The organism is Arthrobacter sp. 4R501, assembly GCF_002929755.1.
GTDB lineage: Bacteria > Actinomycetota > Actinomycetes > Actinomycetales > Micrococcaceae > Arthrobacter.
Genome location: NZ_PJIW01000018.1, coordinates 1 through 55,526, shown reverse-complemented (window position 1 = coordinate 55,526; position 55,526 = coordinate 1). Strand labels below are relative to the sequence as shown.

Here is a 55,526-nt window from a genome sequence, read left to right as displayed (position 1 = left end):
GCGCCGACAATTCCCCGCCGCCAACAAAATTCTGGACATCCTCCCGCGTGATCAGGCCGCCGGCTCCGGTGCCCGCGACCGCGGCCAACTCGACGCCGAGGTCTTTGGCCAGTTTCCGGACCGGCGGGGTGGAGCGTGGACGCTCCGCGGTGTCGGCGGGCAGGGTTGCGACGGGCCGCGTTTCGACCGGCTCGTTTTCTACAGGCTCGTTTTCTACAGGCTCAACCACCGAGCCACGAACAGGCTCAGCCACCGGGGTTGTGAAGTTGCGGACCCGGCGGGCGGGACGCCCCGAGCTTTCGACGACGGCGCCGTACCCAACCAGGTTCGGCTGGCGTTTCGCGGTCCCCGCCGCAGCAGTGGCCGCCCCGGCGGGCGCAGCCCCTGAAGGTGAGGCGCCGCCGTCGTCCGCTACCTCGAAGGAGACGATCGGCTTGCCGACCTCCACGATGGTTCCCGGCTCTTCATGCAGGGCAGTGATCACGCCCGCGAACGGTGACGGCAACTCAACGACGGCCTTTGCGGTTTCCACCTCGGCGATGACCTGGTTCAGCGTCACGGTGTCCCCCACGGCAACCTTCCAGCTGAGGATTTCGGATTCCGTGAGGCCTTCGCCGAGGTCCGGGAGCCTGAATTCCTTGATCATGATGGCGCTCATCCTTCCAGCCCGCTGAGGGAGTTCGGGCGTCCGAGGGCGCGGTCCACGCCGTCGAGGATCCGGTCCAGGCCGGGCAGATGGTGCATTTCGAGCTTGGAGTACGGGTAGGGAATATCGAACCCGGTGATGCGGACCGGAGCGGCTTCGAGGTGGTAGAAGCACCGCTCCGTGATGCTGGCTGCAACTTCGGCGCCCAGGCCACCGGACTGGCCGGCTTCATGGGTGACCACGAGCCTGCCCGTTTTCCGGACAGAAGCTTCCACGGTGGCGTAGTCCACAGGTGCCAGCGAGCGAAGGTCGATGACCTCGATGGAGATGCCTTCGTCGGCGGCGGCGGTCGCTGCGTCCCTGGCCGTCTTCACCAACGGCCCGTAGGCCACCAGCGTCACGTCAGTGCCCTCAGCGACAACGCGGGCGGTGTCCATCGGCAGCGCGGTGCGCGGATCGATACCCTCATCCACTTCACCCTTGTCGTGGTACCGGCGCTTGGGTTCGAAGTACAGCACCGGGTCATCGGACAGGATGGCCTGCTGGATCACGGTGTGGGCGTCCTGCGGGTTGGAGACGCTGACCACGCGAAGACCCGAGGTATGCGTGAAGTAAGCCTCGGGCGACTCGGAGTGGTGCTCGGGCGAGCCGATGCCGCCCCCAAACGGGACGCGGATGGTGATGGGCATCTTCACGGCCCCCTGCGTGCGGTAGTGCAGCTTCGCCACCTGGCTCACGATCTGGTCGAAAGCAGGATAGATGAAGCCGTCGAATTGGATCTCCACCACCGGGCGGTAACCGCGGTACGCGAGGCCGACGGCGGTGCCCATGATGGCCGACTCGGCCAGCGGGGTGTCCACCACGCGGTGGGTGCCGAAATCCTTCTGGAGGCCGTCGGTCACCCGGAAAACACCGCCGAGGGTGCCGATATCCTCGCCCATGAGGATGACTTTTGGATCATTTTCGAGGGATTTGCGCAGGCCGGAATTGATGGCACGGGCAAAGGTCATCTGGGTCATCAGCGTGCACCTTCTTCTGAGGTGGCTCCCGCGGGATCGCCGAAGGAAGCCAGGTAACGGGCGTAGTGGTCCTGCTGCCGGTCCAGCCACGAGTTGGGCGCGCTGTACACATGCTTGAAGATGTCCATCGGCTCCGGATCCGGCATGCCGATGCAGCCCGAACGGATTTCGCGGGCGACGGCCTCTGCCTTGTCGTGAACGTGCTGCTGGACCTGATCCGTGAGGAGGCCCTTGCGTTCCAGCAGGGCCTTGACCCGCTGGATGGGGTCCTTCGCAGCCCAGTCCTCCAGTTCGTTGGCGTCACGGTAGCGGGTGGGATCGTCAGCGGTGGTGTGCGGTCCCATGCGGTATGTGACTGCTTCGATGAACGTGGGTCCGCCGCCACGCCGGGCACGGTCCAATGCCACGCGCGTCGCTGCCATAACGGCCAGCACATCATTGCCGTCCACCCTGAGGCTCGGAATGCCAAATCCAGTGGCCCGGTCTGCGATCTGGATGTGGGACTGCAACCGCACGGGCTCCGAAATGGCCCAGTGGTTGTTCGAACAGAAGAAGACCACGGGCGCCTGGAAACTGGCGGCAAAGACCATGGCCTCGTTGACGTCGCCTTCACTGGTGGCACCGTCGCCGAAGTACGTCACCGCAACCGAGTCCGCGCCGTCGTTCTGGATGCCCATGGCGTAACCGGTCGCATGCAGCGTCTGCGCGCCGATGATGATCTGCGGGGTAGCCATATTCACCGTGTACGGATCCCATCCGGAGGAGGCAGTGCCCCGCCACACCCGGGTGATGTCCGTCAGGTCCACGCCGCGGCAGTACGCCACACCGTTTTCCCGGTAGCTGGAGAAGACAAAGTCGTCCTCGCGCAGAGCCCTGCCGGAACCGACTTGCGCTGCCTCCTGCCCCAGCAACGGGGGCCAGAGGCCGAGCTCGCCCTGACGCTGGAGGGCGGTGGCCTCGACATCGATCCGCCGGATGACCGTCAGGTCCTCGTAGAGGGAACACAACTGCTCATCCCCGATGTCCTTCACCCAGGGATCGAACTCCGGGTGGCTGATCCGCTCCCCAGCCGGGGTAATCAGCTGGATCAGGTTCCTGTCTGTAGACACGATGGCACGCAACCTTCTCACGTCGTTTGACCGGAGCCTGGGGACTTGTGGTCCCGCCCGCTGCCGGCCGCCCGGGCGCCGTTGCCCCGGATATTTGTGACCCTACTCACAATGCTCAATGGGTACAACCACCGCGGCGAATACTGCGCATAGTGCCCTGTTTGCACAGCCCTCACCGTGCTAACGTTGCGCATTATGCAAGCTTTGGATGGCACAGACACGCGGCTGCTCTCGGCCCTGGCCCACGACCCCCGGCGGACGGTGGTGGCGTTGGCCCAGAAGCTGGGGCTGTCCCGGAACACCGTGCAGGCGCGCATGGCTCAGCTGGAGAAGAAGCACGTCTTCCTGTCCTTTGAACGGCGGATCAACCCGGTGTCCCTGGGCTATCCGCTCATGGCGTTCATTTCCGTCCATGTCCAGCAGCAGAAACTGGGGCAGCTCGCCCATGACCTCGCCGGCATTCCGGAAATCCTGGAAGGCTACGGCCTCACCGGCTCCGCTGACCTCCTGCTCCGGGTAGTGGCCCTGGACGCTGAGGACCTCTTCCGGATCAACGGCAAGATCCTGGCGTGCGCTGGAGTGGACAGGACGGACACCGCACTGGCCATGGGCGAACTCATCCCCTTCCGCATCCAGCCGCTGCTGGAGCGGGGATCCGGAGACGCTTAGGGCCAGCAGCCCTTATTACTGCCCCCGATACCCAGCCCCGGCGGGCTGGGTTATAGGCTGTTCCAAGGTGAATCCATGGGTGCCGTTCGGCGGGTCCCAATAATAAGGCAGTGCCAGTGCGTTGCCGGAAAGGCTCCATCGTGAGCAATCCTCAGGGACCGTACCAGCCGGTCCAGCCCGCGGCCTGGCCCGCGCAACCAACGGGGCACCCCGCGCACCCAACGGGGCAGCCCGGCAACCCCGGCGAGCATGGCGCGCCACCGCTGCCCGGCAACCCGCCACAGTACGGTGCACCCGGGCAATACTCGTCAGAGGGGCCATTCGGCCTGCCCGGACAAGAGCCCCCGGCGCAAAGCCGCCGGAAGCTGTGGACCATCCTCGGCGTTGTGGGCGGTGTCCTGCTGCTGGCGGTCGTCGGCGTCCTCATCCTGGTCAACGTTGTCAACGGAGCCACCAACCATGCCCGGGGCCTGGCTGACAGCTTCACCAAGCTGGTGATTGCCGGCGACAGTTCCAAGGCCTACGACGACTATCTTGACCCCGCCCTCCATGAGCAGCTGACCAAGGAGGACTTCATCGCCGGCATCAAGACCCTGGAGATGGACAGCACCTGCAAGACTGCCTACAACGAGGTCAAGGCCAGCACCGAGAACGGCACCAAGGCGGCCGACGTCGCCGGCCTCATCACCTGCGACGGCGACAAGAAGATCGACCTCGTCTACCGCTTCGAAGGCACCGACGAGCTGAAAATGATCAACATCAAGCTCAAGCCCCAGGCCTAGCGCCACACAACCCAAGCCCGCACCCCATCCGCACGGGGACATGGTCCGAATTGCTTCGACGAGGATCCCATCCGGGATCCCGCAGTCTGGCCGGGACATAACGTTCCCGCCTTACCGGAAGGATTCGGGCCATGCGTACTTCTCCGAACCGCCTTGTCGCCACCGTCTTCGGTGCCGTTTATCTTCTTGTCGGCCTCCTGGGTTTCGTGGTGACCTCCGGCATCGGCTTCTTCGCCACGGAGGGCGCCAACCTCATCATTTTTGAAGTGAATCCGCTGCACAATGTCATCCACCTCGCGATCGGCGGCGCACTTCTGTACGCGGGCCTGAAAAGCACGGACATGGCCCGTACGGTCAACACCGGCGTCGGTGCCGTCTATCTCCTGGTCGGTGTGCTTGGGTTGTTCCTGCTGACCTCGCCACTGAACATCATCGCGCTCAACGGTGCCGACAACGTACTCCACTTGGCCAGCGCGGTCCTGCTGCTGGGCGTGGGTCTGTCCATGGACAAGTCCGCAACAGCCGTCAGGGCGTAGCAGGCCATGGCTGCCGAGCCAGGAGGGGGATGGGCCGTCCCGGCCGTCCGGCTCTTCGGCGGCTTCGCAGGATTCGGGGCCGGCTCAGTGAACCTCGCCGTTGCCTCAAGCCTCCTCGCGGAGCCGGGAGTGTCCGGCTCCGTCTGGCCGCCAGCCCTGGCGGTCGTCTCCGGCGGCTGGGGAGCGGCCCTGAGCCTCTGGACCGTCCTGGCCTTGCACCGCGGACGGATTGTCGGGTCCGGGCGGACCGTGGCGTTCCTGCTGACGGCATCCGGGGCGCACGTGGCGGCCCTTGCCTTCAGCAGCGACACGTCAGGCCTTCACCTCAGCCACCTCGCGGCGCTGCTGCTGACGCTCATGATTGTCGCGTCGGGCGCCTGGCTGAAGGGGCGCCGGCTCCGGGGAATGGACGACGACGGCATGGCGCCCGCCGCTGCCCGCCCGGGCATCCTGCTGCTCACCGCTTTCGCCGGTGCCGTGCTGGTGGCCGGAATCGCGACGCCGGGACTCGCCGCTTCCACGGCGGGCCAGTTTGCGGTGCCGCATGGTCAGCACGGCGGTCCGGCCATGCCGGCGGGCCACCATCAGCGCTGACGCCACCGCCTTTTGAACGTCGCCGCCGGCTCAGCGTTGCCTGCGGCTGAGCGTCGCCTGCAGCTGGAACGTCAGAGAGCCCCTATGCCATGCGGCACAGGGGCTCTCTGACTCAGTCAGCTATCAGTGGTCCACGGCCTTCTCCGCACCCACACCGGTCAGGGACCGTACTTCCATCTCGGCCTGCTTGGCGGTGTCCTCGCGCTTCTTGTCCAACACCGTTCCGAGCCAGCCGAGCAGGAACGCCAGCGGGATGGACACAATGCCGGGGTTGCTCAACGGGAAGAAGGCGAAGTTGGCGTCCTTGATCATGGAGGTCGCCCCGCCCGATACCACCGGCGAGAAGATGATCAGGATGATGGCCGAACCCAGGCCGCCGTACATGCTCCAGACCGCGCCCTGGGTGGTGAACCGCCGCCAGAACAGCGAGTAAACGATGGTGGGCAGGTTGGCCGACGCCGCGACGGCGAAGGCCAGAGCCACCAGGAAGGCCACGTTCTGACCGTTGGCGAAGATGCCACCCAAGATGGCCATCACGCCGATGACCACCACGGTGCGCCGCGCCACCTTGACCTCGGTGTCGGCGTCGGCCTTGCCCTTGGAGATGACGCTGGCGTAGATGTCATGGGCGAACGAAGCGGCGGCGGTGATGGTCAGCCCGGCTACCACCGCAAGGATGGTGGCGAAGGCAACCGCCGAGATGAAGCCCAGGAGCAGCGGCCCGCCCAGGTGGAAGGCCAGGAGCGGGGCTGCTGAGTTGACGCCGCCGGGCGCGCCCTTGATGGTGTCGGCACCCACGAGGGCTGCTGCACCGTAACCGAGGACCAGGGTGAACAGGTAGAACAGGCCGATCAGCCAGATGGACCACACGACTGACTTGCGGGCTTCCTTGGCCGTGGGCACGGTGTAGAAGCGCATCAGGACGTGGGGAAGGGCCGCGGTACCAAGGACCAGGGCCAGGCCCAGGGACATAAAGTCCAGCTTGGACGTCTCGGTCTTGCCGTACTGCAGGCCGGGGTTCAGCACCGCCGGGTTGCCGGAGGTCTCAACAGCTGCGCCGAGGAGGCTGGAGACGTTGAAGCCATAAATGGCGAGGACCCAGAAAGTCATCACGGCCGCGCCGGCGATCAGCAGAATTGCCTTGATGATCTGGACCCAGGTGGTGCCCTTCATGCCGCCGATCAGGACGTACGTGATCATCAGGACGCCGACGACGATGATCACCAGTGCCTGTCCGCCCCAGTCGCTGATGCCCAGCAGCAGTGAAATGAGGCTGCCGGCTCCGGCCATCTGCGCCAGGAGGTAGAAGAAGCAGACAGCCAGCGTGGAAATGGCCGCAGCGATGCGGACGGGGCCCTGCTTGAGCCGGAAGGAGAGGACATCGGCCATGGTGAACTTGCCGGTGTTGCGGAGCAGTTCGGCGACGAGCAGCAGGGCGACAAGCCAGGCCACGAGGAAGCCGATGGAGTACATAAAGCCGTCATAGCCGTTGATGGCAATGGCACCGGTGATGCCCAGGAACGAGGCCGCGGAGAGGTAGTCGCCGGCGATGGCCGTGCCGTTCTGCGAGCCGGTGAAGGAACGGCCGGCCGCGTAGTAGTCAGCGGCGGTTTTGTTGTTGCGGCTGGCCCGCAGCACAATGACCATGGTCACGGCAACGAACAGGCCAAAGATGCCCATGTTCAGCAGCGTGGTTTCTTTCAGGTCGGCGACGTCTACAGCCGTGGCAATCCCGATCATTTGGTCACTCCACTCAGGATGTTGCCGTCCTTATCAAACTCATGGCCTTCGATTTCGTTGCGGATCTCCGCCGCGATGGGGTCCAGCTTCCGGTTGGAGTAGCTGACGTACCAGCCGGTGATGGCGAACGTGGAGACGAACTGCAGCAGGCCCAGGATCAGGCCGACGTTGATGTTGCCCCACACTTTGGTGGACATAAACTCGACGGCGTAGTCAGCCAGCAGGACATACGCGAAGTACCACAGCAGGAATGCCACGGCCATGGGGAACACAAAGCTGCGGTGACGTTTGCGCAGTTCCTGGAACCGCTCTGTCGACTGGACCTGTTCGAAGTCCACGGACGCCGCTGCGTCCGGAGTGTGGGCATCGTTACCCATCGTTCCTCCTCATTGAGACTTGCCTGGTTCACACGGACCGGCCTGCGGACAGGATGCGGACAATGTGACTGCAATCACTCTGCGCTGCGGTAGTCGTTTATTCCAGAACCATGGCCGGAACGGTCGCTCAACGGTTACGATGCTGCGACTAACGGCACCCGCCGCTACGCTGGGCACCATGCCGGACTCCCCGCTCCTGACCGCCGCCGCAGTTGCGGTGATTGTGCTGGCGATCGCCGTCGTCGTCGGCGTTGGCATCAAGCTGCTCCGATCCTTCCGTGAGCTGGGCACCGACGCCGAGCGCGCGACGTACAACACCCTCCACGCTGCTTCGAGTGCCGGCCAGCACCTGCGTACGGGCCTCAATCCGGCGGGCGCCGCCAAGGCGAGCCGGCAGCTCAGGAACTTGCTGGGCTGTGATGCGCTGGCCATCACCGATACGGCCGGCGTGCTGGCCTGGGACGGTGCCGCCGAGGAACTGAAGCCCCGGTTGATGGAACTGGCTGCGGACGTCCTGATCGGCGGGCGGACGGCGGTGCTCCAGGCGCGGGACCTGGGGACGGGCCATGCCCCCGGAAGCTTCGCCGCCGTCATCGCGCCGGTCCGTGCGGGCTCACGGGTGGTGGGCGTCGTGGCGGCGTTTGCCCCGTCGGCGGGCGCAGGCCTGGTCCGTGCCACCAGCGAAGTGGCGGACTGGGTGGCCGTCCAGGTGGAGTTGGCTGAGCTGGACGCGTCCCGGACGCTACTGATGGAAGCCGAAGTGCGGGCGCTGCGTGCCCAGATCAGTCCGCATTTCATCTACAACTCGCTGAACGCGATCGCGTCGTTCATCAACACGGATCCGGAGCGGGCGCGCGAGCTGGTGGTGGAGTTCGCTGATTTTACGAGGTACTCGTTCCGGCGCCACGGTGACTTCACCACGCTGGCGGAGGAACTGCGCTGCATCGACCGGTACTTGCTGCTGGAGCGCGCCCGTTTCGGTGACCGCGTCCAGGTCAGCCTGCGGATCGCGCCGGAAGTCCTCAGCACCGTCATCCCGTTCCTGAGCCTGCAGCCGCTGGTGGAGAACGCCGTCAGGCACGGCCTGGAGGCCAAGGAAGGGGCGGGCCACATCACCATCACGGCCAATGATTCGGGCGCCTATGCGGAAGTGACCATAGAGGACGACGGCGTGGGGATGGACCCTGCCGAGCTCCAGGCGATGCTGGCCGGGCACCACGACGGCGACCACGTGGGGCTGCGCAACGTGGACGCCCGGCTCCGGCAGGTTTACGGGGACCAGCACGGCCTGGTGATCGAGACGGCCCCGGGCGAAGGAACGCTGATCACCATGCGCGTGCCCAAGTCCCAGCCCGGCCACGACGCCTGAACCCCAGCTTTATGATCTCAGCCGCCTGATTCCAACCGCCTGCGGCGGCTAATGTAGGACCATGATTAATGTCCTCGTCGCCGACGACGAGTTACCCGCCGTGGAGGAGTTGGCCTATCTCCTGGGCAAGGATGACCGGATCGGGGTCATCCACCGGGCCATTTCGGGCACAGAAGCGTTGCGGGCCCTGAACACCGCAACGGTTGACGCCGTCTTCCTGGATATTCACATGCCCGCCGTGTCCGGCCTTGATGTTGCCCGCGCCATCGCGCGCAGCAGCAAACCGCCGGTGGTGGTGTTTGTCACCGCGGACGAGGACTGCGCCCTGGAGGCGTTCGAGCTTGCCGCCGTGGACTACCTCCTTAAGCCCGTCCGGGCCGAGCGGCTGTCCCGGACGGTGGGACGGATCAGCGAGCTGCTGCGCGACGGCGGCGGCGGCCCCGCCCCCGAGATGATCACCGTTGACCAGGGCGGCACCACCAGGATGATCAGGCGCGACGACGTCACGTACGTCCAGGCGCAGGGCGACTATGCCCGGCTGCACACCGCGGATGCCAGCTATCTCATCCGGGTTCCGCTGGCAGACCTGGAGCAGCAGTGGGCCGAGGCCGGGTTTATCCGGACGCACCGGTCCTACCTGGTGGCGCTGAAGCATGTGCAGTCCATGAAGCTGACGGCGGACAAACCCAGCGTCTCGGTGGCCGGTGCCGCCCTGCCCATCAGCCGCCGCCACCTTCCCACGGTCAGGGAAAAACTGGAAGCCACCCGCATCCGGCCGCAGGCATGACCCGGGTCCGTGTCACCGCTCCGCGCTCGGCACCCCGGCCGGCCCGGGAGTCCCGCGAGGCGGCGGAGGAATCCGAGGTGGGGCAGGTCTTCGTCCGCTCCCTGATCCGTTCCCAGCTGCGGCTGGCCCTGGTGGTGGCCATCGGCTTTATGCTGATCCTGTGCGCGTTCCCGTTGCTGCTGGCAGCCCTGCCGGGCCTCGCCGAGACCCGGATCGCGGGGATCCCGTTCGACTGGATCCTGCTCGGTGCAGGCATTTATCCCGTCATCGGCCTCAGCGCCTGGCTGTATATCCGGACCGCCGCACGGAACGAGGCCCGCTACCGGGACCTGGCCGGGGACGAGTGATCACCTCATGAATCCCGCAGTGGGTGTGATCGCTCTCGTGTTGGTTTCGCTGGCAACGGCCGCTATCGGGTTTTACGGCCTGCGGATTTCCCGGACCACGGGCGATTTCTACGTGGCTTCCCGGACCGTCAAGCCATGGTGGAACGCCTCGGCCATCGGCGGGGAGTACCTCTCGGCGGCGAGTTTCCTGGGCGTGGCCGGGCTGATCCTGCTGTCCGGTACCGACGCGCTGTGGTTTCCCGTGGGCTACACCGCCGGCTACCTGATGCTGCTGCTGTTTGTGGCCGCACCGCTGCGCCGCTCCGGCGCCTACACGATCCCGGACTTCACCGAGGCGAGGCTGGATTCGCGCGCAGTCCGCCGTGTGACCAGCGCGGTGGTGGTTGTGGTGGGCTGGCTGTACATTGTGCCTCAGCTCCACGGCGCGGCCTTGACCATCCGGATCACCACCGGGCTGCCGGCCTGGGTAGGCTCCGTGGCCGTGGTGGTTGTGGTGTGCCTGACCGTTGTGGCCGGAGGCATGCGCTCCATTACGTTTGTGCAGGCGTTCCAGTTCTGGCTCAAGCTCACCGCCCTTGCCGTACCCGTCCTGTTCATCGTGTTCACGCTCGCCGGTGACGGGAGTGCCGCCGTGGCCCCCGCCGTCGTCAATCCCACCGGGCTGGCCCCCGCCGGGCCGTACCAGAACATCTCGCTGCTGGTGGCACTGCTGTTCGGCACGCTGGGGCTCCCCCACGTCCTGGTCCGCTTCTACACGAATCCGGACGGACACTCGGCACGGCGGACCACGCTGATCGTGCTCGGGCTGCTCTCCGTTTTTTACCTGTTTCCCACCGCCTACGGGCTGGTGGGGCGGATGTTCGCGCCCGAACTTGCCCGGTCAGGGCAGGCGGACGCGGTGGTTCTCCTGCTGCCGGGGCAGCTGATCGGTGGAACCGCGGGCGACCTGCTCTCAGCGTTGGTGGTGGCCGGGGCCTTCGCCGCGTTCCTGTCCACCACCTCGGGCCTGGTGGTCTCGCTGGCTGGCGTGATCAGCCAGGACGTCCTGGGCGGCAGCGTGCGGGGATTCCGGCTCGCCGCCGTCGTCTCCGCTGTGGTCCCGCTGGGATTTGCCGTGATGACTGATTCCCTGGCGCTTGCCGGCAGTGTGGGCCTGGTGTTTGCGTTTACCGCCTCCACTGTGTGCCCGGTGCTCCTGCTGGGCATCTGGTGGCGGGGACTCACCGATGCCGGCGCCATTGCCGGAATGGTGACCGGCGGCGTCCTCTGCGGCGGCGCCATGGTGTGGGGAACGGTCCTGGGCGCTGCTGGCACGCCCTTCTGGCTGGCCCAGCCGGCGGCGTGGACGGTTCCCGCCGCCTTCGCCGTGATGGTGCTTGTCTCCCGGGGGACAAAACACCGGATTCCGCGGACCATGAGCCGCGTCATGACGCGGCTGCACACTCCCGAACGGCCGTTGGTGACCGAACGGTGAGTCACGTGGCCAGCTAACGGGCAGTCAGTCTATGGCCGCCATGAGTTCAACCACGCGGTCCAGGAAGGCATCAACCTGGGTCTCTTCGTAACCGTCCTTGCCCACGGCGGGACGGAAGACCACCCGGCGGACATTGTCCACGCTGAGCGGCTTGTCCTCTTCGAGGTAGCCGATCAGGTCGTAGCAAAGATTGTCCACGTCCAGGATGTTGTAACTGCGGGCCTTCTTTTTTGACGGGCGCCGGAAGCGCTCACCGTCAGGCCGGTGGAGGCGGCCCCGGAGGATCCCGGAGAGGCTGCCGATCTCCCGCAGCCAGGCATCCTCGCCCTTGGCGGCAATCAGTTCGTCCCGTTCGCGGCGGGCGAAGGCGTCTTCGAGCCGGTCCAGCGCTGCGTCGACGACGGCGGCAGCGTAACCTCCCTTGACTGGGTCAAAGGAGACGCTCCGGACATCGGCGCTGGTGACGGCATGGATGGCGGCCTTCGGCGTCTCCAGTGCCACCCTGGCCCGCTGGAGGAACTGGTCCACCTGTTTGGCGTTGTACCCGAATTCGTTGCCCCGCACGCGCTCAAACGACGCGGGGATTTTCCGTTGAAAGTCCAATGCCACTGTTGATCCTTTGTTGCTTCAGCTGGGTCAGGTTACGCACCAGTCTATTGGCGCTGCCGGCGGTCCGGCGAAGATAGTCCGAGAGGGTCGCGTCAGACGCCCGCAACCAATGCGAACAGCACAAAGGCCACGGGACAGGCGAAGACGATGGAGTCCAGGCGGTCCATGACGCCCCCATGTCCGGGCAGGATGCTGCTCATGTCCTTGATCCCGAGTTCACGCTTGACCATCGACTCGGCCAGGTCTCCTGCGGTGGACGCTGCAACGACGCCCACGGCGAGGATCACACCCACCCACCAGGGTTTTCCCAGCAGGAAAATGCTGGCAAGGACGCCGATCAGCATGGCCCCGGCAATGGAGCCGGCGAAGCCTTCCCATGATTTCTTGGGGCTGATCTTCGGGGCCATGGGGTGTTTGCCCAGCGATGCGCCCACGAGGTAGCCGAACGTGTCGTTCGAAACCACCAGCAGGAGCATCACGGCCACCTGCCAGGCCCCGGGCGGCACGGTTCCGCCAGGCCAGAGACCCACCGGGGTGGCGACTCCGACAGCGTGCAGCGGCAACGTGGCGAAACTGATGAAGAACGGGACCCAGCCCAGCGTGAACACGCCGGCAAAGATGCTGTTCGCTGATCCGGCGGGGTTCTCCACTGAACGCCAGAGGAGGACTGCCACGCAGCTCAGGAGCATGGCGAAAAGCAGGCTCTCAAGTCCGCCGAGATAGGCGGCGAACGGCATGGCGACTGTACCCACCATGACCGGGACGATGGGCATCCTGGTCCCGTTCGCCTCCAGGGCACGGAAGATCTCCCAGACTCCGAAGACCGCGAACCCGGTGGTGACAGCCACGAATCCGAGCGGGAGGAAAACCAGGCCGCCGAGCACACCGATCAGCATGGCCAGGCCCACCACAATGGCTGCCGGAAGATTCCGGCCGGCCTTGGGTGTCGGATTGCTCCGCAACTGTTTCCCCCTGGTGCGCGCCCTTTGGCTGGGGGCCTGCTCTGCCTGGCTCATCAGACTTCGAGCAGCTCTGCTTCCTTGCGCTTGAGCAGCTCGTCGATGCCGTCCACGTGCGATTTGGTCAGGCCATCCAGTTCCTTTTCGGCGCGGCTGCCTTCGTCCTCGCCGGCTTCGCCGTCTTTGACGAGCTTGTCCAGCGTTTCCTTGGCCTTGCGCCGGATGTTGCGGATGGAGATCTTCGCGTCCTCGCCCTTGGTCTTGACGATCTTGACGTATTCCTTGCGGCGTTCCTGGGTCAGGTCCGGGATGGTGATCCTGATGACGTTGCCGTCGTTGGAGGGGTTGGCGCCCACCTCGGAATCACTCAGGGCCCGCTCGATGTCGCGCAGTGCGGTCTTATCGAACGGCGTGATGAGGATGGTGCGCGCGTCCGGAATGGCGAAGGAGGCAAGCTGCTGCAGCGGGGTGGGCGAACCGTAGTAGTCCACCAGGACCTTGTTGTAAAGGCCCGGGTTTGCCCGTCCGGTGCGGATCGAGGCGAAGTCTTCCTTGGCTACCTCTACCGCCTTGTCCATCTTCTCTTCGGCTTCGAGCAAGGTTTCTTCGATCACTGTCTCTCCTCAGAAATCAGTGCAGTCCGGGTACCGGTTCCCTGCACAATCTTGGTTCATGGTTCCTGGTTCCATTGTTGCCCGGTTGCGGGCATGGAACCGTGCTCAGATCATCCTAGCTGCAGCTACGGGGTCACCAGGGTACCGAGCTTTTCGCCCAGGATGGCGCGGGTGACGTTCCCTTCGCCTTCCATCCCGAAAACCACCATGGACAGGTTGTTGTCCTTGCACATGGTCATTGCGGTCTGGTCCATGACCCTGATGTCGCGGCGCAGGGCGTCGTCGTAGCTCAGCGTGTCCAGCTTCTCGGCAGCAGGGTCCTTCTTGGGATCCGCGGTGTAGACGGCGTCCACGCCGCTCTTGGCCATCAGGACGACGTCCGCATGGACCTCCAGGGCGCGCTGGGCGGCCACTGTGTCCGTCGAGAAGTACGGCAGGCCGGCTCCGGCGCCGAATATGACCACGCGGCCCTTTTCCATGTGGCGGATGGCCCGGCGGGGAATGTACGCCTCGGCGACCTGGCCCATGGTGATGGCGCTCTGGACGCGGGTTTCAACGCCGGCCTGCTCCAGGAAGTCCTGCAGTGCCAGGCAGTTCATGACGGTGCCGAGCATGCCCATGTAGTCGGCGCGCGAGCGGTCCATGCCGCTCTGGGACAGTTCCGCGCCGCGGAAGAAGTTGCCGCCGCCGACGACGACGGCAACTTCCACTTCGGGGACGGCTGCGGCGATCTGCTTGGCGACGTCGCGCACGGTGTCGGGATCAACGCCCAGTTTGCCGCCGCCGAAGACCTCGCCGGACAACTTCAGGAGGACGCGGCGCCTGCTTTTCTCTGGCTGGCTTGAAGAATTGACGGCTTCCATGGGTGCCTTCCCGTTTGTGAACTCTGAAAAAGGTTATCGTGCCGGGTGGCCAAAGGTCTCATCGGACCCTTTAGCCGGTGCATGCAAAAGGGGCGGCCACCGAAGTGGCCACCCCTTTGCGGATTCGACTAGGAGCCGACGCGGAAACGCGCGAAGGACGTGCCCTTGACACCGGCCTCTTCGAGGACCTGCGCCACAGACTTCTTGGCGTCCTTGGCGAAAGCCTGGTCGACCAGGACCTCACCCTTGTAGAAGCCGGTAACGCGGCCTTCCACAATCTTGGACATTGCGGCCTCGGGCTTGCCTTCAGCCTTGGCGGTCTCTTCGGCGATGCGACGCTCGGACTCGACCAGGTCGGACGGAACGTCTTCGCGGGTCAGGTAGTTCGGGGACATCGCTGCGATGTGCACTGCAATATCGTGCGCGGCGGTGGTTGCGGCTTCGCCTTCACCCTCAACAGCGAACAGGACGCCGACCTGGGCCGGGAGATCCTTAGACGTCTTGTGCAGGTAAGCGTCAACAGTGCCGCCCTCAATGCGGGACAGCTTGCGGACAACAACCTTTTCGCCGAGGATTGCGCCTTCTTCGACGACAACCTCGGACAGCGGCTTGCCGTCAACTTCGATGGCCAGGAGGGTGTCGAGGTCGGCAGCGCCGGACTCCACAGCCACGGCCAGGACCTTGTCGGCCAGCTGGATGAACTTGTCAGCCTTGGCGACGAAGTCGGTCTCGCAGTTGACCTCGATCATCACGCCGACGCCGTTACTGACCTTTGCGGCCACCAGGCCTTCGGCGGTGGAGCGGCCTTCGCGCTTGGTAGCGCCCTTGAGGCCCTTGATGCGGATGATCTCGATGGCCTTTTCGGCGTCACCGTTGGCTTCGTCAAGAGCCTTCTTGACATCCATCATGCCGGCGCCGGTGCGCTCGCGCAGAGCCTTGATATCAGCGGCAGTGTAGTTCGCCATGTGAACCCCTCTGTCTAGAAAATGTATGTGGTGTACGGACCGACAGGACAGCGGCTCACCGAGTGAGCCGCCATCCTGTCAGGTGCTCCGGCGCTGCAGGCAGCGCCGGAGAATCCGGATTTACTAGTGTTACTTGTCAGCGTCGGCGGCGGGAGCCTCGGCGGCAGCCGGAGCTTCCTCCGCAACCGGAGCAGCTTCTTCGGCTACCGGAGCGGCAGCTTCTTCAGCAGCCGGAGCAGCCTCAGCGGCAGGTGCTTCTTCAGTCTTGCTGCCTTCGAGGAGTTCGCGCTCCCACTCAGCCAGCGGCTCTTCCGGAGCTTCCGTGGTGCCCGTGGCGCGGTTGTGGCGGGCGATGAGGCCCTCAGCAACGGCGTCGGCGACAACGCGGGTCAGCAGGTTCACGGAGCGGATGGCGTCGTCGTTGCCCGGGATCGGGAAGTCGACTTCGTCAGGATCGCAGTTGGTGTCCAGGATGGCCACAACCGGGATGTTCAGCTTCTTGGCTTCGTCAACGGCCAGGTGTTCCTTCTTGGTGTCCACGATCCAGAGCACGGAAGGTGCCTTGGTCAGGTTGCGGATACCGCCGAGGTTGGTTTCCAGCTTGGTGAGTTCACGGCGAAGGAGCAGCAGTTCCTTCTTGGTGTACGCGGAACCGGCGACGTCGTCGAAGTCGATCTCTTCCAGTTCCTTCATGCGCTGGATGCGCTTGGAAACGGTCTGGAAGTTGGTCAGCATACCGCCGAGCCAGCGCTGGTTCACGTAAGGCTGTCCAACACGGGTAGCCTGCTCAGCGATGGATTCCTGGGCCTGCTTCTTGGTGCCGACGAAGAGTACGGTGCCGCCGTGTGCAACGGTGGCCTTTACGAACTCGTAGGCACGGTCGATGTAGGACAGCGACTGCTGAAGGTCAATGATGTAGATGCCGTTGCGCTCCGTGAAGATGAATCGCTTCATCTTCGGGTTCCAACGGCGGGTCTGGTGTCCAAAGTGGACGCCGCTGTCAAGCAGCTGGCGCATAGTTACGACGGGCATGCCGGCGCTCCTTCCGGCAGGTCATTCATGAGAGAGCCTTTCAGGCCCTCTTACCCTGCCAATAGTTGACGGTTAATTAGCGTGGCCCAAGGCGGGGCCGTGCTCCTGGCATCCATTGCGACTCTCATCAGGACCGCGAGGCCCTGACCGCAAGAGACACAATCCTCCTCATACAAAGCCGGGGCTTCAGATTTGGAGGGCTGGATACGCGTAGTCAGTTGCTGCTCCCCCGCATTCCTGAATGAGGCGTGCCGACGCAAGCGTTGAGGGCACAGCAAACTGCTCCATCAAGTGTACAACAGGAGCCAATAGCCGAAGGACAACCCGAGGGCCTGCGACGGGCGTTTTCCACATGGCCAAGGTGCGCACTCCCGCTGAGGGATCCGGCACGCAAAGCTGGGTTTATGAAAGCAATAGTTGCCCTCGCGGCAGTGCTCCTACTGCCGGCCGCGGCGGCTCCAGCGGATACAGCCCCGCGCGCTTCCTGGGAATGGCCGCTCGCCCCCAGGCCCGCTGTGCTGCGCGCCTTTGACCCGCCGGACAAGCCGTGGATGAGCGGGCACCGAGGAGTGGACCTTGAGGCAACGCACGACGGCGTCCCGGTCACCGCGCCGGAGTCCGGCACCGTCAGTTTCGTAGGAGTAGTGGTGGACCGCCCCGTGATCACTATCGATCACGGGGGCGGTCTCCGCAGCAGTTTTGAGCCAGTCGAAAGCCCGCTCACGGCCGGGGCTGTGGTGGCGAAAGGCGAGATCATCGGAACGCTGCAGCCCGGGCACTGCGGCGCTCTTGCCTGCGTCCACTGGGGCGTCAGGCAGGGGGACGCCTACGTCAATCCGCTGGAATTCGTCACCGACCTCCGCCCGTCCGTCCTGCTTCCCCTGGGGCTGGACACTGGCTGACCGCCGAGCGCTGACGGCTGACGGCAGACGGCTGACGGCTGACGGCTGACGGCTGACGGCTGACGGCTGACGGCTGACGGCTGACGGCTGACGGCTGACGGCTCTAGACGATCGCCGAGATCCCGGTGATGGCGCGGCCGGTCACGAGGGTGTTGATCTCGTGGGTTCCCTCATACGAGTAGATGGCTTCCGCGTCGGCAAAGATCTTGGCCATCTCGAAGTCGGTCACGATGCCGTTGCCGCCCAGGAGGCTACGGCCGATCGCCACGCTCTCGCGCATCCGGGCGGTGGTAAATGCCTTGGCCAGGGCGGACTGTTCGTCCTTGGCCTGGCCGGCATCCTCCAGCTGGGAAAGCCGGACCATCATGCCCATTGAGCTGACTGCGTTCCCGAGGATCTGTACAAGCTGGCTTTGGACGAGCTGGAATGATGCCAGCGGGCGGCCGAACTGGTGGCGTTCCACGGCGTAGCGGCGGGCCACGTCGAAGGCGGCCAGCTGCTGGCCGACTGCCTGCCAGCCGACGGACAGCCGCGTGACTTTCAGGACCTTGTTTGTGTCGCGGAAGCTGTTGGCGCCCGCCAGCTTGAAGAAGTCCGGAACCACTACGTTCTCCAGGACGATGTCTGCGTTCTGGACGGTCCGAAGGGAGATCTTGTTTTCAATCTTGGTGGCGCTGAAGCCGGGCAGCGCCGTATCCACGAGGAAACCCTTGACCTGGCTGTCGGCGAGGTCCCGGGCGTAGACCACCACCCAATCCGAGAAAGTAGCGTTGCCGATCCAGCGCTTGGCGCCATTGAGGATCCACGTGTCGCCGTTTCGCTGTGCTGTTGTGCGCGTGCCGCCGGCTACGTCGGAACCTCCCAGCGGCTCCGTAAGACCGAACGCGCCGATCTTCTTCAGCGAATAGATATCCGGGAGCCAGGCGTCCTGCTGTTCCTGGGAGGCCAGGGCTTCGATAGAGCCGGTAAACAGTCCGTCGTGCACGCCCATGAAGGTGGCGATGGAGGTATCGGCGCGCGTGGCCTCGGCATGGACCAGGCCGGCAAACAGGTTGGAGTATCCCTGCCGCCGCACAGGGCTCACCAGGTCGATCTCGGCCAGCTTGGGAATGAGTTCCATGGGGAACTCGCCGCGGTTCCAGCAGTCCACGGCAATGGGCCGGACTTCGCGGGTCAGGAAGCCCCGGATCTCGGCGAGCCGGTCCTGCTCCTTGGCGGTGAGAAGCTGCTCGAAGGCGAAGAAGTCGCCGTCGGCGTACGGAAGGTTGTTGATGTCAACAGAGGCTTTGGACATTTGGTTCCCTCGCAAAGATCAGCAGCGCGGACAGGCCAGCCATGGCAGGACAGGCCGGGACTCAGCGGCTCGGTAAGTTACTGGTCAGTAACATACCGCAGATTGCGGGAAACCGAAAGAAACCGCGGCCGACGATCTCTCGTCAGCCGCGGTTCCATGATGGTTTAGTTCCTGCGGTGTCGTGCTTGGTAGGGCTACTCGGACTTGAACCGAGGACCTTAGGATTATGAGTCCCGCGCTCTAACCAGCTGAGCTATAGCCCCCTGCCCTTGCCGGCGTGGTCCGCGGAGGACTTCGGTTTCAGCAGGGCAAAAACACTCTAGCAAACAGTGGCGGGCATCAGGACCACGCAGTTAGGGCGCCGGGTCCGGACAGGCTGGAGCGGGCCCCTGCGGGACCGCTGTCAGAGGGCTTTGTCGTCGTAGCTTGCACCCCGGTAGAGGTCCTCGAAAGTCTGCAGCGTGCCCTCGATGCTGTGCGGTTCCACCATCCGCCTGCTGGCCTGGCCCATTGCCGCCCGCTCCTCGGCTGGCAGCTGGAGGATCCGCGTGATCTTGGCTGCGAGGTCGTCGCTGTCGTTGGGTGTGAACAGGTAGCCGTTCTCGCCGTCGCGCACCAGGTGCGGCAGGGCCATGGCATTAGCCAACAGGACGGGCGTGGAGGCAGACATCGCCTCAAGGGTCACCAGGGACTGAAGCTCGGCGGTCCCTGGCATGCAGAACAGATCCGCCTTGATGTAGGCCTCCCGGAGGTCCTCATCGCTGGCCAGTCCCAGGAATTTCACCCGCTCCCCCAGTCCGAGCCGTTCCGCCTGCGCTTCAAGAGCGGCGCGAACTTCGCCGCCGCCCACAATTTCCAGGTGGACGTTGAGCTCTGTGGGCGTCTTGGACACGGCATTGATGAGCACGTCCACATGCTTTTCCTCGGCCAGCCGCCCCACAAACACCACTGTTGGGTGGGCGTGCGGTTCGATCACTTCGCCGGGCTGCAGCTCATAGGCTGCGGAGTCAATGCCGTTGGAGAGTGGCAGTACCTTGTGCAGGAAAGCGTGCTGGTGCATGGCCTTGGCGGCCAGGGGTGTGGGCGTGGTGACGACGTCGGCCTGGCCCATGACCTTGCCCATGTCCTTCCAGGAGATCTTGCCGATGATGTTCTTGAACCACTGCGGGAACGGCAGGAACGGGTTCAGGTTCTCGGGCATGAAGTGGTTGGTGGCCACGATCCTGATGCCCCGCTTCGCCGCTTCGTAGAGGACGTGCTCGCCGATCATGTAGTGGCTTTGGATGTGCACCACATCGGGCTTGATCCGATCGAAAAGGAGGCCGATCTCCTTCTTGATTTCCCAGGGGAAGCAGATACGGAAGTACTCGTGGGTGAAGACCCCGTGGGAACGGAGCCGGTGCACGGTGGCCTCGGAGCGGAACTCGGTGAAGCTCGCGCCGTCGTCCGCCCGGCAAGCCAGCACATGCACGTTGTGGCCGCGTCCGCTCATGCCGTTGGCCAGACGGTAGCTGAACTGTGCGGCCCCGTTGATGTGGGGCGGATACGTATCCGCGGCGATCAGGATGGTCAGGGGAGGCTGGTCAGAGGGCGTTGTCACGTGAAGAGCTCCTGAAGGTCACGGCACGGGCAGCTGTCGCTGGCCGCACCGGTTGGCCGCCGGCACGGTAGCGCGGGGCCTCTTGGAATCGGCTGGTCATGAAGGTGCGCGAGTTGGGTAACAAGCTAGTGGGACGCCCTGCCCGCCGCCTTCCGCGCATCTTTCCTGCGCTTGGTGACCTCGGGATGGTGCCTGGAAAGGGCGATCACCCCCACGATAGCAAGCGAAGCAGCCGTAGCCATGGCAATCGCCATCACGGCGTGGACGTCCGGGCGCAACTCGCCCAGGATCACGATGCCGATAGCGATGCCCACGATCGGGTCGATGACCGTCAGCCCGGCGATGACAAGGTCCGGCGGGCCGCCCGAGTAGGCGCTCTGCACAAACCAGGAACCCAGGCCGCCGGCCGCCGCGATGGCCACCACCGAATACCACTGGACATTGAGCAGTGCCAGCCCGTTAGGATCCAGCAGGTGCTTGCCGATGATGCGTGTCAGTACCGCGACAAAGCCGAACAGCACGCCGGCGCCAAGGATGTAGACAAACGCGCTCATCCGGTGCCGGAACATGACCGCCAGGGTACCGAAAACGCCGACCGCCAGTGCCAGCAGCAGCACAATGGTGAGTTCGTCCTCCTGGCTCACATGGTGGTTCTCCTGCGTCACGTTGACGGCGAGCAGGACAAAGAGTGCGGAACCTGTCACGCAGGCCGCGATGGACACCATGGTGGCCCGGTTGATGGTGATGTCCTGGTCGCGGGCGTTCACCACAGTCGTAATGACCAGCGCAATGGCGCCGATCGGCTGCACCACCGTCAGCGGCGCGGAGACCAGGGCCACCGCGTTCATTGCCATCCCGACGCACAGCAGGAGAAGCCCGAGCACCCACCGCGGATTGCGGAGCAGACGGAGGAAGCCGTTTGAACTCAGCGCCAGCCCGCCGGTGTCGGCTTTGACGGCGCTCCCCTGCTTCTGAGCACCCAGGGCAAGGCAGAACGCCCCCAGCACCGCAAGCAGTACCGCCACCCACACCATCAGTTGGTGCCGCCGTCGTGATGTGACTGCTGGCGGCCCTTCCGCAGAATGGCCCAGAAATAGTTGTACGCGGCAATCCAGTGGCCGGCGAGCCCAAGTCCCAGCACGATCCAGGCGGCAATGTACAGCGGCCCGGCAAACGGGGTGTCCAGTCGCGAGAGGACAAGCAGGGGTGTGCCCAGAAGCAGGAGACCGGTGCGGACTTTGCCCACCCGGCTCACCGGCAGGTCCGGATGGCCATGGAAGTAGGAGAGGGTCAGCACCAGGAGCACCGCGTCCGGCACCAGGAGTGCGGCCAGGTACAGCCAATGGACGACGCCGGCAATCACCAGGGTGACAGCCACCGCGATCAGGGCCAGCCGGTCAGCCAGCGGATCCATGACCCGGCCCAGCTTGGACGCCTGGTCGAAGCGGCGGGCCACGTAGCCATCAATCCAGTCGGTTCCCGCCATGACCACCAGAACCACCACGGCGGTCCCATATTCCTTCTGGGCCAGGACCAGCCAGACAAAAAGCGGCACGCCCATAAAGCGCAGCACCGTCAGGGCGTTGGGGATGGTGAAGACGCGGTCGTGGTCAATCTGGGGGCGGCCGGGTCGCGCGCCAGCGCCGATGAACCTCAATCCGTGTCCCCCTTCCTTAGTGCCCTGTGTGGCGTGTTGTGTTGTTAGGGGTTCCGCAGCAGCCTGCGCAGCAGCACCACAAAGATCGTTGCTGAGGCTGCCAGGGCGGCAAGCGGCTTCCAGCGGAGGCTGGCGCCGTCCGTGGAGCCGGAGAAGGAAGCAAACTTTTGGCTGGCCGCGGCCGCGCCGTGTTCAACGGCGGCCTTGCCCTCTCCCAGTTTCTCCTTGGCAGCGCCCAGCAGGAACATTGCCTGCGGTTTGATATCGAGCTCTGTATCGAGTTCGTCGCGGACCTGGGCCAGGTGGCGACGGCGCTGCTCCAGGCGGCGGTGAAGTTCAGGCTCGGACGCCTGCGGGAATTCCTGCTTGTGCGCTGCTTCCTTGGCTTCCTTCTCGGCCTTGGCCTTCGCGGCAGCTTCGTCCTTGGCAGCCTTGGCGGCCTTGGCTTCCGGGCTGGCCGGATCGAGCAGCGCGGCGTTGAAGCTCGAGCCTTCCTTGGCGATGCCGAGATCGTGTTTGATCCCGCGGATGGTTTCGGCCGGGACCAGGGGCATGGCCTGCTTGAATTTGCGGAGGCCGATCAGGGCACCGATGACGGCGATGACCAGGAACAGGGCGCAAACGAGCAGCGCGGCCAGCCACGCGGGCATGATGGTGGCCAGGCCCATAATGCCGGCGACGATCAGGCCAACCACCAGGAATGCGACAAAAATAAGCGCGACAGCGAAGAAAGCTGCGGCGACGCCTACCTGGATGCCCTTGCGCTTGAGCTCGATCTTCGCGAAAGCGATTTCATCGTTGAGTTGGCGAGGGGCCAGGCGAAAGAGTAGCTTCAGCGTCCTGGGCAGCGCGGTGATCCGCAATCCCTGGCTGGTGCGCCCGGTGTGACGTCCGCTCATCGGTTCCCGCCTAACTTGTTGCGTGGTCTGCTGCCTGGTCGGTTCTGCATCCGTGTGCTGTGGGAGCCCGCGGCAGCACGGTCCCGCCCCCAAAACTATCATTCAGGTTCAGGGCAAACTTCCGGGATGGCCGCACGGCGCGCCTGCAACCCCGGAAAGATGGAACTTCCGGGCCTAGGATTGATCTCCGTGACCATTCACTCGAATCCGGGCGATTCGCTGACGCGCCGCCGGAAACTGTTGTACATCCTCCTCCTCGGTGCCCTCACCGCGTTGGGTCCCTTCACGATCGACCTGTACCTGCCTGCGTTCCCGGCACTGGAAGCGAGCCTGGGGGTCACCGAAGCCCAGGTCCAGCTGACCCTGGCCGGCACCACCGTGGGCTTTGCCCTCGGCCAGTTGGTGGTGGGCCCGTTCAGCGACAAGTTCGGCCGGCGGCTCCCGCTGATCCTGGTCACCGCCCTGCACATCGGCTCCTCCGTGGGAGCAGCCCTGTCCACCGACATCTCCACGCTGGGCCTCTTCCGTGTCCTCATGGGCGTGGGGGCTGCGGGCGGCGGTGTGGTGGCCATGGCAATGGTGCGGGACCTGTTCTCCGGCTATGCCATGGTCCGGATGTTCTCGCGCATGGCGTTGGTGAACGGACTGGCGCCGATCCTGGCCCCGGTGATCGGATCGCAGTTGCTCCTGGTGATGCCGTGGCCGGGAATCTTCGTGTTCCTGGCCGGCTACGGCACCCTGGTCATCGTTGCGGCCCTCTTCCTGGTCCGCGAAACATTGCCACCGGAGAGGCGCGGGCTGACCGGCATGACCGCCGGCCAGCGCTACAAGGTGCTTTTTACGGACCGGATCTTCGTGGGTCTGCTGGTGGTGGGCGGCATGAACTTCGCCGGCCTCTTCACCTACCTGTCCGCGTCGCCGTTCCTGTTCCAGGACATTTTCGGGTTCTCGCCGCAGGAATACGGCCTGCTGTTCGGCATCAATTCCCTGGGCATTGTGGCCGGCGTCCAGATCAGCTCCAGGCTCATCCGCACGGTCCCGCCGCAGTGGATCCTTGCCTGTTCCACAGCTTGGATGTTCCTGATGGCCCTGCTGATCGTGGTCTTTGACCAGGCTGGCCTGGGACTGTGGGGTGTGATGGTTCCGCTCTGGTTCTACATCATGGGCGCAGGCTTTACGTTCCCCTGCGTGCAGGTGCTGGCTTTGAGCAGCCACGGCGCACAGGCCGGGACGGCTGCGTCCCTCCTTGGTGCCGCGACCTTCCTGATGGCCGGCCTGGTGTCACCCGTGGTCGGCTGGCTGGGCATCACCAGCTCTACCCCTATGGGCGCCGTGCAGGCCGCGTGCATCCTGGTGGCGATAGCGGGGCTCTGGCTGGTCGTCAGGCCGCGCACCGTGCCCTCGATCCACTGAACGCCGTCGATCAATGGTGAAACGCATGCGACGCAAGCCGCACCGCAACCCCCGGGGACTGTTCCTCGGGGCGGTGCTGGGCGGCGTCGCCGGTTACTTCCTTGGGCGCGTGTTCGGCAGTGGTGCCATCGGCATCATCCTCGGTGCGCTGGCAGGTGCTGCGCTGCTGTACCGGGTCAACCCGGGCCCCTGGAACCGCCCCTAGCCGTTGTGACCTGGCGCCAACTCGCGGGCCACCGAGGAGGGGGCCCACCCCTGCCGCCGGGGAGCTTTCCCACGATAAAATAGATCCGTGCCCAGCTGGCAGTTCTCCTCGCCGCCCCCGGCCACATGGCAACGTTGCGACTCAGGCATTTTGCCCTTGTGGTGGGACCGGCTGTGCGCCCAAACCGGCGAGCAGTCCGCAGCCCTCTACGCCGCCGGACTCTTCACGGACGACCGACGGCGGCCCATCGCGCAGTGGTTCAACGCCGCCTTCAACGCCGCCCTCCTCGTGGCCCCGGAGACGTCGCCTGAATGGCCAGTACAGCGGTTCGGCATTTTCTACGCGCCGCCGGCCTCCGGCTTCGTCCGGGTCCACTCAGCACCCCATGAGTGGCATCCGCGGGAGCCCCGCAAGTTCCCCACCGAGCAAGACGCCTTCCGCGCGGCCATTGACGAGGCTGAGTGCTTCCTGCAGGTGGAAATGGACTTTGTCTGAATGCAAGAGATCCCCGCCCTCACAGAGAGGACGGGGATCTTTTGTTTGCTCCTCCTGCTGGACTTGAACCAGCAACCCTTCGATTAACAGTCGAATGCTCTGCCAATTGAGCTAAGGAGGAATGAAGCAGGTATGACCTTAGCAAAGGTTTCCCGGGAATGGGAAATCGGCGTCGGTGCATCCCGAAATACCCTCCCCGGGTATAAAAAAATCCCCGTTCCGGAAGCCCGGAACGGGGATTGTGCGCTCCTCCTGCTGGACTTGAACCAGCAACCCTTCGATTAACAGTCGAATGCTCTGCCAATTGAGCTAAGGAGGAATGAAGCGGGTACCAGCCTAGCAAACACCCTGCGGGGAAACGAAATCGGAGTGAGCTCGGCGCGGTTCAGGCGTCCGAGCGCAGAGCCCGGCGTTCCATTTCGAGCATCATCAGTTCACGGTTGAGCCGCTGGAACTCCTCTGGATCCGCTGCTGGATCCAGCCGCTGCAACTGGCCCATCTTGTCCGCCTTCACCCGCGTGATCTGAAGCTCGAACAGCCTCGACAGAATGTCCTTGCAGTACTTCTGGACGGCTTCGGCGGTGCTCGCCGGCAGCGGCACCACGGCAAGTTCGGACACCAGCGGTCGCAGGGGTTCCGGGACTTCGTGCATAACCTGCTCCACCCAGCGCAAGGGCTCGCCGATCAGTCCGGGACCCGAGGCGCGCATGGCGTCGTGGACGGCCTGGAACGCCGGGGTGACGAAGCGTGCGGCCGCGAAGCGCTCCCAGATGCCGCCGCCCAGAAGGGCGGACTCCTGCAGCGCCACCTCCAGCGCCTGCCGCTCCATGGAGGCCACGGGATCCCGGGGGTCGGGCCGTTGGTAGGAAGGGACAGCGCCCGACGTCGGCCCGGCAGCCACGCCGGGTCCGCCACCTTGGGCGGACCCCGCCGGAGCGGACGCCATCTGACCCGGGGCACCGGCGGACGTCCCCGGCGCAGCGGGTCCGCCCGTGGCGGCCCGCTTCATGGCGACGCCAACAGCCCGGCTGACGTCTTCAACCGAGATGCCGAGCCAGCCGGCCAGTTCCCGGGCATACTCGGGCCTGATGGCTGCGTCGCGGATCTGGGCTACCACCGGAGCGGATTCCCGCAGCGCGGCCACCCGGCCCTCCACGGTGTCCAGGTTGTGGCGCCTGAGCGTTGCCTTGATGGCAAACTCGAACAACGGCCGGCGGGTGGCGATCAGGTCCCGCACGGCGGCGTCGCCCCTGCTTTGGCGCAGGTCGCAGGGGTCGGCGCCGGTGGGCTCGACGGCAACATAGGTCTGGGCGGTAAAGCGCTGGTCTTCCTCGAAGGCACGCAGTGCCGCCTTCTGCCCGGCGGCGTCACCGTCAAAGGTGAAGATGACCTCTCCCCCGCTGCCGTCGTCGGACAGCAGCCTGCGGGCGATCTTGATGTGCTCCGTGCCGAACGCTGTGCCGCAGGTGGCCACCGCCGTCGGGATTCCCGCCAGGTGGCAGGCCATCACGTCCGTGTATCCCTCCACCACCACGAGCTGCCGGTCTTTGGCGATGCTGCGCTTGGCGAGGTCGATCCCGTAAAGCACCTGGGACTTTTTGTAGAGCGTGGTTTCGGGGGTGTTGAGGTATTTGGGGCCCTGGTCGTCCTCATACAGCTTGCGGGCGCCGAAGCCGATGGTGTCGCCTGCGATGTCGCGGATGGGCCAGATGAGCCTGCCGCGGAACCGGTCGTAGATACCCCGGTTGCCCTCGGAGAACATCCCCGTCAGCTTGAGCTCCTGGTCCGTGAAGCCACGGCCGCGGAGGTGCTTCAGCAGCGCGTCCCAGCCCTGCGGCGCGTAGCCCACGCCGAACTGCTCCGAGGCGGCGCGGTCGAAGCCGCGGCCGAACAGGAAGTTCCGGCCTTCGGCGGCCCCGGGCGTCAGCAGCTGGGCGCGGAAGAACTCATCGGCGATTTTGTGGGCATCCAGGAGGCGCTGGCGCTTGCCCACTTCCTCACGGTTGGGGCCGGTGCCGCCGTCTTCGTAGCGCAGTTCGTACCCGATGCGGGCAGCCAGCTTTTCCACTGCCTCGTGGAATGACGTGTGGTCCTGTTTCTGCACAAAGGCGATGACGTCCCCGTCTTCGCCGCATCCGAAACAGTGGTACCTGCCCACCTGGGGGCGCACGGTGAACGACGGCGACCGTTCGTCGTGGAAGGGGCACAGGCCCTTGTAGGTTCCCAGCCCGGCACCCTTGAGCGTGACGTAGCCGTCAACCACTTCCTTGATGTCCGTGCGCTGGCGTACTTCATCTATGTCTTCACGTTTGATCAGGCCAGCCACAGAGCCATCCTAGTCCCGGGGTCCGACAGCGGACGCGTCGCTATGGCGTCTGTCACCACAGCGAGGGAAGGCTCCCCACGAGCCGTTCGTACATAGCCAGCGCCGAGCCGTCTGTCAGCGACGCCACCTGATCGATGACCACCCTGAGGCGTGCGCCGTCGTCGGGCGCGTCCCGCCAGTCAGCCGCGAACATCGGCTCCAGGTGGCGGTCCCCCGTGGCGTTCAGGGCGGTAACCAGGGCGTGCAGCACCTCGCGCTGGCGCTCGTAGATGGGCTGGCGGTGTTCGGTGGTCATCACAAACGTGGTGGCCAGGCCCTTCATGACCGCGATCTCCATGACCGTCTCGTCCGGGACCATCAGCTCAGCGCTGTACCGCGTGAGGTTTTCCGGGCCGTAGACGGCGCGGGTGGCCTCCAGGGCGCTCTGGCAGAACCGGCCGATCAGCTGGCTGGTCATGTCCTTCAGGGCGGCCATGGACTTGCGGCTGCCGTCGGCCTCGCGGACCCACACGTCGGTGGCTTCCAACCGGGCCAGGGCGGCATCGATCGCCGCGGGGTCGTTGTGCGGGAGGTACCACTGCTTGGCGTAGCCCACCACACGTGCCCGGTGGTCCGGGTTGTCCATCCAGCGCAGCTGGAAGTGCCCCGCCACGATCGCGTCCTCGACGTCGTGCACGGAATAGGAAATGTCGTCGGCGAGGTCCATAACCTGCGCCTCCAGGCAGGAGCGGCGTTCCGGCGCACCCTCCCTGATCCAGTTGAAGATGGGCAGATCGTCCTCGTAGGCGCCGAACTTGCTGGTGCGCTGGCCGTGGATGACCGGCGCGTTCAGCGCGGACCAGGGGTATTTCGCCGCCGCGTCCAGGCTGGCCCTCGTGAGGTTCAGGCCGGCCGGGCGCCCGTCGGTGGCCAGGACCTTGGGCTCCAGCCGGGTGAGGAGCCGGAGGGTCTGGGCGTTGCCTTCGAAACCGCCGATGGCATGGGCCACCTCGTTCAGGGCGGACTCGCCGTTGTGCCCGAAGGGCGGGTGCCCCAGGTCATGGCTCAGGCAGGCGGTGTCCACCACGTCCGGGTCGCAGCCCAGGGCGCGGCCCAGTTCCCGTCCCACCTGGGCAACCTCGAGGCTGTGGGTCAGGCGGGTGCGGACGAAGTCGTCGGTGTCCGGGGCAACTACCTGCGTTTTCGCGCCGAGGCGGCGCAGGGCGGAAGAGTGCAGCACCCGGGCGCGGTCCCGCTCAAAGTCGGAGCGGTAGTTGTTTTTGGGCGGTTCCTCCACCCAGCGGGCGGAATCGTGGGCCTCGTAGCCCGGCAGGGCCTGTGCCGTGGTGCGCGTCTCAGCCACCGGAAACATCCAGTTCCGCGGCGGAGATGTCCTGGGACTGCGCGGCGTTCAGGGCACGGGATTCCAGCCAGTCCTTGGGCAGTGCCGGCTTCTTGGGCGATCCTGCCCTGCCGCGCGGGCCTTCGGCATCCACGCCGGGGTACGGCGAGTCCAGGTCCAGCTGGTCCAGGGTCTCGCGCAGCACCTCCAGGCTGGTCACCATGGCCAGTTTGGTCCGTAGTTCGCTGCCCACCACATAACCCTTGAAGTACCAGGCCATGTGCTTGCGGATCTCCCGCAGGGCCTTGCCCTCATCACCGAAGGTTTCCACCATCAGCTCGGCATGCCGGTAGACGCTCTCGGCCACTTTGTGCAGGTCCGGTTTGTGGCGGACGTCGCTTCCTTCGAAGGCCGCCATGAGGTCACCGAACAGCCACGGGCGTCCCTGGCAGCCGCGGCCCACCACCACGCCGTCGACGCCGGTTTCGCGGACCATCCGGACGGCATCTTCCGCGGACCAGATATCGCCGTTACCCAGGACGGGAATATCCGGCAGCGCCTCGCGCAGGCGGGCGATTGCAGTCCAGTCGGCCTGGCCGGAGTAGAACTGCGCGGCGGTGCGGCCGTGAAGCGCGACGGCGGCGACCCCGGCATCGCGGGCGATCCGGCCGGCGTCGAGGTAGGTCAGGTGGTCATCGTCGATGCCCTTGCGCATCTTGATGGTGAGCGGGACATTGCCCTTAGACGCTTCCTTGACCGCGGTCTGGACAATCGACGTGAAGAGGTCGGTCTTCCAGGGCAGGGCGGACCCGCCGCCGCGCCGGGTCACCTTGGGAACGGGGCAGCCGAAGTTCAGGTCGATGTGGTCAGCGCGGTCCTCTTCGACCAGCATGCGCACTGCCTGGCCCACCGTCACGGGGTCCACGCCGTACAGCTGGACGGAGCGGACTTTTTCGTCGTCGTCGTGCGAGATGATGCGCAGTGATTCGGGTGTGCGTTCAACGAGGGCGCGTGAGGTGACCATCTCCGCCACGTACAGGCCGCCGCCGTATTCACGGCACAAACGACGGAACGCGGAGTTGGTGATGCCCGCCATGGGAGCCAGGATCACGGGGGTGTCCACCGTGATGGGGCCCAGCTTCAGGGGCGGGAGTTCCAGCTTGGGGGCGGGAGGCGTTGCGGTAACAGTCACCTGTCCATTGTCGCAAAGGCGGGCAAATCGGCGCGCCGGGCCCATTTGGGTCCCCTGGCGTCGTTCAGCTGCCCGTCCAGCCGCGGTCTGCCCGGCGTCCCCTCCGGGTGGTGGCGGGATCGTCGGAACCTTCCGTGGACTGCCGTGACCGCCTCTCGAACGCGGCCGCCGCGAGCGCACCGGTATCGTCGACGTCGTCCGCGTTGATGGCGGCGGCGCCCGAGGTGCGGTCGGGGCGGCGGTCTCCGTCCGGGACGCCGATGGCGGACTGTCCGGCCGTCCGGACGCCGGTGGCCTTGACCACCAGCACGGCGATCAGGGTGGTCACGGGAATGGCGAGGACCAGGCCTATGGAGCCGACGAGCGTGCGGATGACTTCTTCGGACAACTCGGCACTGGTCAGGGTGTCCCCCAGCGGCCGGTCGTACAGCATCACAATGATCAGGATGGGCAGGGCCGCGCCGGCGTAGGCGAACGCGATGGTGTAGACCGTGGAGGCGATGTGGTCCCGGCCGATCCGCATGGCGGACGTGAAGAGCTTGCGGGCGCTGGTGCCGGGAGCCAACTCGTAGAGTTCCCAGACGGCGGACGACTGCGTGATGGTGACGTCGTTCAGGACACCAAGGCCGGAGATGATGAGGCCGCACAGGATCACCCCGGAAATGGAGATGTTGGCCGAGGTGTTGATCAGGGTGGTGGCGTCATGGCTGCCCACTCCGGCGAGGTTGGCGGCGTCGGTGGCCCAGGCTGCGAGCAGCGCCGTGATGGCCAGGCCGAACATGGTGCCCAGCAGCGCCGTTGATGTGCGGGCGGAGAATCCGTGGGCAAAATACAGGACCCCGATCATGATCACCGTTGATCCCACCAGGGCCAGCAGCAGCGGAGGTTTGCCCTCCACGAGCCCGGGCAGCATAAAGCCGGCAAGGACGAAATACGCGCCCACCAGCCCCAGCAGCGCCCGGAATCCGCGCCAGCGCGCCACCGCGATGACCACCAGGGCATAGAGGAGCGCCAGGATCACGATGGGAAGGGTCCGGACGAAGTCAACGAAGATGTAGGCCGGGGACCCCTGCGACGCCGCGGCGCCCTGGGCGTTGGAAAGGTTCAGGTACCTGATCTGGTCCCCCGGCTTCACGCCATGGGACTTGGCGACGTCGGGATTGATCACCACTTTGACGGGACTGCCGCCCTGGTCCGGTTCCGTGAAGGCAAACATGCAGTCGGAGCCGGCGGGGGCGGGCTGGCCGCTGGTGTCCGAGGATTGGCCGGGGGCGGTGGAGCCCTGCATGCAGCTTTCTTCCATGACGCTCTGGATCTTGCCCGTATCGAAGGTGACGCCGGGCGCCGCCGAATAGGGGTTGGCGAGGGAGATGCCGTCCTTGGACCCGGACGGCCACAGCATGGCCATGCCCGCCAGGGTCAGAAGCGTCAGCGGCACCAGCACCGCGGCCAGGATGCCGTTTGCCTTCCGGCGGGCAGCAATCGCCTGGGCCGTCGGCTCCGAATGATCTGTTGAAACGTGGGTGTGACCGGAGCCCATCAGCAGTTGAACCTCATACCTTGAACTCTACGTCCGGCGCCTTAGGGTTGGTAAATGGCAGGAACCGGGAGGAACCACGCGTGACGGACCGCAGGACTGAATTCCACACCAACGAACCTGCTGCGAGGCGGGAGGCTGCACTTACTGTGCTGGCGGCCCGCGGGACAACGCGGGGCGTGGCACTGGTCCTGCACGGGGGCAAGGCACACAGCTTTGAGCCCGTGGAGGCCCGCCACCTGAGCCCGCTGCGCATGGTCACGTTCGCCCGACACCTGCACCGTGCCGGGAAGGACCACGGGCTGGCGGTGTGGTCCCTGCGGAACAGCGTGCGTGGCTGGAACGGGCCGGACAGGTCCGCACTGCAGGATGCCCGCTGGGCCCTCCAGCAAATCAGTGCGCAGCACCCTGGGGTTCCTGTGTATCTGGTGGGGCATTCCATGGGCGGCCTCACCGCCGTGACCGCCGCGGACCATCCGCAGGTGGACGCCGTGGTGGCGCTGGCCCCGTGGCTCAGCCCGGAGACACCCGCCACCCCGCTCGCCGGACGCAAGGTCCTGATTGTCCACGGTGCCGGAGACCATATGACCAGCCCGTCCCAGTCCTTGGCGTTTGCGCGCCGAGCCAGCGGGACAGCAGCTCCCATGCAGTATGTTTCGCTGCACGGTGCCGGGCATTTTATGGTGCGCCGTGGCCCGCTGTGGCACACGTTGACCACCGGTTTTGTGATGAAGGCCTTCGCCGTGCGCACCGGATTCACGCACCATGCCTCGAACAAGCTGGCTGAGCTGGTGCCAGGGTCCGCCGCTGAGGTGGCCCTGTGAGCCCATTTCCCTGGTCGGCATTCGCCGCGTCGCTGCCCTGGACAGCACTGGCAGTCCTGGCGGTCCTGGCGCTGACGTTCGGCGTGGCCGTCCGGCAAGGACGGCACTCGGTGATGGACGTCGCGTGGGGCCCCGGCTTCGTTGCGGTGGCCGTGGTGTCCTGGTTCCTGTCGGCCGGATCGGGCGATGACACCCGCCGAGCCTTGTTGCTTCTGTTGACGGCGGTCTGGGGGTTGCGGCTCGGAGCCCACATTGGGTGGCGGGCGCGCGACGGACATGAAGACCCGCGCTACAAGGCCCTGCTGGACCCGGCGCCCGGATCCAGGAACGCGTTTGCGCTCCGCCGTGTCTACCTGCCGCAGGGCGTGGTTATGTTTTTTGTGTCCCTGACGCTGCAGGTGGGGATGTTCGCCACCGGGCCCGTGGGGTGGGTGGCCGTGCTCGGCGTCCTGCTGTGGGTCACGGGGTTTGTGTTCGAGACCGTGGGCGACTGGCAGCTGGCCCGGTTCAAGAAGGATCCGTCCCGCCGCGGCACAGTGCTGGATACCGGTTTGTGGCGGTACACCCGGCATCCCAACTATTTCGGCGATGCGGCCATCTGGACGGGGCTTTTCCTCATTGCCGCAGACTCCTGGCCGGGCACCCTGACCATCCTGTCCCCGGCACTGATGGTGTGGACGCTCGCCGGGAAGACCGGGAAGCCCCTGACGGAAAAGGCGATGTCCGGACGGCCCGGCTACCGGGAATACGTCGAAGCGACCAGCGGCTTCATCCCGTGGCTGCCCAAACGCCGGTGACCTCCCCCAACTGACTCGCAGTTAACGTCGTCATTTCGCGGTTTGGGAGCGTTAACTGCGAGTCAGTTGGGCGGGTGGGTGGGGTCAGTCCGAGACGATCAGCGTTTCGGCACCGGCCTGGCGCGCCTTGCCGGATTCCAGCAAGGGCTCGACGGCGGCGCGCAGCGCTGTCATCGAATCGTCCAGTTCCAGCATGACCGGGTGCTGGTACGCGAGGAGCGAGAGCAGGTCACGGACGGCTGCTGCGGCGTCGTCTGCCTCAAGCGCGGGCTCGTGGCCGACAAACACATCCGTGGCCTTCGCGCCCTGGGCCGACGCATCCGCCGTCGGGTCCTGGGCTGCCTCCGCATAGCTCACCGCAAAGGCGCGGATCCGGCCCTTCTTGCTGGGGGAAACCCCGGCGCCAAAAGCGGATCCCGGCTCGGCTCGCAGCACCAGCGCACCGTGGGCGCCGGTGAGGTCATCCAGGAACAGCTTCTGCACCTGCCCCACCGACAGCACTCCCGGCGAATCCCAGCCGTGGATCGACGTGTAATACCGCCCCACGACGTCGGTCAGCTCAACCGAGCCGGTGGCGAGGTCCATCACGACGTCGGAACCGGCGTTTTCGTCATTGGCCAGCCCGCCGCCGTCGTTCTTCGCAGGGAACACTGGCAGCTTCAGGGCACCCGGCTCCACCACCACCAGCCGGGAACGCTGGATGGGCGCGAGCCCGAACGCCTCGGCGAACGCGGCCCCCGGAGTGCCCGGCTGCACCTTCGCGCGCAGCCGGGTAACGCCCGACGGCGCCTGCCCGGCTTCGCGGCGCAGCATGGTCAGCAGCGTGGCACCGATGCCGGCGCGGCGGTGATCGCGCGCCACCTCGATGTAGGTCCACAGCCGCTCCGGGTGCAGCGAGGCCTCGTAAACCACACCCGCCGCCACCGGGATGCCGACGCCGTCAATGACGTCCTCGGCCACGATGCAGCGGCGCCACGGGGTGCCGTCCGCGCCGGCCGAGGAGACGGTCAGGGCACCGCGGAACTGCCGGGCCTGTTCGGTCTCCGGGCCGCCCCAGATTTCCAGCAGCGTCAGGTCATCGCCCTCACGCCATTCGCGGTATTCGATCGCCATGCTCAGGCGCCGATCAGGCGGGCGGCCAGGTAGCCTTCCACCTTGTCCAGCGAGACGCGTTCCTGGCTCATGGAGTCGCGTTCACGGATGGTCACGGCCTGGTCCTCGAGGGTGTCGAAGTCCACGGTGATGCAGAACGGGGTGCCGATCTCGTCCTGGCGGCGGTAGCGGCGGCCGATCGCGCCGGCGTCGTCGAAGTCGATGTTCCAGTTCTTGCGCAGCTGCGCGCCCAGGTCCTTGGCCTTCGGCGAGAGGTCCTCGTTGCGGCTCAGCGGCAGCACCGCAGCCTTGACGGGGGCAAGGCGCGGGTCAAGGCGCAGGACGGTACGGACGTCGACGCCGCCCTTGGCGTTGGGTGCCTCGTCCTCGGTGTACGCGTCCACCAGGAACGCCATGAAAGAGCGTGTGAGGCCCGCGGCCGGCTCGATCACGTACGGGGTGTAGCGCTCGTTGGTGGCCTGGTTGAAGTAGCTCAGGTCCTGGCCGGAGGCCTTGGAGTGCGTGGAGAGGTCGAAGTCGGTGCGGTTGGCGATGCCTTCGAGCTCGCCCCATTCGGAGCCCTGGAAGCCGAAGCGGTATTCGATGTCCGTGGTGCCCTTGGAGTAGTGGCTGAGCTTGTCCAGCGGGTGCTCGAAGAAGCGCAGGTTCTCTTCCCGGATGCCCAGGCCGGTGTACCAGGACATGCGCTCTTTCATCCAGTACTGGTGCCACTCTTCGTCCGTGCCGGGCTCGACGAAGAACTCCATTTCCATCTGCTCGAACTCACGGGTGCGGAAGATGAAGTTGCCCGGTGTGATCTCGTTCCGGAAGGACTTTCCGATCTGGCCGATGCCGAAGGGCGGCTTCTTGCGGGAGGTGGTCAGGACGTTGCTGAAGTTCACGAATATGCCCTGGGCCGTTTCGGGGCGCAGGTAGTGCATGCCTTCGTCGCTGGCCACCGGGCCGAGGAAGGTCTTGAGCAGGCCGGAGAACTCCTGGGGTTCGGTCCATTCGCCGCGCGTGCCGCAGTTGACGCAAGCAATGTCCTTCAGGCCGTTCTCGGCGGGGCGGCCCTTCTTTTCCTCGTACTCTTCCTCGAGGTGGTCGGCACGGTAGCGCTTGTGGCAGGAGAGGCACTCCACGAGCGGGTCCGAGAAGACATCAACGTGGCCGGAGGCTTCCCATACCTGGCGGGGCAGGATGACGGAGGAATCCAGGCCCACCACGTCCTCGCGGCCACGGACCATGGACTGCCACCACTGGCGCTTGATGTTTTCCTTCAGCTCGGCGCCGAGGGGTCCGTAGTCCCAGGCAGAGCGCGAGCCTCCGTAGATTTCACCGGCCTGGAACACAAAACCCCTTCGCTTGGAAAGGGAAATGACCTGGTCGAGTACGGATTTTGCTGCCATGGTGGACTCCAATTTCTACAGGGCCGCTGGGTGCGGTCCGCGGGTATCTGGCCCCGCTGCACGTGGGTGCATCACCGCTGGGTGCGGGCGGGGCGGGCGAAGGAACGAGATGCAGAGAACTGCGTGTCCTAGCCTACCGGCCGCTGCCTCCGGAAGGCGCCCCGCGGCCACGGCAGTGTGGCCAGGATGATGGCGGCCAGCGTCAGCAGTGTGCCCAGGACGGTGGCCGGGGCCACGACGCTCCCCGGGGCCGGCACCAGGAGGTCCAGCCCCAGGGAGCCAAGGAGCTGTCCGGCGATCATGCCGAGCCCGGTCACCAGCACGCCCAGGCTGCGGACCAGCAGCGCACCCAGGCCGATGAACACACAGCCCATGGGCCCGCCCAGGTAGTACCACCACTCGGCCGGCAACGGATTGCCCGGCCCAAATACAGCCACCTTGACGGCCAAGGCAATCCACAGGAACACGGAGCCGGCCACGAAGTTCACCAGCGTGGCGGCGACGGGCGAACCGTAGTGGACCGTGGCGGTCCCGTTCATGGCCTGTTGGAAGCTCATCAGGAACCCGGCCAGGACAGGGAGGATCAACGGCAGAATCAAGGTTTCCAGCCCGCCTGCTCCGTCCGCAGGAGCGCCCGGGGAGCCCGGCGAGACAGCCAGCCGCGGCGAAACCGCCCACGCCACGGCGGCGACCGTCAGCACGCAGCCGATGATCCGCATGGGAGTCACGGCCCTCTTGCCGGCCGGTCCGATGCCCAGCCGGTCCACCAGCAGCCCGCTCAGGGTCTGCCCGGTCACCGCGGCCACGGTAAACAGTGCCACGCCCAGGATGCCCACGGTGAAGGACTGCGCGAAGACAAATAGGGCACCGATGCCGCCGGCCAGCACGTACACGGGCGGGAAAGCCCGGGTCCGGACCGCCGGCAGGATCCTGGCCAGGCCGGCGCGGCCGCTGGGCAGGATCAGGGAGATCAGGATCATCACCACCAGTCCGGTGCTGAAACCCACCACGGCCGAGGCGATGCCGTCGTTGAGCCGTACCCCGAGGGCCCCGTTGATCCGGCCCTGGACGGGAATGGCCAGTCCCGCGCCTACGGCCAGCGGGAGCCCCGCGAAGCGCGGCAGCCGTGGGGTGTGGGTCATTGGATTTACCTTACGTCAGGCATTATTGCTTGTATGAGCAACCAGGACATTCAAGAGATCCCCATCCGCGACAGCATGATCCGTCTTGGCCAGCTCCTGAAGCTCGCCAGCCTGGTGGAGGACGGCGTGGAAGCCGCCGAACTGATCAAGAACGGACTCGTCAAGGTCAACGGCGAGATCGAGGACCGCCGCGGACGCCAGCTGCACAACGGCGACACCGTCACCGTCAACGGGCAGACCGTGCAGGTTGTGGCACCGGAAGCCTGATTTAACAGGTCTGGCTCAGCCTCAGTCGGTGAGGACAGCGTAAGCGGCCGGCGGCACTGTGCCGCCGGCCGCCGTCGTACGTTTATTTGTTCAGCACCTCGTGCGTCAGGAACTCGGAGACGTGCCCGATTTCCTGCTGGTTGATGCCGTGCCACATGCCCGTGTAGAGGACCTTGGTGAGCTTGACGTGCCCGCGCACCCAGCCCATGGTGTAGTCGATCTTGTCGGGGGTGATCACGGGGTCCTGCTGGTCGCGGCCCCAGAAGAGCGGCACCGTGCCGTCCAGCTCGCCGTCCTTGAAGGATGGGTCCCCGTCCGCGTTGACCACAAAACCGGAAAGCCCGACGACGGCGGCATAGTCAGCGGGGCGCTGCCGGAGCAGCGTGGTGGCCATCGCCATTCCCATGGAAAAGCCGAGCAGCGTCACCGACGGGTGGTCGGCTTTGACGGTGTCAATCCAGTCCTGCACGTAACCGGCGCCAGCTTTGACGGCGTCGAGCGTGTATTCGATGGAGGCCGTCAGGGGGAACCACATAAACCCGGGGCCCGTGGCCAGGGGCGCCCGGAGCGAAGCTACTACAAAGTCTTCGGGAAGCATATCCGACAGGCTCAGCAGGTCCTGTTCGTTGGCGCCGTAGCCGTGGAGCAGCACCAGCAGCGGCTTTCCGGTGCGCTGGTCCTCCGGCCGGGACCACAGAACAACGGGGGCGGGAAATACTTGGGCGTCAGTCATGGTTTCCATTCTTACAGTTACCCGGCGGTAACTACCTACGGTGGCGTAGCTTGTGAGCAAGGAGGCAGGATAGGACCGTGAATGAAGCAAAAGCCATGCAGAGCCCGCCCAGGGCCACGGAAGCCCACCCCTGGAGCCGCTATGTGGCGATGGGAGATTCGTTCACCGAGGGCATCGGCGACCCGGACCCCACAAGCCCCGGCGGCTTCCGCGGCTGGGCGGACCGGGTGGCCGAGGAACTGGGCAGGGGCCAGGCGGACTTCGCCTATGCCAACCTGGCCGTCCGCGGCCGGCTGCTGCAGCAGATCGTGGACCAGCAGCTCGCTCCGTGCCTGGCGCTTAAGCCGGACCTGATAACCCTTTCCGCCGGCGGCAACGATCTCATCAGACCGGGCGGCGACCCCGACGCCCTCGCCGAAAAACTTGATTCAGTGGTCCAGATCCTGGCCATGGGCGGCGCCACGGTGGTGCTGTTCAACGGTCCGGATACCGGATCCTCGGTCCTGGGACGGATCCGCAGCAAGGTGGCCATCTACAACGAGAACCTCCGCACAGTGGCCGCCCGCCATGATGCCATCATCGCCGACATGTGGTCGCTCAAGCAGCTGAACGATCCGCAGATGTGGGACGAGGACCGCCTGCATTTTTCGCCGCTGGGACACCACACCATCGCCGCCATGGTGCTGGAATCGCTCAACGTGGACCACACGCTCGAGCCTCTCCGGCCCAAGCCCCTGCCCGCCCGCACGTGGCGGACAGCCCGCTCCGAGGATCTGGTGTGGGCCCGAGAGTACTTTGTCCCGTGGGTGGTGCGGCGGCTGCGCCACCGCTCTTCCGGCGACGGAATCACCGCAAAACGCCCGACGCCGGGCCCTGTGTTTGGCCCGGGCGTTCCGTTGGGTTCCGGCGAGGGGCCGCTGGGCACCACCGACGCCCGGCGCTAGCGGCGGCCCCGGCGTGAGCGGCGGCACGGCGTGACCCAGGGACGGCTCCCCCGGACAGGCATGGATCCGGATGAGGTGGTGCGGCGGCGGCTTCACGCCCAACGGCTGCGGGGGCCCGGCCTGAACGCCGCGGAGGACGCCGTCCGGCACCTGCTGGCTGTCCAGGCGCAGGAGTTTCCGTACGCCCGCTGGAGCCTGGCGCAACGGACCAACGGACTTAGAGCTGCCGGCGGGGCGCCGTCGCATCGTGTCGCTGCCGAGGCTGCGGTGGCCACCGCCTCGGAGGTGGAGCAGGCGGTGTCCGACGGGCGTATCCTGCGCACCCATATCCTGCGGCCCACCTGGCATTTTGTGCACCGCGAGGATCTTCGCTGGCTGACGGCCTTGTCCGCGCCGCGGCTTCACCAGGGCAACGCGGGCATGTACCGGCAGACCGGGATTGATGCCGCTGCCGCTGGCCGGAGCGGGCAGGTCCTGGCCGAAGCCGTCCGGGGCGGGCAACACCTGACCCGCGAACAGCTGGCCGCGCGGCTGCAGGACGAAGGGTTCGCGGCCACCGGCTTCGGGCTGGCCTACCTGATCATGCACGCCGAGATCAGCGGGATCCTGACCAGCGGGTGGCCGGTGCGCAGCCGGGGCGGGGCCTTGAAGCAGACCTACGCCCTTTTTGACGAGCGTGTACCTGCCGGCCCGGCCGTGCCGCCCACCCGGGCCGAAGCGCTCAGCGAGCTCGTCCGGCGCTACTTCACCAGCCGCGGGCCGGCCACGGTCAAGGACTGCGCCGATTGGTCCGGGCTCACCATGGCCGACGTGCGGCTCGGCCTCCAACAGTCCCTGGCGGCTGCTCCCGAAACGCTGGCAACGTCGGTGATTGACGGCGTCGAGCATTATTTCGACGCCGGCGCGGAGGGCGGTTCGGAGGCCGGCAATGCCACGGCCGCGGCCGGACCGCGGATCGATCTGATCCAGTGCTACGACGAATACGTGATGGGTTATTCCGCAACGCGGCACTATCTGGGCGGCAGCGCTCCGGCATTCCCGGTCGCCGGGGATCCGATGCATGTGGTGCTGCTGGACGGGCGGATGGCCGGCTGCTGGCGGCACACCATGTTCTCCGGCCGCTGTGAGCTTGATATCCGGCTGTCCGCTGCCGCGGACCGGGCCACGGAAGATGACGTGCAGGACGCCGTGGACCGGTATGGGGCCTTTCTGGGGATCCCGGCCGCGCGTGTGGGCCCCGGGGTTAAGCTGGAAGGACACATATGAGAGGCGCTACACCGTGAACAGCTTGTTTTTCTGGATCATCATTCTGTCGTTCGTAATACCGATGGCGATGCGGATGTACCGGAAATCCGTGAACAAACGGAACCAGGAGCAGAGCTTTTCCGGGCGCTACCCCGAGCAGTTTCCAGGCGGCGGGCAGTACCCGGGCAGCGATCAGTACCCGGGGCCGCAGAACAAGCAGCCCCGTGACGGCTATACGCAGCAGGACTATATGAGTGGCGGCTTCCGGCAGATCATGAGCCCGGAGCCCCTGCCGCCGAGCCAGCCGTTGCCGCCCATGCAGCCGATTCCTTCTGCGGATCAGCAGTTCCCGCCGTACGGCCAGCCGCAACCCAACGGCCAGCAGGTGCCGGAGAAGCGGATGCCGGAGCAGCGCGCGGAAGCACCGCAGCAGCCTGCCGCCCCCGGCATTCCCCTGCCGCCGTCGGGCCCGCAGGGATACCGTGCCCGGAAACTGGCCGAACTCGACCAGCAGTACAGCAACGGCGAGCTGGCCATGGAGGACTACATGAAGCGCCGCTCCGACATCATGAACGGCTGATCCCTTAGTCAGCGCGAAAGGACACTTGAGGCCCTGATTCCAGGGCCTCAAGTGTCGTCTCGCGTTTAAGGGCAGGGGCTCAAGTGTCCTCTGTCGCTTAGATGAGGAACGTGTCTCGGAGCTGGACGCCGAGCTGGCCGATCTCGGTCAGGAAGCCGTCGTGGCCGATCGGGGCCTCAATAACGTGCACGTCCACGTCGCCCGGGAGCGCGTCAGCCAGTTCACGGGACTGGGACGGGAAGTACAGCCGGTCACTGTTCACCGCAGCCACGAAGAACCTGGCGGTGGCCCGGCCCAACGCCTCGTTCAGCGAGCCCCGCCCGCGGCAGACGTCGTGGCTCATCAGGGCGTCGGTGATGGCGATATAGCTGTTGGCATCAAAGCGCCGTACCAGCTTTTTGCCCTGGTGGTCCAGGTAGCTTTCCACCTGGTAGCGGCCCCGCTCCCCCAGCGCTGCCGCCTGGAACGGCGATTCGGGGTGCTGGGCCGACCGGCCGAAGCGGCCATGGAATTCCTCGGCGGAGCGGTAGGTGATGTGCGCGATGCGCCGTGCCAGGGCCAGTCCGTCCTCCGGCAGCGGACCGCCGTAGTAGTCGCCGTCGTTAAAATTGCTGTCCAGGCGGATGGCGAGCGTCTGCGCCTGGGCGAATGCGATCTGTTCGGCCGTGCTGGCGGCACCGATCGAGATAACGGCGCACCGCTGAACCCGTTGCGGGTAGGTGACCGCCCATTCCAGGGCCCGCGCGCCGCCCATGGAACCGCCCAGCACGGCGTACCAGCTCGGGATTCCCAGCTGGTTAGCCAGCCTGGCCTCGGCCGCGGTGGTGTCCCGCAGCGTTACCAACGGAAAGCGGGACCCCCACGGCTTGCCGTCCGGGGCATCCGAGGACGGCCCAGTGGAGCCGTAGCAGCCGCCCACGATGTTGATCGAGACCACAAAGAACCGGTCCGTGTCCACCGGCGCACCGGGCCCGGCCAGCTGTTCCCACCAGCCGGGCTCGTCGCTGTCGCCGCGCGTCACGTGTGTGCTTCCGGTCAGGGCGTGCTCAATCAGGACGGCGTTGGAGCCGTCTGCGTTGAGGGTTCCCCACGTTTCATAGCCGAGGGTGACTTCCGGGAGGTAACCGCCGGCTTCGAGCTCGAGTCCGCCGATGCTGGCGTAACGGACCACCCCGTTTCCGGGTGCTGCAGTACGGGAAATCGTAATCGTCATGGAAGGACCTTTTCTATGCGCTTGCCCACCGTCAATTGACCGGCAGGCCAGGTCCTCACCCGGGGCACCCCACCGCAAAAGAGGGTTGCCGGCCAGCAAGCCGGGGCTGTCGCTGGCACTCATGACCTGCTTTGAGTGTACGAACAGCCCCGGTCTATTGCTAAGCGTGTGACTGGTTATGACTTCGCGGGAGGCCTACTGCGGCTGGCCGGCCGCGTCCCTGCGGGGGGAGACCACTTCGGCGAAGAAGAGCTTGGTGTTGGGCTGGACGGCGTCGCGCCAATGGCCCAGGTTGCCGGGTCTGCCACAATCGTGACGGAGAAACCGGACTTCTTGAGCGTGTGTGCCAGGAGGTGGTAGGTGCCGCCGTACAGGCTGGGGCTGGCCACAACGCGGTCCCCGGCCTCGGAAATGTTCAGGATGACAAAGGTTCCAGCGGCCTGTCCCGAGCTCAGCAGCGGCCCCGCGAGTCCGCCCTCCCGGCTGGCAATCCTCTGTTCCACGGCATCCCGCGTGGGGTTGGAGCGCCCGTGCGCCGGTGGCGCTGTCCGGCTCCTGGCCAGCGTGGATCTGGCGGGTTTCGAAAGACGATCCGTTCGACGTTCAAGGCTCCTTGATGTGGTGTGGCGCTGCTCGGTTGCGTTCAGAGCGGGAAGCCTTGCCTGACGCGAACAGGATTGCGACGGACGTGGTCAGCGGGCCGTTTATTCTCCTGCTTCCCGGCGGAATGTCCACTCGTGACGCATCAGGATTCCGGTAAGGCTACCCTTAGCTGAGAGCCGGATCACAAAGTGCCAAGATGATGGCATGCGCATGGATCACGTCTCTTACGCCTGTGAACAAGATGGCCTCGTTGCCACCACCGAACGTATTTCGTCCGCCCTCGGCGTTGAAGCCGTGAAGGGTGGCGTGCACCCCCGGTTTGGAACCCGGAACATGATTATTCCCCTCGCGGGCCATAAATACCTGGAAGTCGTGGAGGTCCTGAACCACCCGGCATCGGACAAGGCTCCCTTCGGGCAGGCTGTCCGGGCCCGGTCCGAAGCCGGCGGCGGCTGGATGGGCTGGTGCGTCGAAGTGGACGACCTCGCTCCGTTCGAAGACCGCCTGGGCCGTGCCGCCGTCAACGGCAACCGCAAGTTCCCGGACGGCCGCGAGCTGGTCTGGAAGCAGATCGGCATCCTGGGCCTGATCGCGGACCCCCAGGTCCCGTACATGCTCAAGTGGGAGGGTGACCCCGCCCTGCACCCGTCCAACGCCTATGAGAGCAACGTCAAGATGAGCTGCCTGACCATAGCCGGTTCCGCCGAACGCGTGACGGAATGGCTGGGCGAGCCCGTCGAGAAGCCGCTGGAGGATGTGGCCGTTGACTGGGTGGCTCCGCATGGAACCCCGGGCATCCTGTCTGTAACCTTCGAAACCGCTACCGGAGCAGTCACCATCTGATTGCACGTTAAATAGCTTCGGCCGCCATCAGCGGGTGCCAATGATGCCACCCACCGATGGCGGCCGAATCCTCTTAAGGCCGGACCCGGTTCAGTTCACCTGTGCGGCACGGGAACCACGGCCGCCTTACCCCAGGCCCACAGCCCTGCCAAAGAGGCTGAAGCCAACGAAGGCAACGATGTCCAGCAGGGCATGCGCGATGACCAGCGGCATAATCCGCTTGGTTTTCGTGTAGAGCCAGGCGAAGACCACACCCATCACGGCGTTGCCGATGAACGGCCCGAAGCCTTGGTAAAGATGGTAGCTGCCGCGGAGCATCGAGCTGGTGAAGATGGCCAGGGGCATGCTCCAGCCGAACTTGCCGAAACGGTCCAGGAGGTAGCCCACCACAATGACTTCTTCCACGACAGCGTGCCGCAGCGCGGACAGGATCAGGACGGGGACTGTCCACCAGTACGAGTCGAGTGCGCTGGGGATGATGGCGGTGGTGATCCCCAGGGCACGTCCCGCTGCGTAGAGGCCCAGCGACGGGATCCCGATCAGCGCCGCGAGGCCAAAGCCCTGCAGCAGGTCACGGCCCGGCCGGGCGAAGTTGAACCCCAGCTTCCGGAAGGCGGACCAGCCTTGGGGGCTCACTCCGGCGCCGGATTGCCGCTGGTCCGTGAGGAAGTAGATGACCAGCAGCACGGGCACAAGGGCGAAAATGATGTCCAGCAGCTGGTAGGTGAGGTCGAAGTATTCGCGGGGGCTCTGTGACCGGTTCAGCGTGGACGTACCCTCGGCCAGCGGTGCACGCGTCATCTTGTCCAGCAGCTGCACCACCGAGTAGACGGCGGACTGCCCCAGGGACAGACCCAGCACAATCCAGACTTCAATCCGCAGCCGACGGCGGGAGGGAACCAACATGGTTCCATCTTGCCTGTAGTTTCTGGTTCTTCGCTGATTCGGGGGTGGCCAGCTCGCCGGGGCTGACCAAAGTGAGAAAGCGTCCGCCGAAAACGCACCAAAGTGAGAGAGCGTCCATGCGGCGGCACCTATGCTTGGGGCTTATGAGCGCGCCAGGGAAAATCTTCATGATCCGGCACGGCCAGTCCGCGGCCAATGTCGATACGTCCATCTACAACAGGGTCCCGGACTACCGGATTCCGTTGACTTCTCTGGGCCTGGCGCAGGCCACGGCGGCCGGCGAACGGATCCGCCGCGAGCTGGACGGCCGGCAGGTTTGCGTCTACGTCTCCCCGTACCTGCGGGCTCACCAGACTCTGGAGGCACTCAACCTCGGCAATCTCACGGAGCGGGTGATCGAAGAGCCGCGCCTCCGTGAGCAGGACTGGGCCAACTTCCAGATCACCGGTGACATCGAGGACCAGAAGGAACTCCGCAACGCCTACGGCCATTTCTTCTACCGGTTCAGGGAAGGCGAATCCGGCTCCGACGTCTACGACCGGATCTCATCCTTTATGGAGACGCTGTACCGGCACTGGTCCAAACCGGACTACGCCCCCAACACCATGCTGGTGACCCACGGGCTCACCATGCGCCTGTTCTGCATGCGCTGGTTCCACTGGTCGGTGGAGTATTTCGAATCGCTCAACAACCCGGACAATGCCGCGGTGCGGACCCTCCTGCGCACCGACCTGGGCAAGTACGAACTCGACATTCCGTTCAGCCAATGGGTGGACCGCCGGGTGGACGAGACCGTCCTGAATGCGCCGCCGGTGATCTTCTAGGGGTTGTTGCTGCTCGCCTAGTGTGGGGCCACGATCACTTCGGTGCCATTGGCTTCGAACGCTGCCTTATCCTCGGCGGAGATCCCGGAGTCAGTGATCAGGCGGGTGAACGCGTAACCGTCCATGGTGGCGAAGGCTCTGACGCCCACCTTGGAGGAGTCGGCCAGCACGTACGAGATCCGGGCCCGGCTGGCCAGCAGGGCATTCACTGACGCTTCGCCCTCCCCCGTATTGGTGGGACCGACCTCGGGGTCGATGCCGTTCACGCCGATGAAGGCGATGTCCATGACCACCTTCTGCATGATGATGTCGGTGTACGGGCCCACCAGTTCGTACGAACGGGGGTTCAGGATGCCGCCGGTCACCATGACTTTGATGTTTGGACGGACAGCCAACTGCGCAGCGATGTTGATGGCGTTGGTGACCACCGTCAGGGTGGACTGGTGGCCGGGAGCGTTGAGGTCCTCGCGCGTGGCCAGGATCTGAGCCAGGGCCGTGCTGGTGGTGCCGCCGCAGAGACCGATCACCGCGCCGGGAAAAATCAGCGCCGAGGCGGCCTGGGCGATCTGCTCCTTGGCTTCGGCGTGGTCGTCACGGTTGTACCGCCCGGGGAGGTCGTAGGCCAGGGCGCCGGTGGTGGCCCCGCCCCGGGTCCGGGTCAGCAGCCGACGCTTGGCCAGGCTGTCCAGGTCCCGCCGCGCCGTGGCCGGCGAGACCGCAAGCTGCGAGACAATCTCCTCGACCTCCACCTGGCCGGTCTTGGCGAGAATGTCCAGGATGGCCGTCAGGCGGTCGGTGCGGGTCATGGGGGCCTCTCAGCGATCAAACAGTCACCAATATATGACGTTATCTGATCATAACAGGCACAAATGATCATCTCGCAATCACTAAGTGCGTCTGTACTTAGCGTGCCCGTACACCGGCCCGCCACACGGCGTACGTGAGCGGCATGCCCGGGCGGTAAGCGAGATGCGTTGCTGAGGGGGCGTTAAGCATGTGCAGGTCCGCACGATGCCCGACGGCGAGCGAACCCACCGCCCGTTCGCCGTCGGCGTCGCGCCCTGCCTCCCGGTGCAGCGCCAGCGCGCCGCCATACGTTGCGGCGCGCACCGCTTCATGGACGCTCAGGCGCATCTGCAGCACGGCCGTCGCCACGTTGAACGCCATGGAACTGGTGTAGGAGGTACCCGGATTGCAATTGGAAGCCAGCGCCACCTGCACGCCTGCGTCCAACAGTTCACGCCCCGGGGCCAACGGCTGCCGGGTGGAGAGATCGCACGCGGGGAGGCAGGTTGCCACGGTGCCGCGGGCACCAGTGCCGGTTCCCGGGTTCCAGCCCGACCAGCTTTCCGCCAGGACCGCCACATCACGGGCCGACAGGTAGTTCACGTGGTCCACGCTGGCTGCCCCGAGTTCCACCGCCAGCTGCACGCCGGGACCCTCGCCGAGCTGGTTCCCGTGGACGCGGATTCCCAGTCCGGCGGCCCGGCACGCCTCCAGCACACGGCGGGACTGCTCCGCCGTGAAGGCGCCTTCCTCGCAGAAGACGTCCGCCCACCGGACGTACGGCCGGACGGCGTCAAGCATGGGCCCGCAGACGAGATCGGTGTAGGCCTCCGCATCGGTGCCCGCGGGGACAAGGTGGGCACCCAGATAGGTGACCTCGTCCACGACAGTCGAGGCGATCCGGGCGCTCCGGGCCTCGTGCTCAATATCCAGCCCGTAGCCCGTCTTGGTTTCGAGGTAGGTGGTGCCCTGCGACACGGCCTCGGACACACGTGCCATCGCCAGCCGGGTGAGGTCGAAATCGGACGCGCGCCGGGTGGCGTCCATGGTGACGGCGATGCCCCCGGCCGAATACGACTCCCCTGCCATCCGCGCCTCGAACTCCGCCGTGCGGTCGCCGGCGAAGACCAGGTGTGTGTGCGAATCCACCCAGCCCGGCAATACGGCCCGGCCGCCGGCGTCCACTGCGTCGTCGGCCGCCGGCGCATCCGCGGCCGAACCGACCCAGGCGATCCGTTCGCCCTCGATCACCACGGCGGCATTCTTCAGGACGCGGTGTTCCAGGTCCTGGGTCATCAGCTCGGCGATGTTGGTGATCAGGGTGCTCATGGGTTCCATTGTTCAGCGCCGGACGGACCAGCGTGTGGCGGCCAGCGCCTCCACTGTCCGGGATGCCGGATCGTGGGCCGGAGCGGCCGCCCGGTGCCCGGTGCCCTGTCCGGCCAGGATCTGCGCGGCGGCGAGCTCAGCCATGGCCGATGACGTCTGGAAACCGTACCCGCCCTGCCCAGCCAGCCAGTAGAACCCGGGGGCTTCGGCGTCGAATCCGGCTACCGGGACGCCGTCGGCAGCCTCGGTCCGGAGCCCCGTCCACGTGCTCCGGACTCCGCGGATTCCCAATGTTGTCAGCTCGTTCAGCTTCACGATCAGCCGCTCGACATCGCCGGGCCGCGGCCGGGCGTCCTCGGGTCCGCTGGGCACCGTTTCCGACGGCGAGATCAGCACGTCGGTGCCCTCCCGGCGGAAATAGAACGTGTGGTCCGCTGCCGCCACCATGGGACTGCCCTCAGGAAGTGGATGTTCGACGTCGACAATCGCCGCCGTGCGCCGGTACGGCTGCAGCCCGAGCTTCTCCACACCGCTGATAACGGCGAGTTCGTCGGCCCACGCGCCGGCGGCGTTGACCATAACCCCGGCCTGGAAGGCTTCCTGCCCGGCACCGATTTCCCACCCGGAGCCCAGCCGCTGGGCGGAATGGACGCGGGCGCCGGTGATGATGTCGGCGCCGGCGGCCTCCGCCCGCAGGCGGTGGTCGGCCAGCAGCAGCGGGGCGTTGCAGCCGAAGGATCCGGTGTCCAGGCCTGCGGCGGAGAAAGCTCCGGGCACCAGTGCAGGGCACAGCTCCAGTGCCCGTTCATGCGTGATGGCATTCATGTGGCCGCTGCCCTCGGCGCGGACCGATTCCTCTGTGCCGATCAGCATAAAGCTTCGCGGCGTCAGGACGGGTTCGGGCAGTTGGGCGTCCCGGGCAGCGATCAGTTCCAGGGTCCGGACCGTGAGCTCCCGGACCGCGTCCGGGCCGTAACTGGGAATGAGCTGGCGGGCGGAACGGGAGGACGTGTGGTACCCCAGCTCCTGCTCCGCCTCGACCAGCGCCACGCTGCAGCTGCCCGCGAGCGCGGACGCCAGGGACAGGCCGGCGATGCCGCCTCCCACAATCAGGACGTCGTAGTGTGCTGCCATGGCTCCATCCTTGCAGAGTTGCCCTGCGGCCGCGCCGGGCACCCGCCAGGGGTTTAGCGCGGCTGGGTTAACGCGGCTGGGTTAGCCTGCTACCGCCGCACGGCTGGCGACGAACGCACCCACGCACGCTTCGACGTCGTCCGCTGAGTGAGACGCTGAAAGCTGCACACGGATCCGGGCGGCGCCGCGGGGAACAACCGGGAAGCTGAACGCGGTGACAAAGACGCCGTGCTGGAGCATCTGGTCCGCAACCTTTGCCGCCAGCACCGCGTCCCCGAACATCACCGGAACAATGGCGTGCTCGCCGTCCAGGAGCTCGAAGCCCTCCTCCGTCATCCGGCGGCGGAACAGCCGGGCGTTCTCGAACAGCCGGGTCCGCAGGTCACCGGAGTTCTGCACCAGGTCCAGCGCCTTGATGGTGGCGGCGACGATCGCGGGGGCCAGGGAGTTGGAGAACAGGTACGGGCGTGCTTTCTGGCGGAGCATGTCCACCACTTCGCTGCGGCCGGACACGTAGCCGCCGGACGCGCCGCCCAGTGCCTTGCCGAACGTTCCGGTGTAGATGTCCACGCGGGAGGACACGCCTGCGTGTTCGGGGGTTCCGGCCCCGTTGGCGCCCATGAACCCGACGGCATGGGAGTCGTCCACCATGACCAGGGCGTCGTGCTTCTCGGCGAGGTCGCAGATGGCCTCCAGCGGCGCGAGGTAGCCGTCCATGGAGAACACGCCGTCTGTGACGATGATCTTGCGGCGGGCATCCTTCGCTTCAAAGAGCTTTGCCTCGAGGTCCGCCATGTCCTGGTTGGCGTAGCGGAACCGCTGGGCTTTGCAGAGCCGGATGCCGTCGATGATGGAGGCGTGGTTGAGGGCATCGGAGATGATGGCATCCTCCGGCCCGAAAAGGGATTCGAAGACGCCGCCGTTGGCGTCAAAGCAGCTGGAGAACAGGATGGTGTCCTCGGTCCCGAGGAACCTGGAGACCCTGGCTTCCAGTTCCAGGTGCAGGTCCTGGGTGCCGCAGATGAAGCGGACGCTGGCCATGCCGAAGCCCCGTGAGTCCATGGCCTCTTTGGCCGCGGCGATGATGTCCGGGTGGTCCGCGAGGCCCAGGTAGTTGTTGGCGCAGAAGTTCAGGACGGTGGCGCCGGGCTGGCCGATCTGCCCTGCCGTGATGTGGCTGGACTGCGGGGAGTTGATGCTGCGTTCGGTTTTGAAGAGCCCGGCGGTGCGGATGTCGTCCAGCTCAGCCTGCAGCTGGTCCTTGATGGAGGTGTACATGGTGCTCCTTAGAGTTCGGTCCAGTCGAGGACAACTTTTCCGCCGATGCCGGCGCGGGCCGTGGCGAAGCCTTTTTCCCATTCTGCGGCGGGCAGCTTGTCCGTCACTACCGCTGAGATGCCGGCGTGCAGCACGGGGTTGGAGGAGAGCATGGCGCTCATGGCGTACCAGGTCTCATACATTTCCCGGCCGTAGATGCCCTTCAGGGTCAGCATGTGCGTGACCACTTTGCCCCAGTCGATGGTGATGTCCTGGCTGGGCAGGCCGAGCATGGCAATGCGGCCGCCGTGGTTCATGTTGTTGATCATCTCAGGCAGGGCGGTGGGGTGGCCGGACATTTCCATGCCGATGTCGAAGCCCTCGCGCATCCCGAGTTCACGCTGGGCATCCTTGACGCGCGTGGTGGAGACGTCGATGGCCAGGTCGACGCCCAGCTGGCGTGCCAGGTCGAGCCGGGGCTGGGAGACATCGGTGATGGCGATCTTGCGCGCCCCGGCGTGGCGGGCCACGGCGATGGCCATCAGGCCGATGGGTCCTGCCCCGGTGATCAGCACATCCTCGCCCACCAGCGGGAAGCTGAGTGCGGTGTGCACGGCGTTGCCGAACGGATCAAAAATCGCGCCGAGTTCCGGGGTGATGGAGGGATCGTGGTGGACCCAGACGTTAGTCTCCGGGATGACCACGTACTCGGCGAAGGCACCGTCCCGCTGGACGCCGACGCTGACGGTGTGGATGCACATCTGGCGGCGGCCTGCGCGGCAGTTCCGGCAGATTCCGCAGACCACGTGGCCTTCGCCGGATACGCGGTCCCCCACCTTGACGTCGCGGACGCCGTCGCCGATTTCCACTACTTCACCGTAGAACTCATGGCCGGCGATGAGCGGCGCCTGGATCATGCCCTGCGCCCATGCGTCCCAGGACTGGATGTGCAGGTCGGTGCCGCAGATCCCGGTGGTCATGACCCGGATCTTGACGTCGCTGGGGCCGGCCTCGGGCTCGGGCCGGTCAACCAGCTCGAACCCGGCGTGTGCACCGGACTTGTAGAGTGCCTTCATTGGCTTCCTGACTGTTGGCAGCGACCCGCGGCCTGCGGGTGTGGTCTCCCTTTATTAGAGCCACTTCGAAGCATTAGCACAAGCAGAATTCTCTCAATCGACGATGAAGTGTTCACTAATGCATAGACTGGGCGGATGGAAATTCATCAGCTGGAAATCCTCCGCGAACTCGGAGCCCTGGGCAGCGTGAAGGCGGTGGCGGAGACACTGATGGTCACGCCCTCCGCGGTGTCCCAGCAACTGGCACTGCTGCAGCGCAATGTTGAGGTTCCGCTGACCCGGAAGGAGGGCCGCAACCTGGTGCTGACCGAGGCCGGGCAGGTGCTCGCCGACGCCGGTGCCGCCGTCGTCAGTGCCATGGCGGACGCCCGGACAGCCATCGGCGCCTATCACGGCTCGCCGGTGGGCACCGTGACCATCAGCGGATTCCACAGCGCGGGGCAGGCGCTGTTCGCGCCGCTCGCGCACATGCTGGACGCGCCCGGCCAGCCGCGGATCCAGCTTTCCGACGAGGACGTGGCGCAGCAGGACTTCCCGGCGCTGACGGCGCGGTACGACCTGGTGCTGGCGCACCGGATGGACCACAGCCCGCGCTGGCCGGAGGAGCGTGTTGCGGTGATTCCGCTGGCGCACGAACCGCTGGATGTTGCGTTGCCGGCTGACCACCGCCTGGCCCGCCAGGGCACGCTCACCGCGGCCGACGTCGTGGGCGAACCTTGGGTGACCAGCCACACCGGATACTCCCCCGCCGACGTCCTTTCCGCCGTCGCGGCCGTCTCCAGCAAGGAACTGAACATCGTCCACCGGATCAACGACTACTCCACCGTGGCCGCGCTGGTGGCGGCGGGCGGTGTGGTGGGCCTGCTGCCGCGGCATACGGCGCGGCCCGTGCTCAACCCGGGCATTGTGCTGAGGCCGCTGGAGGGCATCAGCACCCGGCGGCGGATCGATATCCTGGCCCGGCCGGAGAACCTGAAGCGCCGCTCGGTGATGATTGTGTGCGAGGCGCTGCAGGCGATCATGACCGGGCTGGTGGAGCAGGGCTAACCCAACTGAGTAGCCGTAACTTCGTTTTCAGGGCTCAGAACGACAGTTGGCGCTACTGACTTGGCGGCAGCCGCTTGGCGTGGCCGAGGCCCTTGCCCAACCCGTGACCGTGCCCCTTGCCTAGGCCTTTTCCGTGGCCCGGACCCGTGCCTTCGACGATCTGCCGGGCGGTGGCGTTGTCACCGTTCTTCACGCCGGAGACCCTGACGGCCTCACCCGTGGCGATTTCCGCGAAGGTGACCTCTGACCGCTTCAGCCGTTTGCCGTCGTCGCCCGTTGCCGGCGAACCGTCCGCGGCCGGGGCAGGGAACTTGATGATCCTGGTCTCTGCGTTGACGGCGTAGGTCTGGGTGAAACCGTCCTCGCTTTTGACGGTGAGCGAGGTTTCGCTGACGGCCTCCACGGTGCCCTGCTGGGTCAGCACGGTTTCGAACGTCCCGTCCGCCTTCTTCACCACACTTTCACTGTGCAGGTGCTGCGGGCGCTGGGCCTTGGCCGGCTTCTCCTGGCCCTTAGCCTTGTCCGATTTCCCCGGCGCAGAGGCCGACGGCGACGGCGACGGCGCGTCTGTGGCGGACCAGGCGATGGCCACACCCGTACCGGTCAGGGCCAGAGCAATCACGCCGGCCAGCAAAGCCTTGCGGAATCTCAACGGTTCTTGGACCGACATGGCCATTCCTCCCACAGCACGGGCAGGGCTCCGGCGCCCTGGATCTTCAGTGTAGAACCCGGAAGCCCCGCTGAACACGCGTACTTTGCGGGCGGGAAGTGAGTACTTGAATCGCATAGTAGATCGGTCTGCCCGCTGTGCTGGGATTCGGTGTGAACGTATGGGTCGACGTGCCCGTGTTCGGCGTAGTTCTCAAGCCAGCAACCAAGTACCGGGGGCAGAAAATCAGGTAGTGCCAGCCGATATTCGGGTACCTGGCCTTATTCTGGGCTGGTCCGGCCGCGGGTAGGATTCATCTACGGCGCTGAATGTTGCTGGGGGCACCGGCCAACGGATAGGAAATCCATGGCTCACACTGTTAGTGTTCGACGCACGCAGGCGGCTGGCGGATCCTTGCGCCACGCTCCCACGCTGCTCCGGCTCCTGCTTGTCGCGGTTTTAGCTGCCGCCCTCGCAGGCCTCAACGTACTCATCGCCCCGCAAGCGCATGCGGCGGACGTCCTCGTGACTCCGTCGGCAGAGACAACACCCGTTCCGAGCTCTAGTGACGCGGCAGACGACACCGCGATCTGGATACACCCCACCGATCCGTCGCAGAGCGTGGTGATCGGTACGGACAAATTAAGTACCGGAGGTGTGGGGGTCTACGACCTGTCGGGACGCCAGTTACATTTCTACCTGCACGGCAGTATGAACAACGTCGACCTCCGGTACAACTTTCCGTTGGGCAGCGAGCGCACCGCTCTCGTCGGCGTGACGGAGAGGAATGTGGAGTCGACCGGCGTTCGCTTCTACAAGGTGAACGTCGCGGACCGGTCGCTGACAGAGGTGGGACGCATCAGCACTCCAGGTAGGCCTCGCGGCTTCGGGATGTATCACTCCCCAGTCTCCGGGAAGTATTACGCCTTCGTGCATGACTTCAATACGAACGTGATAACCCAGTTCGAGCTGGACGGCTCCAACGGATCGGTTCGAGGGACGGCCGTGCGTTCTTTCGACAACGGCGACAGCTCCGAAGGTATTTCGGCAGATGATGAGCTGCAACGTGTCTATGTGTCCGAGGAGAAAGTCGGCTTGTGGCGGTACGGAGCTGAGCCGGGGGACGGTTCAACCCGGTCACTCGTGGATCGCACCGTGGCAACCGGTGGACGAATAGTGGAGAACGTCAAGAACTCCGCCATTTATTATGGTCGGCAGGGGACCGGATATCTGATTGTGTCGAGCCAAGGTGGATCCAACTTCGTCATCTACAACCGCGGTGACAACGCCTTCGTCGGCTCCTTCAAGATCGTCGATGGAGGCGGCATCGACGGTGTGAATGGTCAAGACGGGATTGATGTCACCAATTTCCCACTCGGACCTTCCTATCCCGCTGGACTTTTCACCAGCCAGGACCACAACAACACCAATGCGGGCAACGGCAACAGTGGTAACCAAAATCACAAGCTTGTCTCCTGGCAGCGAATTGCCGATGCTTTCAGCCCTCGGTTGCTTGTGGACACCACTTTTGACCCCCGTCAAATAGGAGCAGTGGGCGGAGGAGACCGCGGACCGGATACCGCACCGCCCGATACCTCGATTTCAGGTGGTCCATCAGGGACCAGTAGCAGCACTTCGGCTGAGTTCACCTTCACTGCGACGGAGCCTGGGACTTTCGAGTGTGCTTTGGATGGGGGTGCCTTCGAGGGATGTACGTCGCCGAAGAATTACGCTGATCTCGCAGTTGGCTCGCACGTCTTCGCGGTGCGAGCGACCGACGCGGCTGGCAACTCCGATCCAACTCCTGCGGAGCGAACCTGGGTAATCGATATGTCGGCGCCTCAGACGGTGACGTTGGCGCCGACAGCGGACGCCTATGTTTCCAGCGCGGCGGCGACGACGAACTACGGGACGGCGCCGAAGCTCGCAGTGGACAATAGCCCGGTGGAGAATGCCTACGTGAAGTTTGATTTGTCGGGGCTCGCAGGAAAGACGATCGTAAGCGCGAAGCTCCAACTGCGGGCGACGACCAGCGGCTCATTGGGTACGCAGAACGTCAGGTTGGTTACGGAAGACGCGTGGACTGAGAGCGGCCTCATGTACAGCACAAGGCCGGCTTTGGGCAGCAGTGTGCTGGGCAGTGTCGGACCGGTCACGGGGAACACCGGTTATGAAGTGCCACTGTCTGCGTCAGCCCTTCAGGGTGAGCTTGGCGGCATCCTGTCGCTTGGCATCAACACCACCAGCGGCGACGGGGCCGACTTCGGCTCCAGAGAGACTACGACCCCACCAACGCTGGTGCTCCAGTTAGGATCGGGCACGGGAACGCCACCCGAAGATACCACCGCACCCACGGTGGCCTCAGTGACTCCGGCAGAGAATGCACCAGACGCAGCGGTCACCGGAAATGTCACGGCTACGTTTTCGGAGGCCATGAACTCGACGACGGTCAACGGGACGACGTTCACGCTCGCGGAGGGGACTTCAACCACTCCTGTGGATGCGGTCGTCAATCTCAGCAACAACACCGCCACATTGGATCCCACCGCCAATCTCAATCCTGGTACGCAGTACACCGCGAGGGTCAGCGGAGCGAAAGACTCCGCCGGCAACACAGTCATCGCCAAGACGTGGACTTTCACTACAGCCGCGGCTACCACGCCCTCGGAGACTGTGACATTGACGGCGACAGCGGACGCCTATGTTTCGAGCGCGGCGACGACGACGAACTACGGGACGACGCCGAAGCTCGCAGTGGACAACAGCCCGGTGGAGAATGCCTACCTGAAGTTTGATTTGTCGGCACTCGCAGGAAAGACGATCGTAAGCGCGAAGCTCCAACTGCGGGCGACGACCAGCGGCTCAACGGGCACGCAGAACGTCAGGTTGGTAACGGACGACACGTGGACTGAGATCGCCCTCACATACAGCACACGGCCGGCCCTGGGCAGCAGTGTGCTGGGAAGTCTCGGACCGGTCACGGGGAACACCAATTATGAAGTGCCACTGACTGCGTCAGCTCTGCAGGCCGATCTTGGCGGCATCCTGTCGCTTGGCATCAACACCACCAGCAGCGACGGGGCCGACTTCGGCTCCAGAGAGACTACGACCCCACCAAGGCTGGTGCTCCAACTGCAACAACCGTAGGTAATCGCAGCTGGACCAGCTTCAGGCCTAGCGCGCCGAAACAGTCGTCCCATCTACCGGTCACTCGGCCGGCACGATGCTGGCGTGCCGAATGCTCAGACGCCATGCCGCACCGTGTCGGGTCCAGATGTCTGCGTATCGAAAGGTGGCGTCCCCGTTGAACCTGAAGAGTAAAAGCGCGGACACCGGTAAAGACGCGTAATAGTGCTAGGGGATTTCGCCGAGGCGACCAGAGCACCACTCTAGGAGAACAAAAGGCGGGGTCCAGTGCTTGGATTCTGGGGATCGTTGCAACACCTGTTGGTTAGGTGGTTAGTAGTAAATCACGTAGACGCTCGGCTGGAGTA

Annotated in this window: 54 protein-coding genes, 3 tRNA genes, 1 pseudogene and 1 riboswitch (1 of these 59 running past the window's edge); of the genes and pseudogenes, 22 read left to right on the top strand and 36 right to left on the bottom strand. The window is 65.6% G+C overall.

Annotation, left to right across the window (positions count from 1 at the left end; all coding sequences use genetic code 11):
* The 3 genes in view from CXR02_RS17165 to pdhA are tightly spaced (at most 8 nt apart) and all read right to left on the bottom strand, a layout consistent with a single transcriptional unit that may run on beyond the window.
* Window positions 1-646, bottom strand: the 5' end (the start) of a protein-coding gene (locus CXR02_RS17165) for a dihydrolipoamide acetyltransferase family protein (RefSeq protein WP_258061059.1). Its footprint begins 764 nt before the window's first position; the window shows 646 of its 1,410 coding nt (coding positions 1-646); its start codon is at window positions 644-646; its stop codon lies beyond the left edge, outside the window.
* A gap of 8 nt (window positions 647-654) precedes the next feature.
* Window positions 655-1,665, bottom strand: a complete 1,011-nt coding sequence (locus CXR02_RS17160) for an alpha-ketoacid dehydrogenase subunit beta (protein WP_104063083.1) — start codon at window positions 1,663-1,665, stop codon at window positions 655-657.
* On the bottom strand, window positions 1,665-2,774 hold the full coding sequence (gene pdhA, locus CXR02_RS17155; RefSeq protein WP_181037276.1) for a pyruvate dehydrogenase (acetyl-transferring) E1 component subunit alpha: 1,110 nt from the start codon (window positions 2,772-2,774) through the stop codon (window positions 1,665-1,667). The genes CXR02_RS17160 and pdhA overlap by 1 nt, the downstream gene beginning before the upstream one ends.
* Before the next feature lie 195 nt (window positions 2,775-2,969).
* Between pdhA and CXR02_RS17150 the strand changes: the two genes are divergently transcribed.
* The 4 genes from CXR02_RS17150 (at window position 2,970) to CXR02_RS17135 (ending at window position 5,355) form a co-directional block, all read left to right on the top strand.
* A complete protein-coding gene (locus tag CXR02_RS17150; RefSeq protein WP_104063081.1) occupies window positions 2,970-3,443 on the top strand; it encodes an Lrp/AsnC family transcriptional regulator in 474 nt (157 codons plus the stop codon).
* Window positions 3,444-3,583: 140 nt separating this feature from the next.
* The gene (locus tag CXR02_RS17145) at window positions 3,584-4,225 is read left to right on the top strand and encodes a hypothetical protein (RefSeq protein ID WP_258061058.1); all 642 of its coding nucleotides are present in this window, start codon (window positions 3,584-3,586) and stop codon (window positions 4,223-4,225) included.
* 131 nt (window positions 4,226-4,356) lie between these two features.
* A complete protein-coding gene (locus CXR02_RS17140) occupies window positions 4,357-4,761 on the top strand; it encodes a DUF4383 domain-containing protein (RefSeq protein WP_104063080.1) in 405 nt (134 codons plus the stop codon).
* Window positions 4,762-4,767: 6 nt separating this feature from the next.
* The gene (locus CXR02_RS17135) at window positions 4,768-5,355 is read left to right on the top strand and encodes a hypothetical protein (protein WP_104063079.1); all 588 of its coding nucleotides are present in this window, start codon (window positions 4,768-4,770) and stop codon (window positions 5,353-5,355) included.
* A gap of 123 nt (window positions 5,356-5,478) precedes the next feature.
* On the opposite strand, the gene CXR02_RS17130 is transcribed toward CXR02_RS17135, so the two are convergent.
* Both CXR02_RS17130 and CXR02_RS17125 read right to left on the bottom strand, forming a co-directional pair.
* A complete protein-coding gene (locus CXR02_RS17130; protein ID WP_104063078.1) occupies window positions 5,479-7,095 on the bottom strand; it encodes a cation acetate symporter in 1,617 nt (538 codons plus the stop codon).
* Complete coding sequence (locus CXR02_RS17125) at window positions 7,092-7,472, bottom strand: DUF485 domain-containing protein (protein WP_104063077.1); 381 nt, start codon at window positions 7,470-7,472, stop codon at window positions 7,092-7,094. Before CXR02_RS17125 ends, CXR02_RS17130 begins: the two co-directional genes overlap by 4 nt.
* 178 nt (window positions 7,473-7,650) lie before the next feature.
* Here CXR02_RS17125 and CXR02_RS17120 point away from each other — a divergent pair, with 178 nt between their 5' ends.
* From CXR02_RS17120 to CXR02_RS17105, 4 genes are all read left to right on the top strand, one after another.
* Window positions 7,651-8,841 (top strand): sensor histidine kinase, encoded by a 1,191-nt coding sequence (locus CXR02_RS17120; protein ID WP_104063126.1) that lies wholly within the window; start codon window positions 7,651-7,653, stop codon window positions 8,839-8,841.
* A 61-nt stretch (window positions 8,842-8,902) separates the two neighbouring features.
* Window positions 8,903-9,628, top strand: a complete 726-nt coding sequence (locus CXR02_RS17115) for a LytTR family DNA-binding domain-containing protein (protein ID WP_104063076.1) — start codon at window positions 8,903-8,905, stop codon at window positions 9,626-9,628.
* Window positions 9,625-9,975: a hypothetical protein gene (locus CXR02_RS17110; RefSeq protein ID WP_104063075.1), complete on the top strand. Its 351-nt coding sequence runs from the start codon at window positions 9,625-9,627 to the stop codon at window positions 9,973-9,975. Before CXR02_RS17115 ends, CXR02_RS17110 begins: the two co-directional genes overlap by 4 nt.
* Before the next feature lie 7 nt (window positions 9,976-9,982).
* A complete protein-coding gene (locus tag CXR02_RS17105; protein WP_104063074.1) occupies window positions 9,983-11,449 on the top strand; it encodes a cation acetate symporter in 1,467 nt (488 codons plus the stop codon).
* Between the two features lie 24 nt (window positions 11,450-11,473).
* On the opposite strand, the gene CXR02_RS17100 is transcribed toward CXR02_RS17105, so the two are convergent.
* The 6 genes from CXR02_RS17100 to rpsB all read right to left on the bottom strand — a co-directional run bounded on the left by CXR02_RS17100 (window position 11,474) and on the right by rpsB (window position 16,491).
* Window positions 11,474-12,058 (bottom strand): DivIVA domain-containing protein, encoded by a 585-nt coding sequence (locus tag CXR02_RS17100; RefSeq protein WP_056348278.1) that lies wholly within the window; start codon window positions 12,056-12,058, stop codon window positions 11,474-11,476.
* Between the two features lie 92 nt (window positions 12,059-12,150).
* Window positions 12,151-13,074 carry a phosphatidate cytidylyltransferase gene (locus CXR02_RS17095; protein WP_104063073.1) on the bottom strand — a complete coding sequence of 308 codons (924 nt, stop codon included), beginning with the start codon at window positions 13,072-13,074 and terminating at the stop codon, window positions 12,151-12,153.
* On the bottom strand, window positions 13,074-13,631 hold the full coding sequence (gene frr, locus CXR02_RS17090; protein WP_056348274.1) for a ribosome recycling factor: 558 nt from the start codon (window positions 13,629-13,631) through the stop codon (window positions 13,074-13,076). The genes CXR02_RS17095 and frr overlap by 1 nt, the downstream gene beginning before the upstream one ends.
* 125 nt (window positions 13,632-13,756) lie before the next feature.
* Window positions 13,757-14,494 carry a UMP kinase gene (gene pyrH / locus CXR02_RS17085; RefSeq protein WP_104063072.1) on the bottom strand — a complete coding sequence of 246 codons (738 nt, stop codon included), beginning with the start codon at window positions 14,492-14,494 and terminating at the stop codon, window positions 13,757-13,759.
* 128 nt (window positions 14,495-14,622) lie between these two features.
* On the bottom strand, window positions 14,623-15,459 hold the full coding sequence (gene tsf / locus CXR02_RS17080) for a translation elongation factor Ts (RefSeq protein WP_104063071.1): 837 nt from the start codon (window positions 15,457-15,459) through the stop codon (window positions 14,623-14,625).
* 129 nt (window positions 15,460-15,588) lie between these two features.
* Window positions 15,589-16,491, bottom strand: a complete 903-nt coding sequence (gene rpsB / locus CXR02_RS17075) for a 30S ribosomal protein S2 (protein WP_104063070.1) — start codon at window positions 16,489-16,491, stop codon at window positions 15,589-15,591.
* A 404-nt stretch (window positions 16,492-16,895) separates the two neighbouring features.
* Between rpsB and CXR02_RS17070 the strand changes: the two genes are divergently transcribed.
* Window positions 16,896-17,393: a murein hydrolase activator EnvC gene (locus tag CXR02_RS17070; protein WP_104063069.1), complete on the top strand. Its 498-nt coding sequence runs from the start codon at window positions 16,896-16,898 to the stop codon at window positions 17,391-17,393.
* A gap of 103 nt (window positions 17,394-17,496) precedes the next feature.
* Here CXR02_RS17070 and CXR02_RS17065 read toward each other — a convergent pair whose 3' ends face one another.
* The 6 genes from CXR02_RS17065 to CXR02_RS17040 form a co-directional block, all read right to left on the bottom strand.
* Window positions 17,497-18,687: an acyl-CoA dehydrogenase family protein gene (locus CXR02_RS17065; protein WP_104063068.1), complete on the bottom strand. Its 1,191-nt coding sequence runs from the start codon at window positions 18,685-18,687 to the stop codon at window positions 17,497-17,499.
* 186 nt (window positions 18,688-18,873) lie between these two features.
* Window positions 18,874-18,950 (bottom strand) — tRNA-Ile (locus tag CXR02_RS17060).
* 140 nt (window positions 18,951-19,090) lie between these two features.
* Window positions 19,091-20,287, bottom strand: a complete 1,197-nt coding sequence (locus CXR02_RS17055; protein WP_104063067.1) for a glycosyltransferase — start codon at window positions 20,285-20,287, stop codon at window positions 19,091-19,093.
* 125 nt (window positions 20,288-20,412) lie between these two features.
* Window positions 20,413-21,321 (bottom strand): DMT family transporter, encoded by a 909-nt coding sequence (locus tag CXR02_RS17050; RefSeq protein ID WP_104063066.1) that lies wholly within the window; start codon window positions 21,319-21,321, stop codon window positions 20,413-20,415.
* Window positions 21,321-21,944 carry a CDP-alcohol phosphatidyltransferase family protein gene (locus CXR02_RS17045; protein WP_104063065.1) on the bottom strand — a complete coding sequence of 208 codons (624 nt, stop codon included), beginning with the start codon at window positions 21,942-21,944 and terminating at the stop codon, window positions 21,321-21,323. The genes CXR02_RS17050 and CXR02_RS17045 overlap by 1 nt, the downstream gene beginning before the upstream one ends.
* Window positions 21,945-21,988: 44 nt before the next feature.
* Entirely contained in the window at window positions 21,989-22,843 is an 855-nt protein-coding gene (locus tag CXR02_RS17040) for a phage holin family protein (RefSeq protein WP_104063064.1), read from the bottom strand.
* A gap of 189 nt (window positions 22,844-23,032) precedes the next feature.
* Here CXR02_RS17040 and CXR02_RS17035 point away from each other — a divergent pair, with 189 nt between their 5' ends.
* The 3 genes from CXR02_RS17035 to CXR02_RS17025 all read left to right on the top strand — a co-directional run bounded on the left by CXR02_RS17035 (window position 23,033) and on the right by CXR02_RS17025 (window position 24,956).
* Window positions 23,033-24,256: a multidrug effflux MFS transporter gene (locus CXR02_RS17035; RefSeq protein WP_258061055.1), complete on the top strand. Its 1,224-nt coding sequence runs from the start codon at window positions 23,033-23,035 to the stop codon at window positions 24,254-24,256.
* A gap of 25 nt (window positions 24,257-24,281) precedes the next feature.
* On the top strand, window positions 24,282-24,461 hold the full coding sequence (locus CXR02_RS17030; RefSeq protein WP_104063125.1) for a hypothetical protein: 180 nt from the start codon (window positions 24,282-24,284) through the stop codon (window positions 24,459-24,461).
* Window positions 24,462-24,548: 87 nt separating this feature from the next.
* Window positions 24,549-24,956 (top strand): hypothetical protein, encoded by a 408-nt coding sequence (locus CXR02_RS17025; protein ID WP_104063062.1) that lies wholly within the window; start codon window positions 24,549-24,551, stop codon window positions 24,954-24,956.
* A 48-nt stretch (window positions 24,957-25,004) separates the two neighbouring features.
* On the opposite strand, the gene CXR02_RS17020 is transcribed toward CXR02_RS17025, so the two are convergent.
* The 6 genes from CXR02_RS17020 to CXR02_RS16995 all read right to left on the bottom strand — a co-directional run bounded on the left by CXR02_RS17020 (window position 25,005) and on the right by CXR02_RS16995 (window position 31,335).
* A tRNA-Asn gene (locus CXR02_RS17020) sits at window positions 25,005-25,077 on the bottom strand.
* Between the two features lie 125 nt (window positions 25,078-25,202).
* Window positions 25,203-25,275, bottom strand: a tRNA-Asn gene (locus tag CXR02_RS17015).
* Between the two features lie 66 nt (window positions 25,276-25,341).
* A complete protein-coding gene (dnaG, locus tag CXR02_RS17010) occupies window positions 25,342-27,282 on the bottom strand; it encodes a DNA primase (RefSeq protein ID WP_104063061.1) in 1,941 nt (646 codons plus the stop codon).
* Window positions 27,283-27,334: 52 nt separating this feature from the next.
* Window positions 27,335-28,633, bottom strand: a complete 1,299-nt coding sequence (locus CXR02_RS17005; protein ID WP_056348248.1) for a deoxyguanosinetriphosphate triphosphohydrolase — start codon at window positions 28,631-28,633, stop codon at window positions 27,335-27,337.
* On the bottom strand, window positions 28,617-29,795 hold the full coding sequence (gene dusB, locus CXR02_RS17000; RefSeq protein ID WP_104063060.1) for a tRNA dihydrouridine synthase DusB: 1,179 nt from the start codon (window positions 29,793-29,795) through the stop codon (window positions 28,617-28,619). Before dusB ends, CXR02_RS17005 begins: the two co-directional genes overlap by 17 nt.
* A 64-nt stretch (window positions 29,796-29,859) precedes the next feature.
* Entirely contained in the window at window positions 29,860-31,335 is a 1,476-nt protein-coding gene (locus CXR02_RS16995; protein ID WP_104063059.1) for a YibE/F family protein, read from the bottom strand.
* A gap of 80 nt (window positions 31,336-31,415) precedes the next feature.
* On the opposite strand from CXR02_RS16995, the gene CXR02_RS16990 reads away from it, so the two are divergent.
* Together CXR02_RS16990 and CXR02_RS16985 are read left to right on the top strand one after the other, a co-directional pair.
* Complete coding sequence (locus tag CXR02_RS16990) at window positions 31,416-32,156, top strand: alpha/beta hydrolase (RefSeq protein WP_104063058.1); 741 nt, start codon at window positions 31,416-31,418, stop codon at window positions 32,154-32,156.
* Window positions 32,153-32,953, top strand: a complete 801-nt coding sequence (locus CXR02_RS16985; RefSeq protein ID WP_104063057.1) for a DUF1295 domain-containing protein — start codon at window positions 32,153-32,155, stop codon at window positions 32,951-32,953. The genes CXR02_RS16990 and CXR02_RS16985 overlap by 4 nt, the downstream gene beginning before the upstream one ends.
* A gap of 84 nt (window positions 32,954-33,037) precedes the next feature.
* Here CXR02_RS16985 and CXR02_RS16980 read toward each other — a convergent pair whose 3' ends face one another.
* From CXR02_RS16980 to CXR02_RS16970, 3 genes are all read right to left on the bottom strand, one after another.
* Window positions 33,038-34,066: a GNAT family N-acetyltransferase gene (locus tag CXR02_RS16980; RefSeq protein WP_104063056.1), complete on the bottom strand. Its 1,029-nt coding sequence runs from the start codon at window positions 34,064-34,066 to the stop codon at window positions 33,038-33,040.
* A 2-nt stretch (window positions 34,067-34,068) separates the two neighbouring features.
* Window positions 34,069-35,454 (bottom strand): glycine--tRNA ligase, encoded by a 1,386-nt coding sequence (locus CXR02_RS16975; protein WP_058929547.1) that lies wholly within the window; start codon window positions 35,452-35,454, stop codon window positions 34,069-34,071.
* A gap of 128 nt (window positions 35,455-35,582) precedes the next feature.
* A complete protein-coding gene (locus CXR02_RS16970; RefSeq protein WP_104063055.1) occupies window positions 35,583-36,596 on the bottom strand; it encodes a DMT family transporter in 1,014 nt (337 codons plus the stop codon).
* Window positions 36,597-36,629: 33 nt separating this feature from the next.
* Between CXR02_RS16970 and CXR02_RS16965 the strand changes: the two genes are divergently transcribed.
* Window positions 36,630-36,863 (top strand): RNA-binding S4 domain-containing protein, encoded by a 234-nt coding sequence (locus CXR02_RS16965; protein WP_104063054.1) that lies wholly within the window; start codon window positions 36,630-36,632, stop codon window positions 36,861-36,863.
* An 82-nt stretch (window positions 36,864-36,945) separates the two neighbouring features.
* Here CXR02_RS16965 and CXR02_RS16960 read toward each other — a convergent pair whose 3' ends face one another.
* Window positions 36,946-37,596 (bottom strand): alpha/beta hydrolase, encoded by a 651-nt coding sequence (locus CXR02_RS16960; protein WP_104063053.1) that lies wholly within the window; start codon window positions 37,594-37,596, stop codon window positions 36,946-36,948.
* Window positions 37,597-37,691: 95 nt separating this feature from the next.
* On the opposite strand from CXR02_RS16960, the gene CXR02_RS16955 reads away from it, so the two are divergent.
* The 3 genes from CXR02_RS16955 to CXR02_RS16945 are packed head-to-tail and all read left to right on the top strand — an operon-like array spanning window position 37,692 to window position 40,365.
* Window positions 37,692-38,540, top strand: a complete 849-nt coding sequence (locus tag CXR02_RS16955; protein WP_099093423.1) for an SGNH/GDSL hydrolase family protein — start codon at window positions 37,692-37,694, stop codon at window positions 38,538-38,540.
* Between the two features lie 30 nt (window positions 38,541-38,570).
* Complete coding sequence (locus CXR02_RS16950) at window positions 38,571-39,806, top strand: winged helix DNA-binding domain-containing protein (RefSeq protein ID WP_308470698.1); 1,236 nt, start codon at window positions 38,571-38,573, stop codon at window positions 39,804-39,806.
* A 13-nt stretch (window positions 39,807-39,819) separates the two neighbouring features.
* Window positions 39,820-40,365 carry a hypothetical protein gene (locus tag CXR02_RS16945; protein ID WP_104063051.1) on the top strand — a complete coding sequence of 182 codons (546 nt, stop codon included), beginning with the start codon at window positions 39,820-39,822 and terminating at the stop codon, window positions 40,363-40,365.
* Between the two features lie 97 nt (window positions 40,366-40,462).
* Here the strand turns inward: CXR02_RS16945 and CXR02_RS16940 are convergent, their stop codons facing one another.
* Together CXR02_RS16940 and CXR02_RS16935 are read right to left on the bottom strand one after the other, a co-directional pair.
* Window positions 40,463-41,578 (bottom strand): homoserine O-acetyltransferase, encoded by a 1,116-nt coding sequence (locus CXR02_RS16940; protein WP_181037275.1) that lies wholly within the window; start codon window positions 41,576-41,578, stop codon window positions 40,463-40,465.
* Between the two features lie 12 nt (window positions 41,579-41,590).
* A riboswitch (SAM riboswitch) is annotated at window positions 41,591-41,705 on the bottom strand.
* Window positions 41,706-41,794: 89 nt separating this feature from the next.
* Window positions 41,795-42,148, bottom strand: a pseudogene (locus CXR02_RS16935) (PLP-dependent transferase); the annotation flags it as partial.
* A gap of 237 nt (window positions 42,149-42,385) precedes the next feature.
* Here CXR02_RS16935 and CXR02_RS16930 point away from each other — a divergent pair.
* Window positions 42,386-43,024: a VOC family protein gene (locus CXR02_RS16930; protein WP_056348211.1), complete on the top strand. Its 639-nt coding sequence runs from the start codon at window positions 42,386-42,388 to the stop codon at window positions 43,022-43,024.
* A gap of 126 nt (window positions 43,025-43,150) precedes the next feature.
* On the opposite strand, the gene CXR02_RS16925 is transcribed toward CXR02_RS16930, so the two are convergent.
* Window positions 43,151-43,930 (bottom strand): CPBP family intramembrane glutamic endopeptidase, encoded by a 780-nt coding sequence (locus tag CXR02_RS16925; protein WP_104063050.1) that lies wholly within the window; start codon window positions 43,928-43,930, stop codon window positions 43,151-43,153.
* Window positions 43,931-44,073: 143 nt separating this feature from the next.
* Here CXR02_RS16925 and CXR02_RS16920 point away from each other — a divergent pair, with 143 nt between their 5' ends.
* Window positions 44,074-44,754, top strand: a complete 681-nt coding sequence (locus CXR02_RS16920) for a histidine phosphatase family protein (protein ID WP_104063049.1) — start codon at window positions 44,074-44,076, stop codon at window positions 44,752-44,754.
* Window positions 44,755-44,771: 17 nt separating this feature from the next.
* On the opposite strand, the gene CXR02_RS16915 is transcribed toward CXR02_RS16920, so the two are convergent.
* The 5 genes from CXR02_RS16915 to tdh all read right to left on the bottom strand — a co-directional run bounded on the left by CXR02_RS16915 (window position 44,772) and on the right by tdh (window position 50,336).
* A complete protein-coding gene (locus tag CXR02_RS16915; RefSeq protein WP_058929556.1) occupies window positions 44,772-45,560 on the bottom strand; it encodes a DeoR/GlpR family DNA-binding transcription regulator in 789 nt (262 codons plus the stop codon).
* A 97-nt stretch (window positions 45,561-45,657) separates the two neighbouring features.
* Window positions 45,658-46,869 (bottom strand): imidazolonepropionase, encoded by a 1,212-nt coding sequence (hutI, locus tag CXR02_RS16910; RefSeq protein ID WP_104063048.1) that lies wholly within the window; start codon window positions 46,867-46,869, stop codon window positions 45,658-45,660.
* A gap of 12 nt (window positions 46,870-46,881) precedes the next feature.
* Window positions 46,882-48,003 carry an FAD-binding oxidoreductase gene (locus CXR02_RS16905; RefSeq protein WP_104063047.1) on the bottom strand — a complete coding sequence of 374 codons (1,122 nt, stop codon included), beginning with the start codon at window positions 48,001-48,003 and terminating at the stop codon, window positions 46,882-46,884.
* An 81-nt stretch (window positions 48,004-48,084) separates the two neighbouring features.
* Window positions 48,085-49,281, bottom strand: coding sequence for a glycine C-acetyltransferase (locus tag CXR02_RS16900; RefSeq protein WP_104063046.1), 1,197 nt, complete (start codon window positions 49,279-49,281; stop codon window positions 48,085-48,087).
* 8 nt (window positions 49,282-49,289) lie between these two features.
* Window positions 49,290-50,336, bottom strand: a complete 1,047-nt coding sequence (gene tdh, locus CXR02_RS16895; RefSeq protein ID WP_104063045.1) for an L-threonine 3-dehydrogenase — start codon at window positions 50,334-50,336, stop codon at window positions 49,290-49,292.
* Window positions 50,337-50,471: 135 nt separating this feature from the next.
* On the opposite strand from tdh, the gene CXR02_RS16890 reads away from it, so the two are divergent.
* Complete coding sequence (locus CXR02_RS16890; RefSeq protein ID WP_104063044.1) at window positions 50,472-51,383, top strand: LysR family transcriptional regulator; 912 nt, start codon at window positions 50,472-50,474, stop codon at window positions 51,381-51,383.
* A 52-nt stretch (window positions 51,384-51,435) separates the two neighbouring features.
* Here the strand turns inward: CXR02_RS16890 and CXR02_RS16885 are convergent, their stop codons facing one another.
* The gene (locus CXR02_RS16885) at window positions 51,436-52,053 is read right to left on the bottom strand and encodes a hypothetical protein (RefSeq protein WP_104063043.1); all 618 of its coding nucleotides are present in this window, start codon (window positions 52,051-52,053) and stop codon (window positions 51,436-51,438) included.
* Between the two features lie 393 nt (window positions 52,054-52,446).
* Here CXR02_RS16885 and CXR02_RS16880 point away from each other — a divergent pair, with 393 nt between their 5' ends.
* Entirely contained in the window at window positions 52,447-55,179 is a 2,733-nt protein-coding gene (locus CXR02_RS16880) for a phytase (protein ID WP_181037274.1), read from the top strand.
* The last annotated feature ends 347 nt before the right edge of the window (window positions 55,180-55,526 follow it).

Excerpts from the sequence above, each read along its gene's own strand:
- CXR02_RS17160 (WP_104063083.1), bottom strand. The coding sequence starts at position 1,665 with ATGACCCAGATGACCTTTGCCCGTGCCATCAATTCCGGCCTGCGCAAA.
- CXR02_RS17150 (WP_104063081.1), top strand. The coding sequence starts at position 2,970 with ATGCAAGCTTTGGATGGCACAGACACGCGGCTGCTCTCGGCCCTGGCC.
- CXR02_RS17140 (WP_104063080.1), top strand. The coding sequence starts at position 4,357 with ATGCGTACTTCTCCGAACCGCCTTGTCGCCACCGTCTTCGGTGCCGTT.
- CXR02_RS17135 (WP_104063079.1), top strand. The coding sequence starts at position 4,768 with ATGGCTGCCGAGCCAGGAGGGGGATGGGCCGTCCCGGCCGTCCGGCTC.
- CXR02_RS17130 (WP_104063078.1), bottom strand. The coding sequence starts at position 7,095 with ATGATCGGGATTGCCACGGCTGTAGACGTCGCCGACCTGAAAGAAACC.
- CXR02_RS17125 (WP_104063077.1), bottom strand. The coding sequence starts at position 7,472 with ATGGGTAACGATGCCCACACTCCGGACGCAGCGGCGTCCGTGGACTTC.
- CXR02_RS17120 (WP_104063126.1), top strand. The coding sequence starts at position 7,651 with ATGCCGGACTCCCCGCTCCTGACCGCCGCCGCAGTTGCGGTGATTGTG.
- CXR02_RS17115 (WP_104063076.1), top strand. The coding sequence starts at position 8,903 with ATGATTAATGTCCTCGTCGCCGACGACGAGTTACCCGCCGTGGAGGAG.
- CXR02_RS17110 (WP_104063075.1), top strand. The coding sequence starts at position 9,625 with ATGACCCGGGTCCGTGTCACCGCTCCGCGCTCGGCACCCCGGCCGGCC.
- CXR02_RS17105 (WP_104063074.1), top strand. The coding sequence starts at position 9,983 with ATGAATCCCGCAGTGGGTGTGATCGCTCTCGTGTTGGTTTCGCTGGCA.
- CXR02_RS17095 (WP_104063073.1), bottom strand. The coding sequence starts at position 13,074 with ATGAGCCAGGCAGAGCAGGCCCCCAGCCAAAGGGCGCGCACCAGGGGG.
- pyrH (WP_104063072.1), bottom strand. The coding sequence starts at position 14,494 with ATGGAAGCCGTCAATTCTTCAAGCCAGCCAGAGAAAAGCAGGCGCCGC.
- tsf (WP_104063071.1), bottom strand. The coding sequence starts at position 15,459 with ATGGCGAACTACACTGCCGCTGATATCAAGGCTCTGCGCGAGCGCACC.
- rpsB (WP_104063070.1), bottom strand. The coding sequence starts at position 16,491 with ATGCCCGTCGTAACTATGCGCCAGCTGCTTGACAGCGGCGTCCACTTT.
- CXR02_RS17070 (WP_104063069.1), top strand. The coding sequence starts at position 16,896 with ATGAAAGCAATAGTTGCCCTCGCGGCAGTGCTCCTACTGCCGGCCGCG.
- CXR02_RS17065 (WP_104063068.1), bottom strand. The coding sequence starts at position 18,687 with ATGTCCAAAGCCTCTGTTGACATCAACAACCTTCCGTACGCCGACGGC.
- CXR02_RS17050 (WP_104063066.1), bottom strand. The coding sequence starts at position 21,321 with ATGGTGTGGGTGGCGGTACTGCTTGCGGTGCTGGGGGCGTTCTGCCTT.
- CXR02_RS17040 (WP_104063064.1), bottom strand. The coding sequence starts at position 22,843 with ATGAGCGGACGTCACACCGGGCGCACCAGCCAGGGATTGCGGATCACC.
- CXR02_RS17030 (WP_104063125.1), top strand. The coding sequence starts at position 24,282 with ATGCGACGCAAGCCGCACCGCAACCCCCGGGGACTGTTCCTCGGGGCG.
- CXR02_RS17005 (WP_056348248.1), bottom strand. The coding sequence starts at position 28,633 with ATGTTTCCGGTGGCTGAGACGCGCACCACGGCACAGGCCCTGCCGGGC.
- CXR02_RS16995 (WP_104063059.1), bottom strand. The coding sequence starts at position 31,335 with ATGGGCTCCGGTCACACCCACGTTTCAACAGATCATTCGGAGCCGACG.
- CXR02_RS16980 (WP_104063056.1), bottom strand. The coding sequence starts at position 34,066 with ATGGCGATCGAATACCGCGAATGGCGTGAGGGCGATGACCTGACGCTG.
- CXR02_RS16975 (WP_058929547.1), bottom strand. The coding sequence starts at position 35,454 with ATGGCAGCAAAATCCGTACTCGACCAGGTCATTTCCCTTTCCAAGCGA.
- CXR02_RS16970 (WP_104063055.1), bottom strand. The coding sequence starts at position 36,596 with ATGACCCACACCCCACGGCTGCCGCGCTTCGCGGGGCTCCCGCTGGCC.
- CXR02_RS16965 (WP_104063054.1), top strand. The coding sequence starts at position 36,630 with ATGAGCAACCAGGACATTCAAGAGATCCCCATCCGCGACAGCATGATC.
- CXR02_RS16960 (WP_104063053.1), bottom strand. The coding sequence starts at position 37,596 with ATGACTGACGCCCAAGTATTTCCCGCCCCCGTTGTTCTGTGGTCCCGG.
- CXR02_RS16955 (WP_099093423.1), top strand. The coding sequence starts at position 37,692 with ATGCAGAGCCCGCCCAGGGCCACGGAAGCCCACCCCTGGAGCCGCTAT.
- CXR02_RS16940 (WP_181037275.1), bottom strand. The coding sequence starts at position 41,578 with ATGACGATTACGATTTCCCGTACTGCAGCACCCGGAAACGGGGTGGTC.
- CXR02_RS16930 (WP_056348211.1), top strand. The coding sequence starts at position 42,386 with ATGCGCATGGATCACGTCTCTTACGCCTGTGAACAAGATGGCCTCGTT.
- CXR02_RS16925 (WP_104063050.1), bottom strand. The coding sequence starts at position 43,930 with ATGTTGGTTCCCTCCCGCCGTCGGCTGCGGATTGAAGTCTGGATTGTG.
- CXR02_RS16920 (WP_104063049.1), top strand. The coding sequence starts at position 44,074 with ATGAGCGCGCCAGGGAAAATCTTCATGATCCGGCACGGCCAGTCCGCG.
- CXR02_RS16915 (WP_058929556.1), bottom strand. The coding sequence starts at position 45,560 with ATGACCCGCACCGACCGCCTGACGGCCATCCTGGACATTCTCGCCAAG.
- hutI (WP_104063048.1), bottom strand. The coding sequence starts at position 46,869 with ATGAGCACCCTGATCACCAACATCGCCGAGCTGATGACCCAGGACCTG.
- CXR02_RS16905 (WP_104063047.1), bottom strand. The coding sequence starts at position 48,003 with ATGGCAGCACACTACGACGTCCTGATTGTGGGAGGCGGCATCGCCGGC.
- CXR02_RS16900 (WP_104063046.1), bottom strand. The coding sequence starts at position 49,281 with ATGTACACCTCCATCAAGGACCAGCTGCAGGCTGAGCTGGACGACATC.
- tdh (WP_104063045.1), bottom strand. The coding sequence starts at position 50,336 with ATGAAGGCACTCTACAAGTCCGGTGCACACGCCGGGTTCGAGCTGGTT.
- CXR02_RS16890 (WP_104063044.1), top strand. The coding sequence starts at position 50,472 with ATGGAAATTCATCAGCTGGAAATCCTCCGCGAACTCGGAGCCCTGGGC.
- CXR02_RS16885 (WP_104063043.1), bottom strand. The coding sequence starts at position 52,053 with ATGTCGGTCCAAGAACCGTTGAGATTCCGCAAGGCTTTGCTGGCCGGC.